We start from the raw sequence: 57,038 nt of genomic DNA, 5'->3' as shown, positions 1-57,038 counted from the left end.
TTGGGTAACTTCGATCAGATCCGTACGATCATCGACGAAGAGCTGGAAGCTGTCTGGGCGGGCGACAAAGACGCCCAAACTGCCCTCGACAGCGCTGCGTCTCGCGGCAACGATCTGCTGCGCCGCTTTGAGCAAGCCAACCGCTAAGGATATGCCGCGTCCCGCTAACCCGGGGCGCGGCGGACCACATGGAAAAACGCGTTACCTTTAAAGGCCTGTGGTTGCCACTTCTGTTGATTTTTCCGCAGATGTTGGTCACGGCTGTCTTCTTTTTCTACCCTGCGGGTCAGGCGATCTATCAGTCGCTGTTCATCCCTGATCCCTTTGGTCTGTCGATGCGCTATGTCGGACTGGGCAATTTTGAATATCTTCTGAGCAATCCCTACTACCGAACATCCTTTGTCACGACAGCGGTTTTCTCGATCCTTGTGACTGTTGTGTCGATGGGGATCGCTCTTTACCTCGCCGTGCTTGCTGATCGCCTGATCAAAGGCTCCGGTGTTTACCGGACCTTGTTGATTTGGCCCTACGCCGTGGCGCCAGCCGTTGCTGGTGTGCTGTGGCTGTTCATGTTCAACACGCGGGTAGGGGTCGTGACCTGGTATCTGGGCACGCTCGGCTATGATTGGAACCACGTTCTTAACGGTGAAGAGGCCATGGGCCTTGTCGTTGTCGCCTCGTCCTGGGGGCGGATCAGTTATAACTTCCTGTTCTTCCTTGCGGGGCTTCAGGCAATCCCAAAATCGGTGATAGAGGCCGCGGCCATTGACGGCGCGCGCTTTTGGACCCGGTTCCGCACCATTGTGTTCCCGCTGCTATCGCCGACAACGTTCTTTTTGCTGGTGGTCAACATCGTCTACGCCTTCTTTGAGACCTTCGGGGTCATTCACACGATCACCGCTGGAGGGCCGCAGCAATCAACCACCATTCTGGTCTATAAGGTCTACTCCGACGGCTTTGTCGGCCAAGACCTTGGGTCTTCTGCAGCGCAATCGGTGATCTTGCTGTTTATCGTCGGCCTGCTGACCATTGTGCAATTCAAATTCATTGAACGACGGGTGCACTACTGATGGCTGAAAGAACAGGCATGGTGCAAACGCGCGGGTGGGGCCATTGGTTCACCCATCTTGGGCTGATCATTGGCCTGCTGTTTATCTTCTTTCCGATCTGGCTTGCCTTCGTGGCCTCGACCGTGTCGCAGCCCGAAATCGTAAGCCCGCCTATGCCCTTGCTGCCGGGGGATCAGTTTTTTGCCAACTATAGCAAGGCATTACTGGCTGGCGTTAATGCGCCTGTTGCGATGATGATGCTGAACTCGATGATCATGGCATTGGGGATCGCGTTTGGCAAAATCGTCATTTCGCTGCTTTCCGCCTTTGCCATCGTCTATTTCAAGTTTCCGGGACGCAGGCTGTTCTTTTGGTTGATCTTCCTGACGCTGATGCTGCCTGTCGAAGTGCGTATCGTGCCAACCTACGAAGTCGTCGCAGGTTTTGGCATGCTCAACAGCTACTCTGGCTTGATCTTTCCGTTGATCGCATCGGCCACAGCGACCTTCCTTTTCCGCCAGTTCTTTATGACCGTGCCGGACGAGTTGGCCGAAGCCGCGCGCGTCGATGGGGCGCGTCCCATGCGGTTTTTCTGGGACATCCTTTTACCGATGAGCCGGACCAATGTCGCGGCGCTCTTTGTGATTTTGTTCATCTACGGTTGGAACCAATATCTTTGGCCCCTGCTGATCACGACGGACCCGTCGATGAATACTATCGTCATGGGGATAAAGCAGATGTTCCCGTCAGGCGATGATGTTGCAGACTGGCCTGTGATTATGGCGACCTCGATCCTTGCAATGGTACCGCCCGTGATTGTGGTGATCAGTATGCAAAGGCTTTTCATCCGCGGCTTAGTTGATAGTGAGAAATAGGTATGGCAACGGTCTCCCTTCAGGGCATCAAGAAATCCTTTGGCAAAACGGATGTGATCCACGGTGTCGATATCGACATTGCCGATGGCGAACTGATTGTGATTGTCGGGCCTTCGGGCTGTGGTAAATCCACATTGTTGCGCATGGTCGGAGGGCTAGAGACAGTCAGCAGTGGCGAGGTCCATATTGGGGACCGCATGGTCAATGAGCTTGAACCGATGGACCGTGACATCGCGATGGTGTTTCAGAATTACGCGCTCTATCCGCATATGACGGTCGAAGAAAACATGGGCTACGGCCTGAAAATTGCTGGCCGGCCAAAGCCCGAAATCGCCGAACGGGTGATGGAAGCCGCAGTTCTGTTGCAGCTTGAAGAGTACCTTAAGCGCCGACCTCGCGAGCTTTCTGGTGGTCAACGCCAACGCGTCGCCATGGGCCGCGCCATCGTGCGCAAACCAGCCGTGTTCCTATTCGACGAACCGCTGTCGAACCTAGATGCGAAACTGCGCGTGCAGATGCGTCTGGAGATCAAGCAACTCCAACGTCGGTTGGGCGTCACTTCGCTTTATGTGACCCACGATCAGGTCGAAGCGATGACACTGGCTGACCGAATGATTGTTATGAACGGCGGCATTGCAGATCAGATCGGGGCACCGCTCGAGGTCTATGCCAATCCGGCAACTGAATTTGTCGCGGGCTTTATCGGGTCACCGCCAACCAACTTTATGAAAGCGGAACTGGCACAAGAGCCGTCAGGGGGCGCAGTCACACTTGGTGTGCGCCCCGAGCATGTGCTGATCGCGGAGGGTGCGCAGAAAATTGACGGCGTTATTCTCTATACCGAGGCGCTGGGTGCCGAGACGCTCATTCATGTAAAGCTTGCCGATGGGACGCTTGTGACTGTGCGCCAAAACGCATCTGATGACATTGCGGCTGAGGGGGAGACCGTCAACCTCACATGGAACAAGACAGACGAGATGCTGTTTGACGCCGCCGGGAAACGCGTCTGACGCGCCCTGCGCGGATCCCGAAAATCATAGGTATTCCAATTCGCTGCGTTGCACCGCGGGCTTGATCATTGCATCCTCGGGGTTGCGCTTGGGTTAGATGGGCTCCAAAAATGCCTTGCAATACCGCTTGCGACGCTGTTGATTGACTCATCAATCAATAAAAAGCCAACCGGGAGACACCATTATGAAACGACTTTTGACAACATCCGCACTGGCCCTGACACTGAGTGCAGGCTTTGCCGCGGCTGAGGGTTGCGATGCCGTGACCTTCTCTGACGTGGGCTGGACCGACATCACCGCAACAACCGCTGCAACCACCGTTGTGCTCGAAGCTCTGGGCTATGAGACGGACATCAAAATCCTGTCCGTTCCTGTCACGTATACGTCCATGGCGGCGGGCGACATCGATGTATTTCTGGGCAACTGGATGCCCACCATGGAAGCCGACATCGCTCCGTACCGCGAAGCCGGCACCGTAGAAAGCCTGCGCGCCAACTTGACCGGTGCGAAATACACGCTGGCTGTCAACAAGGTGGCCGCTGATCTGGGCATCACCAGCTTTGCGGCCATTGCTGCCAACGCTGACGCGCTGGACGGCAAGATTTATGGCATTGAAGCGGGCAATGACGGCAACCGCCTGATCCAATCAATGATCGACGACAACGCCTTTGACCTCAGAGAGTTCGAGGTTGTTGAATCCTCCGAGCAGGGCATGCTGGCACAGGTTGCTCGCAATGATCGCAAGGGCGATCCGATTGTCTTCCTCGGTTGGGAGCCACATCCCATGAACGCCAATTTCGAACTGACGTATCTTGAAGGCGGCGATGATTTCTTTGGTCCCGATCTGGGCGGTGCGACCGTTCATACCAACACCCGTAAAGGCTATGCCGCGGAATGCCCGAACGTGGGCGCACTGTTGAACAACCTTGAGTTCACGTTGGCCATGGAAAACGAAATCATGGGCGCGATCTTGGATGACGGCAAAGAGCCACAAGAGGCTGCTGCCGAGTGGATTAAATCAAACCCTGCCGTGCTCGACACTTGGCTTGCGGGCGTGACCACCAAAGACGGTGGTGATGCAATGGCAGCTGCTGCCGCGCTGAAGTAAGCGATATTGGAGCAGGGCCTGCCAAGAAGTTGGCAGGCCCTGCATCTTTGATTTCAGCGTTTATTTATCTGTCATCGCATAGGCGATGATCATGTCTTCTGTCTGAACGCTGGGTGGTTCTTCGATCTTTTCCATCATGTTGATCGAAATATGTGGCCATCTGATCAATCCTTCCTGCCCACCGGGGCGGGGGAAGAAATCCAAGAAAATGAATTGCGAATACGCCAGCAACAGCTTGGGATTGCCATTGAGACCCTCTTCATCCAATTCCATGATCCAGAAGGTCGATTGCATCTCGGCGGCGTCCGCTTGCCGTTCAACAAAGGGGATGTTGACGATCCCCCCCTCCAGAAGCGTCGTGTCGGTATGAAGCAGTGTTGTGCGCAAAACGTTATTGGGCATCCCCAACGCCAACAATTCATTGGCCTGCGCCACATTGAAACCCGGAAAAGGCACCGCACCCAGCACCCCCTTGAAAGGGTTGTTGGCGAATTCATGGTAGGGAAACAGATAAGTGTCGGGGTCACTTGCCCCGGCGACGGCGGCGGCAATATCAGGGGTGATACCAACAGGAAACCCATCAATCGGTGGAATGGTTGGCGGGCCGTCAAAGACCTCCGAAATGCCCAAAGATGTCGCAGAATTTCCATGCGGAATTGTAGAAAGACGCGCGATGTCCACACCGTCGACGCGCTGCTCTTTCATATGCAAAAAGAACCCCGGCTCGTGGTGAATGGGCAATTCGGCTCCACCGGCAAATTCGCTGGCACCAATGTCTTCGGCTGCGATCTGGGCGATGGTCTGTTCGTAATCAAGCGCCGCAACTTTTTGATCGGCAGCTTGGGTTGTCCCGTTCTTGATAATGCCGCGATTGGGCACAGCCTCGTCAACTTTGGTAAAGCTCAGGACCTCGTTATATTGGTTCATCAACAGGCGGTAATCGCGGTCCGGTCCCGCAAAGGGCAGGGCGATCAGGTTCCAGCCACGCCCATCAAATGGACTTTGGCCTTGGCCTTCCAAAGTGCCTTCGCCTTTGAAGTTACTGCCATCACGAAACTCTGGGCGGATATTTGCCCATTTACCCGGCAGCAGCTTCAACGGGCCAAGTGCTTCGTCACCCATCGTCGCTATCCGGATCTTCCGGTTCTCAATAACCTTGTTTGCCTCCATCATGGGAAAAGTCCTTTCTTTGAAATGGTTTCGGCGAAAACGCCCTCAGGCACCCCTATAATACACGCAGGGCGAGAAAAGCATTATATCACAGCGGGAATATTTGACCTATGAGACACTCAAAACGGGCGCATTTCGCACAAGATTGGAGGCCCCATGAACTGGATAACTGAAAATAAAATCCCTGTTGATGACGTCGCAGAGGCGATGTTTGACTGGCTGCAAATCAACGGAGCGTGGTTCTTTGATGGGCTGGCCCTGGCGATGGAAGCGCTGATCGACGCGATCCTTTGGGTTCTGCAAACCCCGCATCCGCTTTTCATCATCGCGGCGTTCGTGGCACTGACCTATTTAATCCAGCGCAACTGGAAGACACCGCTCTTTATCGCCATCGGGTTTCTGTTCATCCTCAACCAAGACTATTGGGAGGAAACCACTGAAAGCCTGACGCTTGTGTTATCAGCTTGTGTGGTCTGCATGGGCGTCGGCGTGCCTATCGGCATCGCGGCGGCCCACCGTCCGAAACTCTATCGCTTTATGCGCCCGGTACTGGACCTGATGCAGACCTTGCCGACCTTCGTCTACTTGATCCCTGCGATCGTGTTCTTTGGGATTGGCATGGTCCCCGGCCTTATTGCCACGGTTATCTTTGTGCTTCCCGCACCGATCCGCCTGACGCAATTGGGTATTTCCTCGACACCCACGGCGCTTCTTGAGGCGGCACAGGCGTTTGGGGCAAAGCCGCGCCAGACATTATGGAAAATTGAGCTGCCCTATGCACTGCCGCAGATCATGACGGGCCTCAACCAGACGATCATGTTGTCACTTTCAATGGTGGTCATCGCGGCTCTAGTTGGGGCTGACGGGCTCGGTGTGCCGGTCGTACGCGCGCTTAATCAGGTGAACACTGGGTTGGGTTTTGAATCCGGTCTGATCATCGTTGTCGTGGCGATTATGCTCGACCGGATGTTGCGGGTAGGGGGCAAATGACAATGGAGAATGCTGTAGAATTCGACAACGTTTCTATTGTTTTTGGTGACAAGCCGAACGTTGCTTTGCCTTTGATGGACGCAGGACAAGACCGTCCTGAAATTCAAAAGGCCACCGGGCAGGTGCTGGGGGTGCATGATTGTACGCTCAGCGTTGGCGAAGGGGAGATCCTTGTGCTGATGGGCCTGTCGGGGTCCGGCAAATCAACGCTGCTGCGCGCGGTAAACGGCCTGAACCCGGTCGCGCGAGGCTGTGTGAGGGTGAATGACGGCGATCAGATGATCGACGTTACAAACGCCCGCCCCAAGATGCTGCGCCACATCCGCCAGACGCGCGTATCGATGGTGTTCCAGCAATTCGGCCTGCTGCCGTGGCGCACAGTGCGCGAAAACGTGGCCCTCGGGCTTGAGTTGGCAGAAGTGCCCAAAGCCGAACGGTTGGAGCGCGCCGATGCACAACTGTCTCTGGTGGGGCTTGATGGATGGGCTGACCGCAAGGTGGGCGATTTGTCCGGTGGCATGCAGCAGCGCGTCGGGCTTGCCCGCGCCTTTGCCACCGAAGCGCCAATCCTGTTAATGGACGAGCCGTTTTCGGCGCTCGATCCGTTGATTCGCACACGCCTGCAGGACGAGTTGCTTGAACTGCAAAGCGCGCTAAAGCGGACCATCATTTTTGTCAGTCACGACCTTGATGAAGCGTTCAAGCTTGGTGGGCGTATCGCCATTATGGAAGGCGGGCGAATTGTCCAAGCCGGCACCCCGCGCGAGATTTTCTCGAACCCGGCCAGTAATTATGTCGCTGATTTTGTGGCTAACATGAACCCGCTTGGTGTGTTGACCGCCCGCGATGTGATGCTTGAACCTCGCCAGGATGCTCACGAAGCTGCGTCAGTCAGCCCCGAAACGCCTGTGCGGTCATTGATAGAGTGTTTGAATGGCGAAGATGCGGTGTTGCAGGTCACAGAAGGTGGAACCCAGATTGGAACTGTAACGGCCGCCAGTATCATTGAGCGCCTCAAGGATTAGCGAACCGTTCGACCAATTGGCCAAAGGCATCGGTATGTCGGGCGTTTTCTGCCTACCGATGCCTCTCAAATAGCCCTAACGTCGGTCAACGCTGTTTCAAAATCATTCCCATTTGCAACATCATGCACCGCGCGCTTTCCGCGAATATAGGGAGCGATATCGCTCAATCGGAAGGGCAACGTTCTTCGACGGAAAGCTTACCCTTGGGAGTTGTATTTGCGGTTAGAGATAGCCCAACGATCGAAATGAGACCTCAGTTTCTTTGCCGATAATGACGTGGTCATGGATGGTAATGCTGACGGACGAACACGCGGTTTGAATGAGGTCGGTCATGGTGATGTCTTCTTGACTGGGGGTGGGGTCACCTGATGGGTGGTTGTGGACCAGAATGATGGCACTGGCGTTCAATTCCAGGCTTCGCTTTACAACCTCTCGCGGATAAACGGGGACATGATCCACCGTCCCAACTGCCTGTTCTTCATCCGCGATCACGTTATTTTTTCGATCAAGGAAAATGATACGAAACTGCTCGGTATCGCGGTGCGCCATTGAGACACGACAGTAGCTGATCAGATCATCCCAAGAGGACAAAATATCTTTTTTGAGGATTTTCGACTGTCCCATACGTTGGGCAAACGCCTCTGATATCCGGAGCTGTAGATATACTTTGGGAGTTGTTCCTTCGATCTTTAGGACGCTGCTTTCGGAGGCGGCGATAACGCCGTTGAGGTCGCCAAATGCGGCCAATAGCCTTTTGGCCAAGGGTTTCACATCGATGCGAGGAATGGCGTTGAACAACAACAGCTCCAACAACTCATATTCTGGCATGGGTTTGTGGCCGCCTGATAGAAACCGCGAGCGTAGTCTTTCGCGGTGACCCCAGTAATGCGGGACCTTGATGCCATGGGCATCGCGGATCATACCGCCGCCCGCGGACGCCTCGTAGGACAGTCGTTGGTTCCGTTTGTGGGAGGGCGCAAACGCCGGCGACAGCACCGCGCCAGGAGGCGGCAGCCTGGCCTCAAGATCATCTAAGCCACGCATTGCCGCATCAGAAAATCCACCTTGACGCGCGGGCCTTAAGGGCCGCATGCGGTTTCTATTGGTTGTAGCCAGTCCATCAGGCCTCTTCGGGTCGTTCATTCCAGTAGCCCCCGCGTATCAAAGTCGTTGTTGGGGTCGATGGTGCAGAAGAATGGTTAATGGGCGCTTAAGAGAAGAGACAGGATTGGCCGAAGGTAAGGCTAACTGCTCAAGTCACGTCCTAAACTAGCTCAATGAAACCTTCGGCGAGGTGTGATGTTCAGCAAGTGGGCCCAACCCCAATTACCCTCGGCATGGGCGCGACAGTCAACGTGAACTGAGCCAGATGGAACATTGAAAAGTATCACAATTTCCAGATCGTTGACGTTGAGGGAGAATCGAAATGGCAAAATGCGGCTACCGAACAGGGGTGATCCACGACGCGGCGCGCTCAAACTGGCAAAATACCGGAACGCGACCCATTGCCTGGTCGGCGTGGTATCCCACACAGAACGAGGGATGTGGGGTTCCAGTTTCAGAGCCGTTTTTTGCACTCGGTGATGTGATCCGTGATGCCAACCTGAGCACGCGTGAAGAGCTGCCGGTTGTTTTGCTCTCGCATGGCACAGGTGGCACAGCAGAGAGCCTTGGTTGGCTTGCCCGCGCCCTTGCGAGCGATGGCTTTGTTGTCATTGGCGCAAATCATCACGGAAACACGGGCTTGGAGTCTTATTTTGCAGAAGGGTTTCTGTGTTGGTGGGAGCGGGCCGCAGACCTGTCTGTGCTTCTGACATCGCTGGGAACATCGGGGTTCTTTGCCAACAGTCTGGATTTCGACCGAGTATCAGCGGCCGGGTTTTCTCTTGGGGGTCACACCATTCTGGCCCTCTCGGGGGCGCAAACCTCATTGGACGAATTCGACCAGTGGCGCAGCGCCAACATGATCACCCAAGGCGGTCCCAAAGAATTTCCAGATGCTGCGGATCACATTCCAACCCTTATCGAGACGTCTCAGGCATTTCGGCACTCATGGGCGCGGCATGGAGATGATTTCACAGACACTAGGATCAATCCATGCGCCGTGATTGCGCCAGCGCCGCCGATCCGGTCTTTTACCCCACAATCCATCGCGCAGGTTGGTGTGCCGATGACGATCCTGACAGGCGGCGCTGACCCCGAATCACCATCAGTGCATTGCGCCGATTGGCTTGTGAAACAAAACAAGGGCTTTCAGCATCATGATCTGGGTCGAAACGTGGGGCACTATACGTTTCTGGAGTACCCATCGGACGCGCCGCTCATCGGGCAACTTGATGTCTTTTCGGATCATGTAAGCGTCGACCGAATGAAGGTTCATGAACAAGCCACGAAGATCATACGCGAAACCTTGATGCGCGAAGTGCGTTAAATACCGCAAACCGACACCCGTCGGCGGTCGTACCATTTGCCGCTTTGCAGCCTGCATTGCCATCTTGTTTGCATCTTACGTGCGGGGAAATCTCCCTTATAGTGTCAGCAGACTGTGCAAATGATTTTGTGACAAAGGCACCTGCTTTCTGGTCAGACGTGATTAGACACTTCAGCCGGTTGAAGGTAGAAAAACCTATATATTGAACCGCATTTTGAGAGGCTGAGTTATGGCGAGCGAAGAAGGAACCGGGCACGCAGCCCCACATTGGTTTGTGGCTCCAGGTGACGGAGATTCCTACGCAGTGATCTCTTTGGTGGTTTTATTGCTGGCGCTCTACGGGGTCGTCACACTCTATGCGGCCTTTGACCGCTGGGCTGACAAGCAAGCCCATGGAACGCCGCTGGCTAGGACCATCCCGACGTTGTTGGCAATTGCTTTGCTTTACGAGATTTTCCCTTTGGGGCATTTCCACATTTTCCTTCCGATAACCGCGATCCTCATTGCATTGATGTCCGACTGGTCGCGATTCCATGCCGGGACGGAACATGGATCAGAGCATGAACCGGCAGTGGTATTGCCAACTGCCTCAGCCAAAACGGCCAGCAGCAGTGAACCTGACGCGGTCGACGGATCCAAGGAGATCAAAGCTGTTTGAACTTCTCTTCACCTCTTTTCCCGTCCTTATCCGTTACTTTCAGCTGAAGCGCCGAGGCGAAGCGATGACTGTCTGGAACATGCGCACCGCAGTGTTCCTTTGGGCAACCCTTGCTTTCTTCCTGTTTCTGCTGATTTTCTATTTCCACCCGAAATCCTATTCGGGTGTGTTGCCGTACCGCACTGTTTCGGTTGTGGCGCAAACTGCAGGTCCCGTGACCGAGCTGGACGTTATCAATGGACAAAGAGTAGAAGCCGGGGACCTGCTGTTTCGCATTGAAAACAGCTCCCAAAAGGCGACGCTGAGGCAAGCTGAGGCTGAATTGGGAACGCTTGCTGCAGCCGCGATCAAGGCTGAAGATACCCTAAGAGTTGCGCAAGCCAGTGTGGCTCAAGCAACAGCAACGCTTGATGAGCGGAGCGAAGAACTGCAGGACGCGGTGACGCTGTTCGAAAGAAACGTCGGTTCGCAAGACGCTGTGCAAAAGCTTGAAGCTACCGTCAAAGTTGACGAAGCCAAGTTGGAAGCTGCCGAGGCGCAGGTGCATTTGGCTCAGGCCGATATTTCACAGACGATCCCCGCACAGACCAAAGCTGCCGAAGCTGCAATAGAAAGCGCGCAAGCCGCGTTGATCAAGACTGAAGTGCACTCCTTTACTGGCGGTGTCGTGACGCAGTTGTCCCTAAGCGTTGGCAGCCCAGCATCGACCTTCGTTCTAAGCCCCGCGATGGTGATCATCCCAGACCGCCCAGAAGGTTTACCACTCAGGGTAATCGCCGGTTTCTCTCAGGTGGCGCGCGCGGTCTTATTCGAAGGGATGCCCGCGGAAATTGCCTGTGACAGCAACGCCAACTTGTCGTTTAGCAATTCGGTCATACCGGCGAGGGTGGCTTTCCTTCAACCTGCTATATCCTCCGGACAGGTCGTGCCGGGCAGTAAGCTGCTGGAACTCGGTAGCGTTGCGGAGCGTGGATCACTCTTGGTCTATTTCGAGCTTGAGCATCCTGAGCATGAAAAGATCATGCTGGATGGCACCGGATGCGTCGTCCAGACCTATACCACCAACCTTCCTGGTGTTTCAGGACATGTGATTGCCGCAACTGGCATCATTAAGGCAGTTGGTTTGCGCCTAAAGGTGTGGGGCGCGCTCATCTCGGGTGTTGGCCTTGCCGGTGGCGGCGAACACTGAGGGCTTGAAGGCATTCAAATCGACGTTGCCATAGCTACTAATGGCGACAGGCATCCCAATAAAGGGGTGTCTGAAAACTCATGAAACATCGGCCATCCAAGGACGTGCTCGATACAAAATTGAGGCCGAGCTGCTTGAGATGTCCGCGATGGGCGTGGACCCACCCGATCCCAGTAAAGTCAAACAACTGTCCAAAGGCTGCGCGGCTTTTCTGGACACTGTTTAGATTTACAGCGTTATGCACCAAAAGACGTCAATGCGGCTATGCCACGACTAAGCTCCCCAAGCGACCGGTGCGTACAGCGGGCCACGAAAGGCCCACCCGCCGAATGTGGTTTCGCCGTCTAGTCGAAGGTCTTTCAGGGTTTCAAAAATCGCAGGAACGGTCACTTCCGCAATCAAACAGCGCGATGCCCATGCACCAGCGCAAAAGTGCGGACCAGCTCCAAATGCGATCGATGCCGCGCAGTCTTGTGTGATGTCGAACGTGTCCGGGCGTGCAAAGACTTCTGCATCGCGATTGCCCGAACCGAACATCAAAAACACCCGCTCGCCTGGTTCAAGCGTCACGCCGTGTATCTCGTAGGGTTTCACAATCTCTCGTGGGCTCATGCCAATCGGTGACATCCAGCGCACGTATTCCTCAAAGGCCTGCAACCATGTCATGGTGCCGTTCTGAACCAACTTCAACTGCTCTGGATGTTCTAACAGCGCCCAAACCAGGCCAGCAATCACGTCATGTGGTTCATTTTGCCCCCCTGAAATCGCCAATTTGATGTTGGCTCTGATTTGCTCTATTGACAGACCTGCTTGCATTTGAACGGACAACATCGATGTGTCCGGATGGGCATACAATTCATCGAACATTTGATCGATATGGCGGTCGATTGATGCCGTGCAGTCGTTGCAGCGGGCCTCGACCTGTGGATCGCCTGCATAGTTGGAGCAGCCATCAATCATACCTTGGCTCACGCGATCCATCTCTTGCCACGTCATGTTGCGCAGCCCGGTGATCACAACAAGAGCCTCGCCAGACAGCCGCATGGCGATGTCTGCAACCACGTCGGCGTATCCCTTTGGTTCAATCTCCGCCAGAGTTTCTTTCGTAAAACTCTCAAACTTGGCCTTCCAAATGTCTTGCACTGTTTTAGGCGATACAGTTGGGAAAATCGCCTTGCGCTCGGCCATATGAGGCGCGCCGTCTTTCCGCATCATGTTTTGCCCCATGAGTTGGGTCATCAACCCATTGGGCTGGTTCGACGAGAAAACATCGATCTTCTTTTCAACAGTAAAAATATCATTTCGGCGGGTAATTAACGTGGCTCCCAATTGTGGAACATAGGTAACTGGCGCGTTTTCTCGCATCTTCTTTAGGTCCGGATAGGGATCGTGCCAAAATAACTTTGGATCAATGTCATAGACCGGCGCGTTGGGCATTTTGGTCCTCAAATCTTATATCGTGAAAATCGAAAAGATTGCCGTAACTATCTATCGCGAAATAGCTGTGACGCCAGATGTCATTCGGGCGCAAATTGAGGGGGCCTCATTTACGGCGTCGGCCAAGTGATGCATCGAATTGACCCCTAAGGATGATGTTGTCGAGCTGTCGTGGTTCCATGTCTAGGAGACATCTCGCCCGTACCTTGCCGCGCGGGTAGGGGGTAACTTGATCTGGTTGGTGATCCGGTGCAGCGAAGTGAGGAATGGTGTCCAAACGACATTGGGCTCCAAAGCAAGGCTGCCTTGCTGATACGCCGTTTGAGACCTAACAATGAGAATGGGGTTTTCCAAATCCCGCAACTCAGGGATGCGAGCAAGCATGGACAAGAGCCTTTTTCAGTTCATCTGGAAATTTTCAAAGCGCGAGCAACTGGTGTTGTTGGTCGTCACTTTGTTGACGTTTCCAATTCTTTATGTGTCGTTGGAAATACCAAAGCGGATCATCAATGACGCGATCGGGGGCTCCGGCGCTGATGTGAACGTGCTGGGTCAGACGCTTACTCAGATACAGTTCTTGTTCGTTTTATGTATGGGTTTCTTGGTGGCCGTGCTGGTGAACGGGCTTCTGAAAATGAAGCTCAACACGATGAAGGGTGTATTGGCGGAGCGGCTCCTGCGCCGGTTTCGCTTTCAACTCCTGACACGTCTTGTCAGGTTCCCGCGGCCGTTTTTTCGGGCGACCAGTCAAGGTGAGTTGGTGTCGATGGTAACATCGGAAGCTGAACCCATGGGCGGGCTCATGGGCGATATGCTTTCTCAACCCGTCTTTCAGGCGGGGCAGATGATGACGATCCTGATCTTCTTGTTTGCACAAAGCTTTTGGTTCGGTCTTGCTTCGGTGGCGCTGATACCCCTGCAGGCGTGGATTATCCCTAAGCTGCAGCGCCAGATTAACTTGCTGAACAAGGCCAGAATTCAGGAAGTGCGCAAGCTAGCCGCTGATATCGGCGAAACAGCCGCCGGGGTAAGCGATATTCGTACAAATGGTGGCGTTCGTCACAGGATGTCTTTGTTTTCTAATCGTTTAGGAAGCCTGTTTGGCATTCGGTTGGCCATCTACCAAAAGAAATTCTTCATGAAGTTCCTCAACAACTTCATCAACCAACTGACCCCGTTTTTTTTCTACATGGTTGGCGGGTATCTGGCCATCAGCGGACAGATTACTGTGGGTGCGCTTGTTGCTGCATTGGCGGCTTACAAAGACCTATCGTCACCGTGGAAAGAACTGCTGTCTTACTACAACCAAACCCAAGACATGGCATTGCGCTGGGAAGTTGTCGTTGAAAAATTCGCGCCAAAAACATTGGTCGATGATGCGTTGTTTGAAGGCGCGCCCAGCGGTTACCCCAGCTTAAGCGGTGACATCGTCATAGATGATTTGACCGTGCTTGACGAAGACGGGCACCCAATTTTGGAAGACATTAATCTGGTCATTCCGAAAGGCGCACGCGTCGCGATCAAAACCAACAATGAAACCACGGCGTTGGCCTTTGCAGACATTCTAACGCGGGAGGTTATCCCGTACCGCGGGTCGGTTCATATCGCGGGGCACGATTTGAATGAACTGCATCAGGCCGTGCTCTCCAACAGCATTGGATATGCACATTCCAAACCCCATATCTTCAGGGGAACGCTTGGTGAAAACTTGTTGATGCCTTTCAAAGGTGAGCCGATCCCGGCAGAGGAAACGTCCTACAATTTGGAACTTTGGCAGGACGATGCCGCGCGTTCAGGCAATAGTATCGATCCATTTGAAACTGATTGGGTTGATCCAAAGCTCGCAGGTCTTGAGACCTCGGACGATATTCGCGAATGGTGGTTCCAGCTTGTTGAAGCCATGGGTACGGACGATTTCATGGTGCGCCGCGCGTTGCGCTCCCGTCTTGAGCCGGGCTCTCAGAGGGAGCTTGCAGACGCGATTGTGCAAATGCGCCCTGAGATCGCAAAGCGGCTGGCTGAGGCCGGATTAGACGACATTGTGCATTCCTTTAATCCAGAAAAATTCAACCCGGTTTCACCTTTGGCCGTGAACCTTCTTTATGCGTTGCCGACGCATGCGCTGACCCAAGAAGCGCTGTCTAAAGAAGCCAAATTTGTCGATATGTTGGGCGCGCAAGGGATCGTAGATGAGCTGGCTCAGATGTCGGCCGGTGTTATCGACGGGTTGACTGCGACGTTCGGCAAGGATGGCACTGATCACCCTCTGTTTCGCCGCTTTAACATGACGGATGAGTTGTACCACCGTTTGGGCAGCATCATGACAAAACGCCGCGAGGTCGGCGATGCGGGGCTGCCGCCCGAAGATTTTGCGCTAATGTTAACCGTCCCCTTTGCATTCTCAGCTGAACAGATCGGTCCTGCCTTTAGCGAAGAGTTCAAAGAGCGAGTGTTGGACATTCGCCGAAATAACTCGGACCAGATGGTGGCTGAACTCGACGGAATGTTTGAGAAAATCGACCCATCGAAATACTTCCCCGTGATGTCCGTGCTCGGGAACGCGATTTTTGGGCGCGTCTCAAACATGGCCGGTGCCCGTGAAAAGCAGATCGAAGAAGTTGTTGTCGATATGTTGACCGAGAAGGGCGTTAGGCGTCTGGCTGCGCAGTCCATTTTTGATGTTGAAACCTCTCAGGGTGGGCTGAATTTACCTGCCGTGTTCCGCGAGCGGGTCGCCTTTAGCCGGGCTGGTATCAAAAAGCCTGATGTCTTGATCTTGGGGAATGCTTTGGCCAGCCACGATGAAAAAGCCCGTTCAGACATGCGTGATCGGATCAGCGATCTGATGCCGGATACAACAAAGATATTCATCGAACGAAAATTCAATAACCCCGAAAACTATGATCTGTTTGTCGAGATTAAAGATGGTCGGATCGATGATGGCAAACAAATTGTCGAACCGCGTGATGAAGACGCGCGCCAAGACCTGAACCGCAAATTGCAGATCGTGGCTGAGACCGAATTGTTTGGCGAGCTTGACCAAAAGCACCAACGGTTGCTGGCCTATAGCAGCCAGTGGTTTGAGGTGAAGGCGGGGCAGGTGATCTTTGAAGCCGAGCAAGATGCCGACGCGGCCTATTTATGCGTAAAAGGGTCGGCGGGTTTGTATTGGCCCGAAGCGGAAAGCCAAGGTATCCTCATTACAGAGATCACCCCTGGGCGGTTGATCGGCGATTTGGCTGTCATTTTGGGTGAAAAACGCCCGCTCAACTTGATCGCAATCCAAGACAGCCTGTTCTTGCGGCTTGGTGCAAATGAGCTCATTTCTGTGATTGAAAACGACGCGGCCGTTGCAAGCAGTCTGTTGCGTTCGGTTGCAACTCACTTGACGGGGGCCGCAGATACGTTGCGTGCGACGCGGGCATTTGCAGCCGAGCGCGGGCTGGATTTAACTGATCTGGACGCAAGGTCTAACTCTGACGCGTAAACCCGACGGCTTGGCGCGGAGGCGCGCGTTATCCGGTCATGAAGACATCGTAGCGCGTTGATTTCCCCAGTATCTGGTGGGAGCATGCCTGTATGCCTTCGATTGGATCAGCCTTCGCAGGCCACTTTAGAACCACGCGGTTGCGGGCATTCTTGAGCGCCACACGGACCAGATCAGCAGCGTCCTCATCCGTCCCAACAATCTCGCGGACTTGACGCAATTCGCGCTTTACCAGTGCCGAGTTTTTGCGTGGAGGATGCATGGGATCGATCAAGATCGCTTCGGCGGACAGTTCAGGCAGAAGGTTCTTGGCGTCGCCCTTCAAGAGGGTCATGCGGCCAATAATCTCGCCAAATTCGCCTCCCTCTTGGGCGGCGCGTTGCATGCCTTGATCCAGCAACGCATGCATTTCTTCCGACCGCTCGATCATTATGACCTGAGCGCCCAGCGATGCCAAAAGAAACGAGTCGCGACCCAAACCAGCTGTTGCGTCAACAACCGTTGGTGTTTTCCCTGCACGCAGCCCCATTGCCTTTGCAAGAGCTTGGCCTCGCCCCCCTCCAAACCGAAGGCGGTGCCCGACCGCTCCGTTGACAAAATCAACCCGCAATTCACCTGCCGCTTGCGTCATATCTTACTCATCGCCATTTCCTGCAAATTGATACCCAGACCAAGGCTCAAACGGCCTTGCCTCACAACGTTTTGGCAATCGCAAAGGTATCCCGACAACGCAGAACCTGCAACATCTCCACAGGGCGTTTCGAACAACCATTGTGGGTGCTCGGGTCGCAATATCAATGGCCTCGCCTAATGCAATGTCAGCCCAACAAAACGTGTTCTGGGTCCTGGAACCGAAGGTCGTTAGATGTGCTGCTGATTTCTTGTTGCTCAAACCGTCTGTCCGTTCGAGGTTGCAAGTCTGCGTCAGAATGAGCAGTGTTTCCCATCAACAGGAGCCTGAAATGCCGGGCAGCGCCACAAGGCAAAGAAATTGTATGTGTACTGTCGGCATCAGAGCAAAGGGAATTGGGCATGGCCAACCAAACTAAGAAAATGACCTCGGCCATTGTCGTACGAGCCTTGCGCGTCTGGTCAGGCCTTTTTCTGCTCGCCTTCGTGACCAGCCATTTGACCAACCTGAGCCTCGGCCTGATCTCGATCAATGCTATGGACGTGGCGCGGCCCTATCTCTCTGGGGTTTGGACCGGGGATATCACTGGCAAAATCTTGATGTCTGCCTTGGTTACCCATTTCTTTTTGGGTCTCTGGGCGGTGTACAATCGACCTACTTTGCGAACGAACGCACAAGACATCGTTCAATTGGTGTCGGGGATGATCGTGGTGCCGCTTTTGGCCACGCATGCGGTTGGTATTGGAATGCTATCGAGTGCCGGTGTGGACTTCGGATATGCCGACACAATCCGTTTATTCTGGCTGCAACTGCCGACCATTGGCCTCATGCAAGTAATATTGCTGGCAGTGGTCTGGGTACATGGCTGCGCGGGGCTTTTCACCTGGCTTCGCTCAAAGGAAGGCGCGGGCCGTATCTTGAATTGGCTCTATCTCATGGCTGTGGCTGTTCCGGTCTTAGCACTCTTGGGGTATGCCGAAGCCGGGCGAGAAATGCTGGTCGCAGGGCGGGATGGGGCTCAGCTGGCATTTTCCAATGAACTCCCGCCGAATGTCGAAGTACCTTTTGCCTTGATCAAGGAGGTCACCAACGGGATTATCCTTGGCTCACTTCTGTTGTCTGGATTAACACTGGCAGCGCGATTTATCCGGTTTGCATCACAGAAAACCCAAGAGGTCACTCTGGTGCGCGATGACGGGCGCGATTTGCCATCTACCTCTGCGCTCAGCCTTTTGGATGGTTTTCGTCGCAACGGACAACCTCATGCAAACTTATGCGCAGGCCGGGGCAGGTGCGGTACCTGTGCTGTGCGGATTATCGATTCCGATTTCCCGTTGCCGTCCCCCACTGAGCTTGAGTTGCGCACGCTGCACAGGATCGGCGCTTTGGAGGGCGTGCGCCTTGGGTGTCAGCTCAAGCCGAGCGGAGGGCGCGTCACTGTGCGCGCGCTCTATCCAGCTGATTATACATTCGAGGATGCCAGACCCGTCGAAGAGCCAGCGGAAGAGGAGGCAATGGGATGATAGCGTTGCGCTCCGCCATATCTGCATTTGTTCTTGCTTTTGTCCTTTTCCTGTCAAATCCAGCAGTGGCGCAAACCGAAGCACCCATTGGTGAGCCTTCTGCGAACGATCTTTCTGAATTCACCCGCCTGTTGTCTGATGACAGAATTCAGGAATGGCTCCGCCAGCAAGCATCTGAAGCCGAAGTCGTAACGCAAGCCGAAGAAAGCAGTGTGCGCGATCTGTTCGGCGCAGTGGTTCAGCGCACCAAACTTCGGATCAACGCGCTGGTCCGGACGTGGGAAGGGATCGGGAAAGCGCCGGATCTTGTGCATGGGAGATGGCAAGAGCAACTTACCGAAGATCGCCGGGTCCAAAGCCTGACGTTTGTTGTGATCTTTCTGTTTCTGGGCGGGGGGCTGGAATGGCTTCTGCGTCAATATACCAACCCGGTGCGCCGCCGCCTTGAGGTCGGTGTTTTTAAGACCCCCAAACAACGGATCACGGCGGCTGTTACGCGCGCGGCACTTGTTCTCGCTGGGTTGGTGGCATTTGCCGCTGGCAGCATCGGTGCTTTCTCGGCGTTTGACTGGCCACCGATCCTCTTTGCGCTGATCTTGAACCTTTTGGTCTCCATTGTAGCCGTGCGTGTGGTCAGCACCACGCTCTTGCTGTTCCTCGCGCCCTACGTACCTCGATTGCGGATTGTACCCGTATCAAGCGGCATGGCGCGGGTGATTGCCCGCAGCACGATTGTCTTCTTTGGTATCTTGATCCTTGCCTTGGCATTAAACGATGTCTTCCATCAAATCGTCAGCGTGTTTAAGCCAAAGGGCGGTGACATCGCTGTACTTGCTGTGTCGGTCGTACTGGCGGTGGTTGTCGCCCTGAGTGCGCTGATCTGCGTGCACACGGCCTTCTTTTTGGGAGGACGACTGAGCGAAGGCAAGCTTCCGAAAGTCGCGCGGCAATGGCGCGGGTTCATGAGCCTGACCATTCTTCTTGCCTTTGCCCTGTGGGTGCTGGACCTGCGTCTGATGATGTGGAGCGTTTTGCTGATTGGTTTGCTCATCGCCGCGCTCAAACTACTCCGCGCTTGGGTCGACAGTTCGTTTGATGGCGCGATTGCTGAATATACGGCTAGCCTGCCACCGCCTCCATCTCCGGAAGAGCAATTTGAAGATGATGCAGAACCTGATGAGGCCCTCGAGGTCGTGGAGGTCACCGACCCCTATGAAACTTACCGCCCCATTGCTTTGCGGCTTGTCCGCTTTGCTGCGATCATTTCGGTTGGGTTTGTCCTTGCGTTGATCTGGAACTTGGGTGTTTTCGAGAACACTGAAACCCCCACAGTCATGCAGCGCCTCTTTTCGGTATTGCTGGATAGTGCAGCGGCCATACTTATCGCTGATCTGGTTTGGACATGGGCAAAAACAGCTATTGATCGCAGGCTGAATGGCTACACGCCGCCGGTGGATGGATCCGCACCTGGGCCAGAGGCCCGCATGGCGACGCTGTTACCGCTGCTGCGCGTCGTATTGATGGTCACACTGCTGAGCATGGTCGCGATGTCCATCCTGTCCTCACTGGGCGTCAATATTGCACCCATTCTGGCAGGTGCCAGTGTCCTGGGCATCGCAATCGGCTTTGGTGCACAATCCTTGGTCAAAGATGTGGTGTCGGGTATCTTCTTCTTGATCGATGATGCTTTTCGGGTGGGGGAGTATGTCGAGGTCGACCAGCTTCGTGGCACGGTCGAGAAAATCTCCATCAGGTCTCTGCAAATTCGCCACCACCGCGGCGCTATTCACACCCTGCCTTTTGGCGAACTGAAATCCATGACCAACTATTCGCGTGACTGGGTGATCATGAAGCTCGAGTTCCGTGTGCCTTTCGATACCGATCTGAAGCTTGTCAAAAAGCTGATCAAGCAGGTTGGTGCAGAACTGAAGGCCAACCCAGATTATGGCCACAGCATCATTGAAACGCTCAAATCTCAGGGCGTGCGCCGGATGGAAGAATTCAACATGGTAGTCGGGGTCAAATTCATGACACGCCCCGGCGAGCAATGGCTGGTACGCCGCGATGCCTACCAGAGTGTGCGCGACATTTTCGATGCCAATGGCATTCGAATGGCCGAGAGGAATGTTAAGGTAGAAATCGCAGGTGACGGCCCGTTAACCGACGCTGAGCGTAAAGCCGTTAGCGCTGCAGCACATGATGCAGTCTCCGACAAACTGCCGCCAGGTGTTATTCCGGATGAACCGTAAAATGTGCCCACAGAACCCACTGTACAATTTGGACTAAGGTTGCTATGTGCTCAATTCCTGCAAATCCTTGCAACTTCAAACTAGAAAGGTGGTGTAAACCACATGCAGGTTAGTGTTCGTGACAACAATGTCGATCAGGCCCTCCGGGCTCTAAAGAAAAAGCTCCAACGCGAAGGCGTTTTCCGTGAAATGAAGCTCAAGCAACATTTCGAGAAACCGTCCGAGAAAAAAGCGCGTCAGAAAGCTGAAGCGATCCGTCGTGCCCGTAAGTTGGCGCGTAAGAAATTGGAACGCGAAGGGTGATCTAGATCATTCCACGATACTTAAAAAAACAAACCCCCGTTGCCTTATGGCCGCGGGGGTTTTGCGTATCAGCGAGGTGTCCGGGGTAGGGACCGCGACGCGATTGAGGCTGCCAAGCTTCTCTCGGGCGGATCCATAGGGCGTGAACCCATTCTCTTGCATGGCTGCGGCGCGTTGGACGCTAACGTTTATGCGCGTCATGGCTGCTCGACGTCTTTAGCACAGTCTGTATCGGCTCTAATCCAGACCAAGCGGTCAAGAAACCAAAGCTTTCCTCCCATCATTGTAACCAGCCCCGCCAGCGTCAGACCAATGTTGAGGGACCACAACCCAACTATCAAGATCAGTGCGCCAAGACCCGCGGCGATGTTAAGCACCCGTGCCACCTGTGCATGATGAGGGGGGATCGGAACCGAATGTCGCGCTAACCAAATCCGCTCCCCTAGAACGCCTTTCGTCATCCACGCGGAAGCTGTTTTAGGGGGGACAAACATGCGAGGATTGGCCCAAGTCCAGATCACGACCAGCAATACGAACCAAACCGCGTGCCATCCCACCCAAACGCGGCTCCAAACCGCCAGAACCATCAGCGGCAAAATGGATATCCGGCTCCATCCACTTAGCGGGTTGGAATGACGTGCCCATGTTGCATCGTCCATTCCCATAATGCGTTCTGATAGCCGTCCGATATCCATGAATGTTCCTCCGGATTTCGCGCGCAATTAAAGCAACTATCGGTTTCGAGGATGGTCCTTGGCTGTGCGCTCATTCCCACGGCGATAGTTGCCCGTAATCCTTGCCATTTCCTGCTGTTGAGACGCTGCATCCCTGCCTTCCATATCTTCCAAGAACCATCGGCACTTTTCTTTTCGAAGGACAGCCGCACGTTTGCCGTTGTGCGTAAACACAACCTCTTCATTCTTTAAGAGCTTAAAGACGAAGCTTAAATCATCATCATCGATAGTTTCAGTCGCCGCCGCCAATATTGCGGATAGCGTATCGCCATTGCCAAGAAACGGCAAATACGACTCGGAACTGCGTTTGGTCGCAGATCGCATAGGCGGGTGAGCGGCCTAACGATGACCTCGCCGATCTTGTTTTGAAGACGCTGTGATACGCGTGACTATGTTGGGCCAATCAGGTTTGCTTAAACGTTGGTCGATTTCCTGCTGTTGATCGCAAGATGTATTGGCGGAAACACGTCGCAACGCATATGCCTATTAGAGGAGCAGGTTAACGTCCTAAATTGCGATGACTATATTGACTGTAGGGAAAATATAATTACCATTAGGAAATTGTTTAACGCCTTATGATGCGCAGTAAGTCAGAGAAACGTTGTGAAATATTTGCCTGCCAGCACTCAGACATGCAATCTTGACGCAAACTTGATCGTTGGTCTTGCGACTATTAGTTATTCTAGCCGCGTGTTTCTGTCACCTTCAACAACAAGGATCGCGTAGATATGGAGCTTAAACAATCAGGTTTCCAAGCGTTTACAGCTATTGAGGGAAGTTCAGGTGTCGATACCTCGCCAAAGCTTTTTGAGCTTTATGTGGCACCGGGTTTCAATGACTATGAGCTAACCGCGATCACGCAAACACTGTCTGTGGCCAACGATATCATCGGGCAACAGACCTTTGACTGGCGGTTTGTTTCCCAAACAGCAGGTTTGGTCACCAGCGCGAATGGCGTGCTGGTTCGGACAGAGCCAATGTTTGAAACACAAAACCTGTGCGATCTCTTGGTTGTCGTTGGAGGCAAGGCGGCCGCTGATCCAGGATGGCTGCGCCGCGCACGTGCCATGCAACGCGCCAAGCGACCCGTTGTTTTACTTTCGGACGCCGCGACAGGGCATATTCGACGCACAAAAACGCCAATGGGCCGGGTGACAACGCATTGGCGTGATGCCGCTACCTTGGCCGAAACGGGTTCTTACCCCAAATTGACGACACGGTTATCGGAAAAATCTGATGGGATCATTACGGCAGCAGGGGCGGGGGCCACGTCTGAACTGATCATTGGATTGCTGGCACAATTTCTTGAAGCTCCGCAGGTGGCTGAATTGGGAAACCAACTATTGCTGCACACCATTCGTAAATCTGATGCGGAACAACCAAAGGACATTGCTGACAATGAAGGTCTTTTTGATGCCCACGTGACCCAAGCGATCAGATTGATGGAAGCATCCCTGGATGATCCTATTTCGATGGGAGAACTCACACAGCACATTGGGGTTTCAACCCGCCATTTGGAACGCGCATTTCGCAAGATCTTTGATGATACACCAGCCAAGTTCTATAAACGCCTGCGGACCAAACGTGCACGTGTGATGATTGAAGAGACGCTGTTACCTTTGGTCGAGGTTGCCGTGGTGACGGGCTTCGGCTCAAGTTACGCCATGGCGCGCGCGGTCAAAGAAACCTACGGATTGACGCCGACCAAGATGCGGTTGCGTGAGAACATTAAGCTGCTGAGTTTCGAGGAAGCCTGAGTCCGCTTGCCCTAAAGCGCCAGATATCCGATGGCCGCGAAGGTCAGCAAACATCCCCCCCATTGCGTAGGCGTCATCCGTTCTTTGAGGAACGCCCAAGCCATCACGATGGTCAAAAGCCCGAACACTGATGATGCTACGGCGGCGTATTGAGCGTCTGGTAGCCCCCCTGCGGACAACACACAGATGAGCGCTATGCCATCTAGGCACCCCATAAGCACCAGCACGGGCATTGCCCGTCGACCTGGATTGAAGGGCAAGGTGCGCGCGATCATCAAGCCAACCAGCAAGGCAATCGCAACAAGCCGAGTGATCAACACAATCGGCAGGTCATGATCCATACTTGTGGCCATCTGCCCCAATGCAAAGGTCCCCGCGAACCCGCATGCTGCGATGACTGCGTATATAACGGTGCGACCCTTCGCAGGAACCTCGGTTTCACCGTCATCCGCCAAAGCAGCTACAACTGAAACGCCCGCGATTATTGCGAGAACTGCCAACCATTCGAGTGTTGAGATCGAAACACCTGATGCTGCGGCCCAAGCGACTGACAAAATAGGATAACTCGCAATAATGGGAGCGACCAGCCGGACTGGTCCGCGCTGAAACGCGCCATAAAGCCCAAGGCTGGCGATCAAAAAGAAAATACCGGACGCGGTAGCGAGCCCGGCAGATTTCAACGAAACCGAGGCAAAGCCACCTGTACTGACCATGAGACCCATCTGAAACAGGGTACCGGCCACAAGCACCACCAAAAGCGACGCCATCAGGGGTGTGTTCTGACTGACCCGGCGCACCAGAACGTCGTGAAGGCCCCAGCAAAAGGCAGCAATCAGGCCAAGTGTGAGCGCGCTCATTGGCAGCCCGCCGCTTCTGTAAGCAGAAATATCATGTTGATTGGCCTGTATACTTGCGGGACTCAGAACTGCTCGTTATTCTCAATATTAAATAATTATTCCGCTCATGCAAAAATGAGAAGGGGCTTAGACAACAATGTTTGACGAACTCTACGCAAAGGTCCAGCCCGGTCCACCAAGACCCAGTCAGATAATTATGCCGAGCGTTTTTTCGATGCCGCCGGGAACGGAACGCTATGTTGTTGAGGGTGCCGGTGCAGTCTTGATCCCGGTCGAGGCCGGGGATGCGCTGACGATCATCAACGACGAAGGCGGGCAGGTGGCAGAAGTCGTCGCTGCCGATGCCAAGGGCCGTATCGATGCAGGTATTCTGGGGGCGACCGCCAATACGCCCGCGGATGGTTTGCGTGCTCTTCTTGTGACCGCCAATCAGTCGTTGCGCGGCTTTCGGATGGGGCTTGAGGCCCGCAAGATTGATCTGTCTGATGCCCATGCGACCCGATTTTTTGATCACGCAACAACCGCCAAGTCGGAAGAAAACCTGCGCGTGCAACGCGACGGTGTGGTGATCATTGCGGCACCCGGAAATCCCATGGACATTGAGGCGCAGGACACAACGACGCCGCTGACCGTGATGGTCAGACGCGCGGTCATCAAATCGCACACCAAATTCGAAACGCCCGACCCGTTGGCCGATCCGATTGATGACATTCGCATCCACACGTCCACTGCCGAAGCGTTTTTCGTCAAAGCGGGCGACTACATTCAAATCATCGACGTCGACGGCCGCCAATGTTCGGATTTTGAGTGTTTCTCGGCGCGCAAATTGGACAAAGGCATCGAACACGCGCTGGACGTTACAACCACCCGGACGTTGATGGGGCATGCCTATCCCATGCCGGGCCTACACGCGAAATACTACGATCAGGACATGCTCCCTTTGGTCGAGGTGGTTCAAGACACCTGCGGGCGCCACGACGCCTTTGCCATGGCCTGCACCGAGAAATACTACAATGACATCGGGTATCCGGGCCATGTGAATTGTTCGGCAAACTTCAACGGTGCGTTGGAGCAATACGGCGTCGCGCCGCGGCGTGGCTGGATGGCGATCAACTTTTTCTTCAACACGGCCATTGATGACCACGGTGTTCTGTACACGGACGAGCCTTGGTCGCGCCCCGGTGATTTTGTGCTGTTGCGCGCCCTGACAGACCTTGTCTGCGTCAGTTCGGCTTGTCCTGATGACACAACCGCAGCCAATGGCTGGAACCCGACAGATATCCATGTCCGCACCTACAGCGGCAAAGAAACCTTTCAACGCTCGGTTGCGTACCGACCCACTCCAGATTCGGATCCAAAGATGACCAAGCAAACCGGCTTTCACGACAGCTTTGCCAAACACACCCGCAATTTCATCGAATACAATGGCTTTTGGCTGGCCAATTGTTTTGCCGAAGCAGGGCCGATCGAAGAATACCATGCCTGTCGACAAAAAGCGGTGGTCACTGATCTGAGCCCGCTGCGCAAGTTTGAGATTACAGGGCCCGATGCAGAGGCGCTTTGCCAATATGTTTTCACCCGCAATATGAAGACGCTCGCGATTGGCGCGGTGGTCTATACCGCCATGTGTTTTGAACATGGTGGCATGATAGATGACGGCACGGTTTTCCGGTTGGGTCGCGATAATTTCCGGTGGATCGGTGGATCGGACTACGGTGGGGAATGGATCCGGGAACAGGCAGAAAAGCTTGGGTTGAAGGTGCTGGTGCGCTCTTCAACGGACCAACTGCATAACGTTGCCGTGCAAGGGCCCGAAAGCCGTGATTTGCTGCGCAAGATTGTCTGGACGGCACCACATAACCCTGAGTTTGACCAGCTGGGGTGGTTCCGTTTCACGCCCGCCCGACTTGGCAATGAAAGTGGCACGCCCTTTGTGCTGTCGCGCACCGGCTATACTGGCGAACTTGGCTATGAAGTGATGTGCCATCCTAAGGATTGTGCCGAGATTTTCGACGCTATTTGGGAGGCCGGCAAAGATCATGGCCTTAAGCCCATGGGGCTGGAAGCGCTGGATATGGTGCGGATAGAAGCAGGGCTGATTTTTGCTGGATACGATTTTTCGGATCAGACAGACCCATTTGAAGCCGGCATTGGATTTACTGTGCCGCTGAAATCCAAGCCTGATGATTTCATTGGTCGCGATGCGTTGATCCGCCGCAAAGAACATCCCGCTCGCAAACTTGTGGGGCTTGATATCGACAGCAATGTCGATGTGGAACACGGCGATTGCATCCACATTGGTCGCGCGCAAATTGGGGATGTGACCTCTTCTGTTCGGTCGCCTCTGCTGGGCCGAAACATTGCGCTAGCACGTGTTGATGTGGCCCATGCTGAGGTCGGCACACAGCTGGAAATTGGCAAACTGGACGGCCACCAAAAGCGCCTTCCAGCGCAAATTAGACAAGACCTTGCCGCGTTCGACCCAAAGAAAGAGCGGCCTCGGTCATGATGTGGCGCAGTTTCCTGATTGGATTGCTGTTTTTGGCCACGCCGCTGCAGGCCCAATCAGTGAAACTGCAAGCTCATGAGATTGAGGTGCTGCTAACAGGCAATACCGCTGTGGGCGCTTGGGACGGTGCCGCGTACCGACAGTACTTTGAGGCTGATGGGACCACGATCTATGCCCAAGAGGGGGCGCGCTCCGCGTTGGGGCAGTGGCGTGTGGACGCCGGTAAGGACGAATACCAATCACTCTGGACAGGCGATGCTGTGTGGGAAGGTTGGTATGTGATGGAATGGGATGGTGATTTTTTCTGGGTCAGCAAAACAACCCCGCCAACGCCCTTTGAAATTGTAGAAGGGCAATCGCTGGTGGCAGAATGAGACCATTTGCGCCCCCAGCGCGTAATTTTGCTATGATTGTTGCGGCCTCTTTGGTGTTCAGCGGTCAAGCACGCGCAGATGGTTTCTGTAACGATCTGCATATTTTTGCAAAGCAGGCGGTATCAATAGATCACGACGTCTTGGTGCCGCCATCGCTGATGCCAAATAGTGCCCCACCGACCTGCGGCACATCACGCGGCCTGTCTGGCAATAGTTCCGTTCATTGCTATTGGGCGTTTGACTACCGGTCAAAAGCTGCGCGTATGTCCTTTGAACGACTCCATGCTGATGTGTCTAACTGTGCCGGGCCAAGTGCAGCGCCAGATCATGAAGCATCGGTCAACCATCCGGATTCTTACCAGCTGCACCAGTTTGAATTGGACCAGGACAAGATCAGCATCTCCCTCAAAGACAAAGGTGCCCTTCAAAAGACGCTGGTCTTTTTGAGGATTGAGCGCGCGCCTAAGTCCTGAAAAAGCAGCTGATACGTCAGTTTTGCAGATAGGCCTTCAGACTGTCATCCAGCGCGTCTTTCCAAACTGTGTGGTGCTTGGGGGCCATGGTCCCGGTAATCACCGATGCATAACCATTGTCGCGGAAGGTCATGATGCCAGCCTTTTTGTGGCCCTTCCACTGTTTGAATGCTTGGCAAGCCCCTTCGACGTCAAAGCTGGGATAATCGGTCAATTCCATTAGTTCCTTGACGTAATCGCCCTGATACCAGATCGCATCATAGTCATCCTCGCCGGTGTCTTCACGTGCGACACGGTCAGCGACGTCCGCCTGCATCTCATCATGCGAGGGCAGGGCGATCTTGCCCATGATCACATCACGTGCCCACCACGCCTGAACGTCGAACATGTTGAACGTAAACCACTGATCCTGCATCCCAAGATAAAACACGTTTGGATTAATGATCCACGCAACGCCCTTATAAAGGTCACTCGTCGCCAGCCGGTTGGCCGTTTGCAGGCGCAAACTATCAGCCATGAACGGGAAATGGTGCCGGTAGCCGGTGCACAGGATTATCGCGTCGACGTCGCGCGATGTGCCGTCTTTGAAATGAGCGGTGTTGCCTACCACTTTTGTCAGCAGCGGGACCTCTGCCCAGTTGTCAGGCCAATCATATCCCATCGCTGCAGTGCGGTGGCTGACGGTGATGGATTTGGCCCCGTATTTCCAACATTGCGATCCGATGTCTTCGGCGGAATAAGACGTGCCGATGATCAACAGGTCCATGCCCTTGAATTCCATCGCATCGCGGAAGTCATGGGCATGCAACACACGGCCCTTAAAGCTGTCAAAGCCCTCAAACTCGGGGACATTCGGTGTTGAGAAGTGACCGCTGGCGCAGATGACGTGGTCAAAAGTTTCTTCGTACTCGCGGTCTTCGGGAAGGTTGCGCAGCTTGACGGTGAATTTATCGCCATCAGGCTCAACATTGCGCACGACAGTCTCAAACCGGATCATGTCGCGCACGCCGGCTTTGTTCACCCGGCCTTCGATATAGTCGAACAGGACAGCACGGGGCGGGTAGCTGGCGATCTGTTTGCCGAAATGCTCTTCAAATGAATAGTCCGCAAATTCCAGACCTTCCTTGGGGCCGTTTGACCAAAGATAGCGATACATCGATCCATGCACGGGTTCGCCGTATTGATCGACGCCCGTCCGCCATGTGTAATTCCAAAGGCCGCCCCAGTTTGATTGTTTTTCAAAACAAACAACCTCGGGGACGTCTTCACCATTTGCCTTTGCGGATTGGAAGGCACGCAATTGGGCTAGGCCGGAGGGGCCAGCGCCAATAATAGCAACACGTTTGGTCATATTCACATCTCCGTCGGGCTAGGGGGCTTTGGATGGCGCAGTCTCACATCGCTAGATGTCGAGCGTATTGTCCTTTTCCCATTGGCTGAAATGCGAGGTGAAATCGTTCCATTCCTGCATTTTCATCTTCAGGTAAGCCGCAGAGAATTCCTCGCCCATGGACGCCTTCAAGCCTTCGTCCTTGTCATACTCACGCAACGCATCAAGCATGTTTAGGGGCAGTTTGGGCGCACCGCGCACTGTGTGACCTTCAGCGTACATGTCGATGTCGTGACGCTTGCCGGGATCTGCCTTTGAGCGGATGCCCGAGAGCCCCGCAGCAATGATGACGGCCTGCAACAGATAGGGATTTACGGCCCCGTCGGGCAGACGCAATTCAAACCGGCCGGGGGCAGGGACGCGCACCATATGCGTGCGGTTGTTGCCAGTCCATGTGACCGTGTTGGGGGCCCAGGTGGCTCCGGACATCGTGCGCGGTGCGTTGATGCGTTTGTAGCTGTTCACCGTTGGATTGGTGATCGCAGCAAGCGCTGACGCGTGTTTCATGATGCCGCCAAGGAAATGCTTGCCGCGCTCAGACAGACCCACTTCGCCGGTTTGCCCATCGCCTTCGCCCGCAAAGACGTTGACCTGCGATGCCTTGCCCGGTGCATCCCACACTGAGACATGCGCATGACAGCCATTGCCGGTCAGTCCTTCGATGGGTTTAGGCATAAAGGTCGCCCGCATCCCGTGCTTTTCGGCGACGCATTTGGTCATGAACTTAAAGAACGAATGCTTGTCTGCCGTTTTGAGCGCATCGTCGAAATCCCAGTTCATCTCCCACTGGCCATTCGCGTCCTCGTGGTCATTCTGGTAGGGGTTCCAACCCATCTCGAGCATATGATCCGAGATTTCACGGATCACATCGAGGCGTCGCATGAACGCCTGTTGATCGTAGCAAGGCTTGGCGGCGGTATCGAAAGGATCAGAGATCTGATCCCCGCCGGGTGTCAGCAAAAAGAACTCTGCTTCAATGCCTGTCTTGACGTGCATGCCCTCGCTCGCTGCCTCGTCGATCAGCTTGCACAAGACGTTGCGCGGTGCTTGATCAACAGGCTGACTTTCCATAACGCAGTTGGCCGGCACCCACGCAATGGTGCGGTCCCACGGCAGGATAATTACGGCGTCGGGGTCGGGGACGGCCAACATATCAGGATGGGCTGGTGTCAGATCAAGCCAAGTGGCAAACCCTGCAAACCCAGCACCGTCTTCTTGCATATCGGCAATGGCGCGTGCTGGAACCAGCTTGGCGCGTTGTCCGCCAAATAGGTCGGTGAAAGAGATCATGAAGTATTCTACGCCGTTGTCTTTGGCGAATTTGGCCAGATCTTTGGTCATGCTTTTTTCCCTGTCGTCTTTTATGCAAAGGGCGCGTGCTGTTTCCAGCCGCGCCCATTTTTGTATCTAGTAAGAAGTGCCCGGCTTGCCGGGGTACCAATCAGTGCCCGCCAGCGGGATTTTCGCCATTGCAGCGGCTTCCATGGTCAGCGCACACAGGTCTTCCGGCTCGAGGTTATGCAGATGGTTTTTGCCGCACGCCCTTGCAATCGTTTGGGCCTCTAGCGTCATGACCTTAAGGTAATTGTTCAACCGCCTGCCACCCTCGACGGGATCGAAACGCTTCATCAGCTCCGCGTCCTGCGTGGTAATGCCTGCGGGGTCTTTGCCCTCGTGCCAGTCATCATACGCGCCTGCTGTAGTGCCAAGTGCGTTGTATTCGGCTTCCCACTTGGGGTCATTGTCGCCCAATGCGATCAGCGCGGCGGTGCCGATGGCAACTGCGTCTGCGCCCATTGCCATCGCCTTGGCGACGTCTGCACCTGTGCGAATGCCGCCAGAGACGATCAGCTGAACTTCACGGTGCATACCGAGGTCCTGCAGCGCGCGAACGGCTTCGCGGATACACGCCAAGATCGGCTGACCAACGTTTTCGATGAACACATCCTGCGTCGCCGCCGTGCCGCCTTGCATGCCGTCCAGCACGACCACATCAGCGCCAGCTTTGATGGCGAGCGTGGTATCGAAATAAGGGCGTGCGCCGCCAATCTTGATGTAGATCGGCTTTTCCCAATTGGTGATTTCACGCAGCTCCATGATCTTGATCTCAAGATCGTCTGGGCCGGTCCAGTCAGGGTGACGGCACGCGGAGCGTTGGTCGATGCCTTTGGGCAGGTTGCGCATCTCTGCGACCCGGTCGCTGATTTTTTGTCCCAACAGCATGCCGCCACCGCCGGGCTTGGCACCTTGGCCGACAACGATCTCAATCGCATCGCAACGGCGCAAATCATCGGGGTTCATGCCATAGCGCGAGGGCAGGTACTGATAGATCAGCTTGTTGGAATGGCCGCGTTCTTCTTCGGTCATGCCGCCATCACCGGTCGTTGTTGATGTACCAGCAAGCGTCGCACCACGACCCAGAGCTTCTTTTGCGCCCCCAGATAGGGCCCCAAAGGACATGCCAGCAATTGTCACTGGAATATCAAGCTGAATAGGGTTCTTGGCAAAACGGGTGCCAAGGGTCACGGAGGTTTCGCACTTCTCCCGGTAGCCTTCGAGGGGATACCGAGAAATCGATGCGCCAAGAAACAGCAAATCATCGAAATGAGGGAGCTTACGTTTGGCTCCGCCACCGCGGATATCATAAATTCCAGTGGCCGCCGCACGGCGGATTTCAGCATTGACCGGATTGCTGAAGGTTGCCGATTGGATCGGCGTCGTGCGCGGTGCGCCCGGGGCGTCGTCTTTCATAGCAGCCTCCTAGTATGCATTATCAATGTTAAAAGTGTAGAGTTCGCGGGCAGAACCATAGCGTTTGAATTCGGACGCCTTGGCGTCACAGCCGCCGCGCTCCAGCAACTCGGTCAGCAGTTCGATATGTTCGGGTCGCATCTCTTTCTCGATACAATCAGCGCCGAGTGATTTAACCGAACCGCGCACAAAAAGCTTGGCTTCATAAAGGCTGTCACCCAAGGCGTCTCCCGCATCTCCGCAGACCACCATATTGCCTGATTGCGCCATGAAGGCGGACATATGCCCGATGTTGCCATGCACAATAATGTCGATACCCTTCATCGAAATACCACAGCGCGACGAAGCATTGCCTTTGATGATCAAGGTGCCGCCATTGCCAGTCGCGCCGGCATATTGCGATGCATCGCCTTCGATTAAGACGGTGCCAGACATCATGTTTTCCGCAACGCCGGGACCCGCAGAGCCATGAACATGCACAGTCGCCTGTTTGTTCATGCCACCGCAGTAGTACCCAGTCGAACCTTTGACATTCACTTCAATCGGCGCGTCGAGCCCCACAGCAATCGCGTGGCTGCCCTTGGGATTCACGATTTCCCAGGCCGTCTGATTGGTATCTTTGGCTTGCGCGTGGAGTGTTGTGTTAAGCGCGCGCAAGCCCTGCGCTTCGAGGTCGAATGATTGCATGCTCAGGCTGCCTTTTCGGACGCTGTGGGGGCCGCATTCTGGCTCCAGAAATAGACAGTGGCGGGTTCCGGCTCCCAGACGCGGGCTTCGTCAATACCCGGCAGATTGACCAGCGCGCGGTATTCTGACCCAAAGGCAACGTATTGATCGGTTTCGGCCATGACGGCAGGCTTGCATGCGATAGGGTCGCGGACAACTCCAAAGCCGTCTTTCGTGCCGACAACAAATGTGAAAAAGCCATCGAGATCATCCAGGCTGGATTGCAGCGCCTCGCCAAGGGTCGATCCGGTTTGCATCTTCCATGTCAGGTAGGCGGCACCGACCTCTGTATCGTTTTCAGTCTCAATATGAACACCAAGTCGGCGCAGCTTGCGACGCAGCGAATTGTGATTGGAAAGCGAACCATTGTGCACAAGGCATTGATCCACGCCGGTGTTAAATGGATGCGCGCCCATTGTTGTCACAGCTGATTCGGTTGCCATGCGGGTATGGCCAATGCCATGGGTGCCGCTCATTGAGCTCAGATCAAATCTTTCTGCCACATTTTTAGGCAAACCGACTTCTTTATAGATTTCCAGTGTCTCGCCATGGCTCATCACCCGAACATTTGGGCGCAAATCGGTGAGTGCAACACGGGCGACAGGGATCTGCGCGTTCGACATTTCAAGGACCGCGTGGGTGTCCTTTGCCCGGATCGATACGTTGGTGCCAATCTTGGCCGCTAGGTCCTTTTCCAGCGAAGCAAAGTCCTGCTGGGGGGTGTCCGACTGCACAGTCAACTTGCCGGTTCCTGATGTTTCAGAACCATAAATTGCAATGCCCGCACTGTCCGGGCCGCGGTCCGTCATGGTGATCAGCATCTCAGTGAGCATGCTTCCCAGATGTGGTTCCAAGGAGGGGTCCTTGAGAAAAAGTCCAACAATTCCGCACATAAAATGTGCCTCCTCCACGTCATGTTTCACCGACTCAAACGCTACCACTGAATTTTTCAGCACTCAACCCGCATGAAACTATTTTTCATGTCATTCAAAAAAATGGTAGCCAGAACGCCGTTCCCATGTTTCATTTCGACCAACGCTGCGGGTGTCGTTCGATGCGATGCGGGGTTCAAAGCATAAAAACGGAGGTTATGACGTGGAAGAACAAATTGCAGAACTGGTCGCTAAGGTGGCTGAGCTTGAGGGGGTAGGCGCTGCCGCGGCGGTAACAAATAAAATGTTCGCCGAGACATTTTACTACCTGACTATTCCACTGATGATTATCATCCACGCCGGTTTTCTTGCTTATGAAATGGGTGCATCGCGGCTCAAGAACGTGTTGTCCTCTGGCGTAAAGAATATCCTCGCCTTTGCATTCATGATCCCGACTTTCTACTTCTTTGGTTGGTGGGTCTATTGGGGTTTCCCAACAGGTATTCCCGGCGCGCCCGGACCTGCAGGTATTTCTGGCATTGAATACGCGAACTCCATCGCATTGGGCTGGGGCGAAAGCGCGCAATACATGGGACCAAACATCGCAGATCAGGCATCTGGCGTGTTCTTTGGTGCCTTTGCGCTCTTTGCCGCAACAACAGCGTCCATCATGTCCGGTGCTGTCATCGAGCGGATCCAGACTGTGGGCTTTGTAATCCTTGCAATCGTGCTGGGTTCCTTTGCTTGGGTTGTCGCTGCTGCTTGGGGCTGGCACGCAGATGGCTGGCTGGTCACGAAATTTGGTGTGCATGACTTTGGCGCAGCCGGGTTGGTCCATGCGGTCGCGGGTTTCTTTGCACTTGGTGTATTGATCAACCTTGGACCACGGATCGGCAAGTTCAACTCTGACGGATCTGCCAACCATATCGCTGGTCACAACATGCCGTTGACCGTTACTGGGTTGATGCTGATCATTGTCGGTTTCTGGGGTTTCTTGATGGCCTGTGTGATTGTACCGGGCGAAGGTTGGAGCTGGTTTGCTGATAAGCCTGCAACCATCTATGGCACGCCGATTACGCTTTCTGCGCTGTCCTTCAACATCCTAATGGCGATCGCTGGTGGCATCATTGGCGCATGGTTGCTGACACGTGATCCGTTCTGGATGATGTCTGGCGCACTTGCCGGGATCATCTCAACGGCGTCGGGTCTGGATATCTACTTTCCCGCAATGGCGTTCATCATCGCCTTCTCTGCAGGTATCATCCTGAAGCCTTGTGCGGATTGGCTCGAAAGACGGGGTATCGACGACGCGGTAGGCGCGGTGACCGTTCACGGTACCATCGGTCTTTATGGTGTGGTGATGTTGGGTGTCTGGGGGGCGGGTTTCCCCGCACTCCAAGGTGCCGCGGGCGAAGCGCCGACTATCAATCTGATGGGTCAGATCATCGGTGCGGTTGTGTTCTTCTTGGTTGGATTTGTACCTGGATATGCGGTCTCTTATGTCCTCAAGATGTTGGGCATGTTGCGCATCCCGCGTGGTGCTGAACTTGCAGGTATGGACATGGTTAAGGTGCCAGCTGAGGGATATCCCGAAGGCATTCCCGCACCAGCGATGAACCTCTCACCGGGTGAATAATTTAGCTTAGAAGGAGAATGATATGTTTCCATACGATGAAGCCAGCTGGTCCGCAGTGGACGGTGCGATGTTCATGGGGTGGGGCGGTTCACTGCCCGGGATCGCCACGTTTGTTGCCGCAGCGATCTGTGTTGCGGTGCTGATCTACGGTCAGCGCACGGAAAAAGCGAAAACTGCGCAATACGACAAGTAATTGGCGCGAAATGAGAGGGGCCGCATCGTTGCGGCCCCTTTGTCATGTCCATTAAATTGCCTGACAGGAAAAAAAGTTGCACAGAATTCTTGCTTTTTGACCTTCACTCAGGCTGAATATGGACAACAAGAAATATAAAGACGGGGAAGATAACATGGCCATCTTATGGAGACATTCTGTACTTGGAGCGCGTCACGCTGCAATCGGCGGAGAGCTTGAAGATTGGAACGGCATGGGAACTGCGTGGTTCTATGATCATACGCCTGAACGCGCAAAAGCCGACTATGAAGCAATACGGACCAAGGCCGGTCTCATGGATGTGTCTGGCCTGAAAAAGGTGCACTTGGTTGGCCCCGATGCTGCTTATGTGATTGACCGTGTTACAACGCGTAATGTCGAAAAGATCGCTCCGGGTCGTTCAACATACGCCTCGATCCTCAACAGCGAGGGTAAGTTCATTGATGATTGCATCATCTACCACCTGAATGTGAACCAATGGATGGTCGTTCATGGAACCGGAACAGGGATGGAGCAGCTGACATCAGTCGCCGCCGGCAAAAACTGTGCGGTTCTGTTTGATGATGACCTGCACGATATGTCCCTTCAGGGTCCCGTCGCAGTAGATTTTCTGGCCAAACATGTCGATGGAATTCGCGATCTGGCCTATTTCGGCCTGATGCATACGCGGCTCTTTGGGCGTGATGTGATGCTGTCACGCACCGGGTACACGGGCGAACGGGGCTACGAGATATTTGTGCGGGCAAAAGATGCCTGTCACGTGTGGGACAATATCCTATCTGAGGGCGCGGATATGGGTATCCGTCCGGTGCAATTCTCGACGCTCGATCTGTTGCGCACAGAAAGCTATTTGCTGTTCTATCCAGGTGACAATTCAGAAACCCATCCCTTTGAAGACGGAATGCCTTGCGGCGACACGATCTGGGAACTGGGTCTGGAGTTCACAGTATCCCCGGGCAAAACGGGTTTCATCGGCGCGGAAAATCACTATGCACTGGAAGGCAAGGAACGTTTCAAGATCTACGGCGTGCGTCTGGATGGGACAGTCCCCGCGGACGAAGGTGCGGATCTGATGCAAGACGGTAAGAAAGTCGGCGTTGTGACCTTTGGCATGTATTCAGAGCTTAACAAACACAACGTTGGCATCGCCCGTATGCCCAAAGCTTGTGCCACACCCGGCGTCAAGCTGACGGTCCAAAATGGCGACGGCACACAGATTGCCTGCGTCACCGAAGAGATGCCATTCTATGACAAGGAAAAGAAAATCCGCGCAGCCAAAGGTTGAAGCGGGCGGCGCGCACATCTGCGGTGCGCGCCTTCTTTGGACAAAAGGACTGCTATGTCGACATTTGAATTCCCGCCCTCAATTATCAGCCGTCCGGTCTACGGCAAACTTGCTGCGCGCGCTGGTAAACACCATCTGATGATTGCAGATGCCGAAGGGGCCGAAGCGATTTTGGACATCGCGACGCCAGACCTGATGGCAAAAACCCACGTCATTTATATCCCTGGCAGCGCTGATTTTACTGACGAGCTGCGTAGCCTAAAACCCGCGCAATTCTATCAGGGCCCCAGCTATGCGGCTGCAGCCAGCCGTATTCGACATGTTCTGCAAAACGCCCACATGGGGGTGCAAATCTATCTTGCGGGCACCGAGGGGTTGATGGGGCAGGCGCAACACGAAGCGATGCATGCAGGATTTCCGCATACCGCGATCCAGACAGAGCACCGCGGATCAACGGCGCGGCGTATGCAATGCGTGCATTGCAAAGGCATCACCGAAGACGTGGAAACTGATCCCTTCCAATGCGCCCACTGCGGTCTGAACCTGTTTGTGCGCGATCACTACTCGCGGCGCTTGGCCGCCTATCAGGGGGTCTGCATTGATGCAGAAGACCCCGGAAATGTCCCCGCACAAAAAGGGATTTACGCCCAAGGAGCTGACGAATGAGCGCCGCCCCACAAAAAGCCAAACCCGGTGCCGAAAAGATCGACGTCCATGTCAGCGCAGTTGTTCCTGTGAATGATCTGGTCACCCGATTTGAATTCAAGCGCCGCGACGGGGGCCTCTTTCCACCGTTTTCCGGCGGTGCCCACACGGTTGTTGAAATGCGCGACGGCGAGCGCACACGGCTCAATCCTTATTCGCTCATGTCCGATCCGTCTGACCGCAACTCCTACGCGATTTCCGTAAGACGTGATGATCAGGGACGAGGTGGATCGCTGTTTATGCATCGCAACGTAAAGGCTGGCGACGAGATGGTAATCACCTATCCGGTGAACCTGTTTTCGCTGGATTTACGGGCCAAGAAACACATCTTTTTTGCAGGTGGCATCGGGATTACGCCCTTTATGTCGATGATTGCGCAGATGGAGCGGACAGGCGGTAATTGGGAACTGCACTACGCGTGTCGTTCCCCGGAGCTTGGCAGCTATGTTGATGTTCTAAGATACAAATATCCCAACAAGGTTCACGTCTATTACGACAACGAGAACCAGGCCATCGACCTAGAAGGGCTGTTGGACGGTCAGCCTTTGGGTACGCATGCGTATGTTTGTGGCCCCAAAGGGATGATCAACTGGATCCACGCGACAGCGACTGACGCAGGATGGCCAAACAATCATGTGCACTCCGAAGAGTTTCTGGCCCCTGAGCCCGGCGCACCCTTTCAGGTCCGCCTGTGCAAATCGGACAAGACAATCACCGTGGGCGAAAACGAAAGCTTGTTGGAAGCGATCGAGCGGGCAGGGGTCGAGGCCCCGTTTCTGTGCCGCGGTGGGTCTTGCGGGCAATGCGAAACAGATGTGATTGCAGCGGACGGCACGTTTGTTCACCGCGACCACTGGCTTGATGACGAAGAACATGCATCGGGCAAAAAAATCATGCCCTGCGTTAGCCGCTTTGTCGGTGCATCCTTGGAGTTGGACAGATGACCCTTCAATTTAACGACGAGACCTTCCGGGACGATTATTCGTTTCACAACTCTGACTGGGCGATCAAACGCTTTCCGTTTCCGTTCCACGAAGACAGCTACATGTACTCCGTCAACATGGAGCAGCACAGAGGTGGCCCAGAAGGGTCGATCTATGAAAAGCGTTTTGATGTAGATGAGCATTACGTGGCCGAAATGCGGGATCGCGCCATGGTTCTGGCCGATGATCCGCTTCGGTGTCAATCGCTGCCGCATATGACACTTGCGGGCTGGGATCTGCTTGAGTTGATCATGGTGTCCAAATCTGAGGATTACCCGGACCATTTCGAACTGCACCGTGATGGGGACAACTGGCGCTGGGTTAACAAGCCGTTGGGCATCGATGACACGTTTACGTTTCTCGACGAGGCAACATTGCCTTGTGGCCCGATGGAATACATCACGCGGCAGGCACAGGGTGATTTCTGTGTTCTGGATCAACGTGAAGATAACCTGTGGATGGATGCAGGCATGGTCACGACCCAAGCCGATTGGAGCCTTGATTTCGACCTTGGTATGAACTTCTTTGAATGGCACGCGCCGGTGCCGCTTGCCCATGAAAAGGGCATTTTTATTCGAGCGCTCAAGTTCCTTTTGAACGTCCAGCAGGGCGCGCCAGCTCGGCGGCTGAACTGGACGATGACGGTCAATCCTTTGCTGGATACCAGCCCGGAAAACTATCACAAATGGGGCATTCAGAAAACATCTGTCACGCCTGAAAACATCGGCACAAAACAGCACCTGAGGGTCGAGTTACAGACGTTCTTCCGGCTACCGCGGTCAAATGCGTTGGTGTTTCCGATCCGGTGTTACCTGTGCAGCTTTGATGATCTGATGAGCATGCCCAAATGGGGTCGCCGTCTGCACCGTGTGATACGCGATCTGCCCGAAGAGCTTGCCACCTACAAAGGGTTCATCGACAACCGCCCAATGATGTTGGACTACCTGTCAAAATTCGATGACGGGCAGCCGACTTCACCGGGTGTTTTTTCCAACTCTGACACAGAGCCGCCTTTGCAAAAGTAAGCTCAGGCGTTCTGTGGGTAACTGATGATCGAGATGTATTTTGCGGGCAATGTCTTCAGTTTTTCCGGTCCGTGCGGCGCGTCAGCATCAAAGAATAACGTATCGCCGGGTTCAAGTGCGTGGACATGGTCACCGTGACGATAATCAACTTCGCCTTCGAGCATGTAGATCGTCTCAATGCCACCATGCTGAAACGTCGGGAAAATATCGGATTCAGCATCCAGCGTGATCAGGTACGGCTCGACAATAACGCCAGATGCGTTTGATCCAATATGTCCCAAGAGCCGATATTGGTGGTTCGCGCGCGTGCCTTCGCGGGCCGTCTCTACGCCCTCGCCGGATTTGGTGTGAACCGCTTGCCGCTTTTCTTCAAACCGGCGGAAAAAACTAGTCAAAGGGACGGAGAGCGCATTGGCCAAAGTCTGCAGCGTCGTAAGAGAGGGCGACGTATTGCCGTTCTCGATCTTGGACAGCATGCCGATTGAGAGGCCCGTCAGCCCAGCAAGCTCAGCCACGGTGATCTCTTGTTGGCGTCGAAACGCACGGACTTCGCGGCCAATCGCGACTTCGAGAACTTTCTCACGGTCGCCTTCGCGTGTGCGGTGCGGATCTTGTGTGAGCTTTGGTACGACTGTGGGCAATTCTTCTTTGATATTCATAGCTGCGCCTTCTAAGTACCCAAGCTTGGGCAAACAATTCTGTTCGTGCTAACTTTGCCCCCATTGTATGTCAAATTTTCCTAATGGGGCAAATAAGTTGCATAAGAGTAAAATCATCCAGATTGGGTTTTTGATCTCGCCGGATTTTCCGATGGCGTGTTTGACGTCCATGATTGAACCTTTGCGCGCTGCAAACGAAATTGCGGGCACCACCAGCTTTGGGTGGAGCCTGATTTCGGAGCAGGGGACCAAGGTCGTCTCAAGTGCTGGGGTTAGCTTTGAGCCGGATATTTCGTTGAAGGACGTCAGTGGTGTCGATCTTTTGATCCTTCTCAGCAGTCCGGTCAGCAAATTTGCAAACCCAAAGAGTGCGCACGGCGTGCTGCGTTCATTGGACCGGCAGGGCGTTATCCTTGGGGGCGTCAGTGGAGGAGTCTTTCCGCTGGTGCGGGCTGGCGTGATGGAAGGCCACCGGTGCTCGGTTCATTGGTGCTATGAGGCGGCCTTTCGAAGTGAGTTCCCAACAATAGAAGCAGTGGATGAGGTCATCGTGCAAGATGGGCGGCGCTATACCGTTTCTGGCGCTGCGGCGGCATTTGATCTGGCATTGCAGCTTATTGATGATGAGTTGGGCGTGGACATCGCAAACGAGGTGGCGTGTTGGTTCCAGCATCCCATGACGGCTGCAAAGGGTGTCAAGCAAAGGGTCCCTATCCAGACGAACGACAATGGCGCACTGCCAGATTTGGTCGGCCGGGCCGTCAGCCTGTTTTCCGAAGACCTGTCCAATCCGATCTCAGTAGCTGAAGTTGCGTTGCGCCTAGGTGTCACACCCCGGCAAGTTGAACGCGCATTCAAAAAGGCGACGGGGCAAAATCCAACGCATTATTACCGGGCGATGCGCATGAAGATTGCCCGCCAGCTGGTGCAGCACTCAAGTGAAAGCATTGCACAGATTGCATTTGCGGTGGGATACGCCACATCGACCCCGCTGATCGCGCATTACAAACATGCCTTTGGTGTCACGCCGCATCAGGACCGGACGCAAATCAACGCCTTTAGGGTTTTGGGGAGCGCGCCCGTTCCGTCGACCTAAAGAGCCGATTTCATGGCTGTCACGATCGCATGGTGCAGTGAACCTGCGGATGCGCGTGGGCCCAAAATACGCACGAAACCACCCGGATCGCCGCACACGACAAAGCAGCCTAGATGATGAATAGACGTCCGCTGGGCATCGCCGCTTTGCATTGCACGTATGTTGATATTACACAGCAATTCCATCACCGGAACGATCCCTTGGCCACTAAGATCAAAGCAGCACCAGGCGTCGGATTGCTCTGTAACCGAAGCTGTGGTGCCAAGCTTTGATTTGACGATATCAGCCAAAAGTTCTCCGGCCGCGTCGTCACCTCCGATCATCCACTGCTCCGGCCCCATCCAAACAGCTGAGTAAAGTTGGGATAAGACGGCTTTTGCTGGACCGGGCGCATCTGTTCCCAGAAACGCGCGTAGCTTTTTTCCGCACGCCGCTTCTTGCCCCAACCGAGCAGCCACTGAGGCTAATGCAAGGGTGGTCACTTCGTGGCAGCTAAGGGTGCCAACGGTATCGACGCGTGGTTCTGCAGCGCCTAGGGCCGTTATAGGCTGTAAATCATGCACGTTGGCGTTCTCCATCTGGATCAACAAAATGCGGGGAAACAACTTCTACGGCGATGGTCGAATTCGTGACGGGTGATGTAATTCGCATCTGTTCACCCAGCCGGTTTGCGCCATCCTTGATAAATGCCAAGCCGATCATTGAGCCCGAACTCGGCGAATAGCAGGCGGATGTGACGTAGCCCTGATCGGTGGCTGCGGTCATTTCGCCGTCTTTGGCCATCAAATGCCCACCTGCGGTTACCTTATCGGACGGATCCAGCGGCCTGACCCCAACAAGGTTGAGCGCGCCTTCCTCGTTCAATCCGGAGCGCTCAGACAGTTTCGATCCGATGCTGTCTTTTGCCTTGGACACCATGCGCCCCAAGCCTAGGTTCAGCGCGGTTGTGGTACCGTTTAGCTCATTGCCCGCCGCGTGGCCTTTTTCGATCCGCATGACGCCCAAGGCTTCGGTGCCATATGGCACGACGCCAAATTCCTCGCCCTCTGACATCAACTTGCGCATCAATGCGTCGCCGTAGCGAGAAGGGACCGCAATTTCAAAGGCAAGCTCGCCAGAGAAGGATATCCGAAAGAGCCGCGCGCGCAGCCCGCCACAGGCAGTAATGTTGGCGCATGCCATGAAGGGAAAGCCCTCATTGCTGAGGTCGAATTCCGCATCCACGATTTTTTGCAAAAGTGCGCGCGAATTTGGTCCGGCAACGGCGTATTGCGCCCAAGCTTCGGTCGTCGAAATCAACTGCACATCCAAATCCGGAAACAGACATTGGCGCACAAATTCCATGTGTTGGTAGACGCGCCCGGCGTTGGCCGTTGTGGTTGTGATTACAAAATGATCCTCTGCCATCCGGGCCGCGGTGCCGTCGTCCATGGCAATCCCGTCTTCGCGCAACATCAGACCATACCGAACTTTACCAACAGTAAGCTTGGCAAATCCGTTGCAATAGACCTTGTTGAGAAACGCAGCTGCATCCGTGCCTTGGACGTCGATCTTGCCCAAGGTCGTACAATCACAAACGCCAACAGATGCACGGGTTTGCTGGACTTCGCGGTCCACGCTTTCTCGCCAATGGGTCTCATGGGGCAGGGGGAACCACTGCGCCCGTAGCCAATTGCCAACTTCAACAAACACAGCACCGCGTTCTTTCGCCCAAAAATGCGAAGGCGTCAGTCGCGTCGGATGGAATTCTTGACCGCGCATCCTGCCTGCCAAGGCACCAATGGCTGTCGGCGTATAGGGCGGGCGGAATATGGTGGTGCCAACTTCAGGGATCGATTTTCCGGCCAACTCGGCCATCACGGCCAGACCGCCCATATTGGATGTCTTGCCCTGATCTGTCGCCATGCCCAATGTGGTATAGCGTTTAAGGTGCTCGACGGAGCGAAACCCTTCTTGATGGGACAGTTTCACGTCTTTGACAGTGACGTCGTTTTGCTGGTCGAGCCAAGCGCGTGAGGCCCCTTGAACATACCAAAACGGGGTTTGCACGATGGGCGTATCCTCAGCTTTTGGAACAGCGGGCGCTCTGCCCTTGATCCCAAGTGCCTTGCGGGCCGCGGAAATGCCGGATTTGAGTGCCGCGTGGGTTGAAAACTGACCGTTCGCAGATCCAGCGACGGACATGCCGGGGGGCAGGGTGCCGCCCGGGACAAACGCCGCCACATCTTCATTCCAAGCAGGTCGACCCCGTTGATGGCACGTTAGCTGCACATTTGGGTTCCACCCGCCTGAGACGCCTAAAGCGCCACATTCAATGGTGCGCAAGCTACCATCGGCCTGGAGTACTTCAACAAAGCTTAAGCCCAACCGCCCTTTGGTATCGATAACCTGCGCGCCTTTTAAAACCTGACAATGATCTGACCTTGGCGCATCTGGCCGAGTGTCGATTACGGCAGCGATTTCAACGCCTTTGGCCATCAGGTCATCGGCAGTGCGGTGGCCGTCGTTATTGTTGGTAAAGATCGCAATGCGCCCCGCAGGCGTCGCCGCCCACCTGTTTGCATAACTGCGCAGCGCGCCTGCCAGCAGAATGCCGGGACGATCGTTGTTTTCAAATGCGATGGGCCGCTCTGTCGCGCCCGCAGCAAGGATCGTCTTGCACGCATAGATACGCCAAAGGATTTGACGAGGTTTGCCCGCTTCAGGTGTGTGGAGGTGGTCTGAAACCCGTTCCACCGCACCGTATGTGCCATGATCAAATGCCCCGATTACTGTTGTTCGGGTCATCAGCCGCACGGTTGGCAGGCTGCTCAGTTCAGCCAAAATCCCGGCCGCCCAATCGGCACCCGGCATACCCGCGACACTAAAAGTTTCGCTATTGAGGCGTCCGCCCATGCGGAAATCTTCGTCCGCCAGAATAACGTCATGCCCTGCGCGACCCGCAGTCAATGCCGCCATAAGGCCAGCGGGCCCCGCACCAATCACCAAGAGGTCGCAATGGCGGAACCCTTTGTCATACGTGTCGGGGTCTTCTTTCATCGAAAGTGAGCCCAACCCCGCAGCCTTGCGAATGATCGGCTCATAGATTTTTTCCCAGAAGGCGGCAGGCCACATGAAGGTCTTGTAGTAAAACCCAGCCGTCAGGAAATTCGAAAACCGGTCATTGATCGACAGCGCATCAAACGAAAGGCTTGGCCAACGGTTTTGGGATTTTGCTTCTAGACCATCATATAATTCGGCGGTGGTCGCGCGTGTGTTGGGTTCTTGTCGTGCCCCGCCGCGCAGCTCCACCAGAGCATTCGGCTCCTCAGAACCAGCAGAAAGTGGCCCGCGTGGCCGGTGATATTTGAAGGACCGGCCCATTAGGCGCACATTATTGGCCAAGAGCGCTGAGGCCAGCGTATCCCCAGCGAAGCCCTGATAGGATTTGCCATCAAATGTGAAGTTCAGCGGTGTGTCGCGATCAATCTGACCGCCACTTAGTCGGTTCTTGTTGCTCATGAGCTGCGCCCCATTTTGCGCGCGACATCGCGGGCGATCTCGACGGATGTAATTTCATGGGTCATGGTGTTGCGCGTCACAACCAGCCAAGACCGGTCACCGCCCTCATGCCACCATAGCTCGCGGTGCAGCCCTGCAGGGTTGTCGCGCAAATACCCGTACTCGTACCAGTCCTCGGGCGACGCGGTTTCGGGATCAGGGCGATCGATCAGTTCAGCATCGCCAAGATACACAAATTCGGCACTATCACGCGGGCCAAGCAGGGGGTGATTGATAATCATCAGTGCAAATTGGGCTGATTGCCCATCCCTTTTTCATCGATCATGTGACCGGTCTTAAACCGGTCAAAACGGTAGGCTGTCGCCGTTTCATGGGGCGTGTCGCGCGCCAGAAGATGTGCAAACACATGACCCGAGGCAGGCGTTGCCTTGAACCCGCCATAGCACCAACCCCCATTGAAATAGAGGCCTTCGATGTCAGTGCGGTCAATGATCGGGGATCCATCCATCGACATGTCCATGATGCCGCCCCACATCCGCAACAGGCGTGCACGGCCAATCATTGGCATGATTGCCATCCCACCTTCGCAGACGTCCTCGACCACGGGTAGGTTGCCGCGTTGCGCGTAGGAATTATACCCGTCGATATCGCCGCCAAACACCAAGCCGCCCTTGTCAGATTGGCTGACATAGAAGTGACCCGCGCCAAAGGTTATCACGCCGGGTAACACGGGCTTTAGACCTTCAGACACGAACGCTTGCAGGACGTGGCTTTCAATAGGGAGCCGCATGCCTGCCATCGACATTAACCGGCCAGAATTCCCGGCGACCGCGCAGCCCACCTTGTTGGCTCCAATGAAACCTTTGGATGTTTCGACCCCGTGGCATTTGCCGTTCTCAATACGAAAGCCGGTCACTTCGCAGTTCTGGATAATGTCCACGCCCTTGCTGTCTGCCGCACGGGCATAGCCCCAGGCGACAGCATCGTGACGCACGGTGCCACCACGCCGCTGCGCGAGGCCGCCCTTAATCGGAAACCGTGCATCATCAAAATTGAGGAAAGGGTATTCGCGCTTGATGGCCGCCACATCCAAATACTCAGCGTCAGCGCCATTGAGCATCATTGCATTGCCGCGCCGGATGAATGCGTCCCGCTGGGCGTCTGAATGGATGAGGTTCATGATGCCACGTTGGCTGACCATGGCGTTGTAATTGATGTTTTGCTCCAGCCCTTCCCAGAGCTTGAGCGAGAATTCATAAAACGGCTCATTGCCATCCAGCATGTAATTGGACCGAATGATCGTGGTGTTGCGCCCGACGTTGCCGCCGCCAATCCAACCTTTTTCGATGACCGCTACTTTGTGTTGGCCGTAAACGGATGCAAGGTAATGCGCAGTCGCCAGTCCATGCCCGCCACCACCGATGATGATGATGTCATAGTGGGGTTGCGGCTCAGGATCGCGCCACGCAGGCGTCCAGCCTTTGTGGCCGGTCAAAGCCTCTTTTATAACCTTTAAGCCGGAATAGCGCATGAAATCGGACCCTCCGTTGGGCAAATCATATTAAATACAGGGATAATGTCCCTCTCAAACCCGACCTATCACCCTTTGAATCGGACCTACTATCAAGTTTTTGGCAAGATGTGGCTGGCTTTGATGTATCTTGTTAAGAAAAAAACTTGATTGAAGGGAAAATCCTGCAAGACTGTACACCATGGAGCACGATTGGGATTTTGAGGAATCAGTTGATCTTTCGGCGCGGTCTTGTTGACCCACTGTCCACGTATAAAGCGGCGCACTGACCGCTGTTCACAGGGAGAAAACAATGAAGAGATTTACAACAGCGCTGAGCGCAGGGGTGCTGGCAACGATGCCATTCGCCGCGTTCGCGGAAGACAGCAGCGACCCTATCGTCATTCCAATCCACAACTGGTCTTCGCAGATCGTGATGTCGCATGTCGTGGGCCAAATTTTCGAATCTATGGGTAACAACGTTGAATTTGTGACTACGGACAGCCAGGCGGTCTACGAATCCGTGCGTCTGGGCGATGTCGCTCTGGAACTGGAAGTCTGGGAAGGTGCCTTTGGCGCGTCCTTCCGTACCGCGTTGGAAAAGGGCGGCCTGCATGATGCTGGCGACCACAATGCCGTTACACGTGAAGACTGGTGGTACCCAATGTGGACCAAAGATGCATGCCCCGGCCTGCCTGCATGGGAAGCTTTGAACGAGTGTGCGGCAGTATTCGCAACAGCAGAAACTGGCGAAAAAGGCCGTTATCTGGATGGTCCGGTTGACTGGCTGAAGCATGGCCAGGAACGTGTTGCTGCCTTGGACATGGACTTTGTCGTGGTCAACGCTGGTTCAGCAGCAGCTCTTTGGGCTGAAATTGGCGCAGCAGAAGCGGATAAAAAGCCGGTTGTTGTGTTTAACTGGACGCCCAACTTCGCGGAAGCGGTTTGGCCCGGTGAATTCGTAGAATTCCCAGCTTGGGTTGAGGGCTGCGATAAAGATCCAGCTGTTGGTCCGAACCCTGATGCGCTTTATGACTGTGGCAACCCTGCAGAGGGCTACCTCAAGAAAGCTGCATGGGACGGTATGAAGGACAAATGGCCTGGTGCGTATGATGTGCTGACCAAGATTTCCTTCACCAACCCGCAGATCGCTGAGATGGCAAAATTCGTCGACGTTGACGAAATGGAGCCGGAAGATGCAGCAGCTGCGTGGCTCGAAGAGAACCCTGACGTATGGCAGGGCTGGACTGGCTCCTAAGTCGTTCCAAATTTTATAAATGCTATTCGCTCGCCCGGGGTTATACTTCGGGCGGGCGTTTTAAACACCGGTCATTGAAACCGGTGAGGGGAGAGCAATACGATGACCGCCGATACGGTAATTTCCTGCAAAAATGTGTGGAAGATCTTCGGAGCAAGGCCCGAAGCTTATCTAAAGAAAATGCCGGCGGGGCATAGCTTTGATGACATTCAAGCAGATGGATATATCGCAGGCGTCAAGGACGTCTCGATTGAGGTCACCCGCGGCGAGATGCTGGTAATTATGGGCCTCTCGGGCTCAGGAAAATCCACTCTCGTGCGCTGCTTTTCGCGGCTCCATGAAATTACAGGCGGCTCGATTGAGGTTGAAGGGCAAGACATCATGTCCCTTACCGAAAAAGAGCTGATCGAGTTGAGACGCAACAAGATGGGCATGGTGTTCCAGAGCTTTGGCTTGTTGCCGCACCGCACTGTGTTGGACAATGTGGCCTTTCCGCTTGAGATGCGCGGACAGGATAAACATGCACGGCGCGCGCGTGCGCTGGAAGTGATCAAGCTGGTCGGCCTTGAGGGGCGCGAGGAGTATTTCCCGCGTGAACTTTCTGGCGGCCAACAGCAACGGGTCGGCATCGCCCGCAGCCTCGCGATTGAACCAGACATCTGGTTTCTTGATGAGCCGTTCTCGGCGCTGGATCCACTGATCCGCCGCGAAATGCAGGATGAGTTCTTACGACTCCAAGGCCTTTTGAACAAAACCATCGTGTTTATCACCCATGATTTCGACGAGGCGCTGCGCCTTGCTGACCGCATTGCGATTATGAAAAACGGCGCGGTTGAACAGTGCGACACGCCAGATCAAATCGTGTTGCACCCTGCGACGGAATACGTCCGTAAATTCACCGAAGACATCGATAAGGCCCGCGTCGTACATGCAGGTGTTCTGGCGACGTCCAAGGAAACCGGCAGCGGCGAGCCTGTGGATGCTAAAGCGTCCGTGAAAGACCTTGCGCGGCTTCTGGTGCAAGACGATCGCGATATCATTCCGGTGGCGTCAGACGGCAAGATAATCGGCGGTATGAACCGTGCAGCCGCCCTTGAAATCTTGTTGGAAGCAGGCTGATGGCAGACGTTGTAGGTAACCTCGAAGCCACGCCAGCAGGCGCGCAGGGGATCACCCGGAACCAAGTTGCATTGAGCTTTGTGGTTCTGGCAGTGGTTCTGACGGCAGTACAATATATGGGTCTGCTGCCCGAGGCGCTCTTTCGTTTACCTGAGACCATGATCCCACCCTTTGCGGTTTGGCTGGATCTCATATTTAACTTCGTCAAAGACGACATGGGTCTGCTTAAGTTGACCCGCTGGCTGACCGAAGGGCTGCAATGGCTTTTGGATACCACCGGGAACCTGATGTATGGCAAAAAGCGCTGGCCCAATCTTGGCCCTATCCCATGGACCGCGGTCGCAGCTGTTACAGGTGTACTCGGTTACTATCTGGGCGGGTGGCGCATGGCGCTTTTGGGCTCTGGAACATTCATATGGACCGCCCTGATTGGCCAGTGGAAAATCGCGATGGAGACCATGTCAGTGCTGGTCGTTGCGGCACCTCTGGCTTTCATCATCGGACTGACCCTCGGTATCCTTGCGTGGAAGAAACCTTGGCTCGATCGCACGCTGAAGCCTGTTTTGTCTGTGCTCCAAACGTTGCCGTTCTTTACCTATCTTTTGCCGGCTGTGATCTTTTTCAAGGTCGGCCCGACAGCAGGGGCAGTGGCCACGACAATCTATGCCATTCCGCCGATGATCCTGATGACGACGCTGGGGCTCCAAAAAGTTTCACCTGAAGTGGTCGAGGCCGGGAACATGAGCGGCTGTACAAAATGGCAGCTTTTGCGCCACGTGTACCTACCTTCAGCGCGGACAGAGATCCTAGTCGGCGTGAACCAAGTCATCATGCTGTGTTTGGCGATGGTGGTTCTAACGGCCTTTATCGGTATGCCTGGCCTGGGTGCCAAACTGCTTGCGATGATGGGTAGCTTTAAGCTGGGACGCTCCTTTGAGATCGGCATCACCATTGTTTTGCTCGCGGTTATGCTGGACCGCATGTCCAAGGCATGGGTCGTTAAACAGCCGCAGCATTTCGAAAAGGGCACGCCTTGGTGGAAAAAGCACCTCGCTCTGCTGTTAGCGATCGCGTTGTTTGTGTTCTTTGTCTTGGTGTCGCAGGTCATTCCAGAGGCGCAATCTCTGGGCCGCAAGCAGAACTTCTCGCAGGGCAAAGAGCTCGATAACCTGATCAAAGGCTTCCTGAATATCGAAGCAGTAAAATCGACAACCTACTTCTTGCGCGCCTTTTTGAACGTGCAGGTGTTGATCCCCTTCCGCAATTTCCTTTTGTCGATCCCGACACCGGCGCTCATCCTGCTGATCACGGCCTTCGCGCTTTGGTTGGGGGGCAGGCGTCAGGGCATTCTGGCGGCGGTTTTCTTTAGTTTTGTTGCTCTGTCAGGATGGTGGGACCGCTCAGTGATTACGCTCTATTCCGTGATCTCTGCGGTGTCGCTCGCAGCCCTAATCGGACTGCCCCTCGCCATTGTCGCGGCACGCTCTGAGAAGTGGTCAAAACGCGCCTTGCTCGTCTGCGATACGGCGCAAACCTTCCCAAGCTTTGTCTATTTGATTCCAGCTATCATGCTGTTTGGCATCACAGATATCGCGGTGATTTTCTCAATTCTTATCTTTGCCATGGTACCTTTGGTTCGCTATACGATCGAAGGCCTGCGCACGGTTCCACTTGAGATGACAGAGGCTGCGGATATGGCCGGTGCGACGCGCATGCAAAAGCTGTTTAGCGTGCAACTGCCGTTGGCTTTGCCCGTGATGGCTGTCGGGTTCAACCAAGCCATCATGTTCGCGTTTTTCATGGTCATCATCGCCGCATTTATTGGCACGCAAGATTTGGGTCAAGAACTGCAACGAACACTGGCCGGGACCGATCTTGGCAAGAACTTCGTGCTTGGTATCTGCGTGTCCCTCATGGCGCTGACCTTTGACATGACGCTGCTGAAGTGGGCCGAAGACCGTAAGAAAACACTAGGTTTGAGCTGAAATTCGGCCGCCGAGATCGATCGCAATTAGAAAGTTCCGCTGCTTGGAACTACGTCGGTCTGTGATTTTTGGGGCTTTTTGCTTCGCTGGCCGATCAGGTGGGTTATGAAGCCCCAAGGCACATGTTTTGGCTTATCGCACCCTTGCTTGGTGAATGAGCCCGAGGCCACAGCGATACCACAGACAACTCGTTTCGTTGCAGTTGCCAGCAAGCGATGAAATTATGCTGAATCAATGCAAACTCCCCAGAAGTCGTAGAATTGCCTGTGAAAGGCGCTTTTCGGCTTCTGGGGTCTATATGTGCCTTTTCAAATCAGGAGCAGGCCTCACCCTTGATGCAGCACATATCTTTTTGACCTCAAGGGGTGCCAGGAGCACCCAAGGACCAAAATCGAAATGAAATAGGCTTGCGCTTGGGGCGAAAATTCTTGGCAAGAAACTGTGCTTGCTCAGCGCGCTTTTGCCGCCCAATCATCATATAATGCGCGATGTCGATTGACCCATCTGGGCGTAGTTTGATGTCTGGATTTTCATTATGTCCCATGGCGGTTCTCCTGAAATTGCGTGAATTTATCTACGCTTGAAACATGCGCTCAAGCTTGAAGAGGACCTTTAGAATTCTTTGCCATTTCCAAAATTTTCGCGATTTCCTAGGAAAGCTCTTGAGTGTAGCGGCCTGAAACCTGTTCAATGGCCCATGACCTATCAGTTTGCGAATTGTTCAATCGATCCGGCGAAACACACGTTTCTTCGCGACGAGAAACTTGTTCACGTCGAACCTCAGGTTTTTGAACTCTTGCTTTTGTTGACCCAAAGTGAAGGTCGTTTGGTAACCAAAGATGAGTTGGTTCAAACCGTTTGGCGTGGATTGTCCGTTTCAGATGCAACGATCAGTGCCCGTATTAATGCGGCCCGTAAGGCCGTTGGTGATACGGGGCGGGAACAGGCAATCATCAAGACCATACATGGTCGGGGCTTTCAGTTGGTTTCTGAAGTTCATAAGGGCTTGCCGTCCGGCACTAAGCCATCTTCAGATGATCACGCAATTTCTCAATCGATTCAATTCACTCCGTCCTCTCACGATGCAAAGATTGCCTATGCAAAGAGTGGCCAAGGCCCGCCACTTCTTAGAGTGGGGCATTGGCTATCTCATCTAGAGCTTGACTGGTACAGCCCCGTTTGGAGGCCCTTGATCGAGACGCTTGGAAAGCAGCACACGCTTTATCGTTACGATCAGCGAGGGACCGGTTTGTCATCTCGCGACCTGACTGCGGCCGATTTAGACGCGTTTACCGACGATCTAAAAGCCGTCGCAGATGCAAACAACCTGCAGAAATTTCCTATTTTTGCTGCCTCGCAAGCAGTCCCTGTGGCCATACAATTTGCCCAAAGGTATCCCGAGCGCGTCAGCCGGATGATCATATATGGCGGATATGCTGAAGGGCGCGCATTAAGAGATGCCTCAAGTGATGACGTCGACGAAGACACAATTCTAAGCCTAGTTAGGGCGGGTTGGGGAAAAGCAAACAGTCCCTTTGTAAATGCCTTTTCGTCATTGTTCATGCCAGACGCAACGACAGAGCAGATGGATAGCTTTGTGAGAATGCAGTACGAGACAATTTCCCCGGAAAACGCCGCTTGCTTGCGACAAATTGTAGATAGGTTCAGCGTCAAAGCCATATTGGGATCTATTTCCGTTCCGACATTGGTCATCCACGCAATTTCGGACGCCATTCAGCCTATTGAACAGGGTCGCCTTCTTGCGAGTGAGATCCCAAATGCCAAGTATGTCGCACTAGAAAGCCGAAATCATGTCCCTCTTCCGCAAGAAAAAAGCTGGGAGAAACTGATGAGCGAAATCCATTCGTTTCTGAATGAAGGGCGGTAGCGTCCGTCTGTTCAGCATTGCAAGGGTGGCCCAAATTGCAGCATGGATCGCTTTGGGCCCAAACTAGATATTTAACAAAAGAGGTCTAGAAACGTTCTCTCAAACCCCAGCATAGCGACTGCAACGTGGGACAAAAAGCCCGATGCAAGTGCGGCTAGTAGACGAGCACAAACGGCGCACTGCAGGGGGGCTTCGGTTTCCGGCCAGGCCGAATGTTCTGCTGTTTGACCGCTGCTGGACAGGTCGTTTCCAATCCGTCCGTTCATTGGTGTCAAAGTCCACAAACGGCCCGCAGGCAAACTCAAATCCCAAGGGGAATTCGATAATGCGTTCCGATTGCGAAAATCCCTCGCTCACAGCGGAACCTGCGGTGTATACGTACGCTTGGGACACACGTTGGAGAATAACATGCTCAAAAGGCTCATCGAATCGTTTTCGGTTTTTGGTCTGTTTGTCGGACTTCTGTTCTTATGTGCGTCACTCACCCCTTCATTGCTGCCGCGCATTCCAGAAGCACAAGGCGTGTTGGGCGGTTTGGCCTTTGCCGTTGGTTACGGAACAGGCAAGGGCCTTCATTTCGCTTGGTTGTGGTTAGGCGGGCCTGATTTTCCACTGTCTCGTCAGTTGATGGTGAACTGGGTGTTGGCCTTGATCAGCATCGCGCTTGCTATTGCGACGTTTAGCCGGATCGCGACGTGGCAAAATTCTATCCGATCCCTGATGGATATGCCGGCCGTGGACACAGGTTATCCTTGGACAGTCGCTGGCATTGCGTTCGCTGTCGCATTGGTTTTGATCTTTACCTTTCGCTGTATCATCTGGCTTGCGCACAAAATAATCGGATGGCTTGGGCGTGTTTTGCCACGAAACTTGGCCATCGGGTCCGGTGTATTGTTGGTGGCGTTTTTGGTCTTTGCTGTGGTCGACAACTTTGTCGTTAAAAAGGTGCTGCGCTTGGCTGATGAAGTCTTTGCAGAGATTGATGAGCGCACTTCGGAAGGGGTAACGCTTCCGACCAACGGACTTGCGTCTGGCGGATCAAACTCAGCAATAGATTGGAACGATGTTGGCAAAAACGGCAAAGATTTTTTGGTAACAGGCCCGTCCCAGGCTGACATCGCTGCGTTTACGGGGCGCGTTGCGCTGGAGCCTATCCGCGTGTTCGCGGGCTTCGGGTCCGGAGATGATTTTGAAGCGCGCGCAAAGGTCGCGCTGGAGGATCTTATCAACTTTGGTGGGTTTGACCGATCTGTGTTGATCGTCGCCACGCCCACAGGCACCGGATGGCTTGACCCGGCGGCGGTCGAGCCTGTGACCTATCTGCACGATGGTGACATCGCGATTGTATCCACTCAATATACCTATGTCCCAAGCTGGCTGTCGATCATGGTGGAACCTGATCGGTCCCGCCTCGCTGCACGTGCATTGTTTGATGAGGTCTACAACTATTGGACCAAATTGCCCAAGGATACGCGCCCCAAGCTCTACCTTTTCGGGTTAAGCCTAGGCGCGCTAGGGTCTGAGGCTTCCGCAGATTTGGTAACCGTTTTCGCAGATCCTATTGACGGCGCCCTTTGGAGTGGCCCACCCTTTGCCAGTACGGTCTGGGCAAGGATCACCGCAAGCCGTAATGAAGGCAGCCCTGCATGGTTACCCGAATACCGTGATGGTGCACTTGTCCGGTTTATGAACCAAGACGGGATCGCTGTGCCGGCTGGGGGTGAATGGGGCAGGATGCGTTTGCTTTATCTGCAACATGCGAGCGATCCAATGGTATTTTTCTCACCCAGGCTAGCTTTTCGCCGTCCCGATTGGCTGGGCAAAATCCGTGGCAGAGATGTGGCACCATATTTTGACTGGTATCCAATAGTGACGTTCCTTCAGGTTGGCTTTGATGTGCCGATGGCCACATCCCCACCGTCAGGATATGGGCATACCTATGATGCGCTCGAATACATCGACGGTTGGCTGACGGTCACCGATCCACCAAACTGGACAGCAGACGATACTGAGCGGTTGAAAGTGCTTTATACGGATTTTGTCGCATCCCCCATCTGAATTCAGGACACCACTATGGATAAGATTGCTCTCGCTTTGGGCGCAGGCGGCGCGCGCGGATTAGCTCATATCCACGTTGTCAGAGCTTTTGATGAATTGGGACTTAAGCCTAACCTTATCGCAGGTACGTCAATCGGTTCCATCATTGGGGCTGCCGCCTGCGCAGGTATGTCCGCCGACGCGATCACTGATCACATCTACAGCAAGATCAGCAGCCCAATGACCTTGATGGGCAATATTTTCAAGGTTCGCCCGTCTAGCCTCGGGGATTTCTTTCGTGATGGCGGGCCCCGCATCGGCGAGTTGAATTTAGAGCGCATCTTGAAGACGTTCTTACCTGAAGCGATCCCAGATACATTCGCCGAGCTTGCCATCCCCCTCAAGATTGCCGCGACAGATTACTACCGTCAAAGCACAACTGTTTTTGAAGGCGGGTCCCTTTTGTCAGCAATGGCAGCCTCTGCTGCAATGCCGGCAGTGTTTTTGCCTGTTGAACGTGAGGGACGTTTCTACATCGACGGAAGCGCCACCAATCCTTGCCCGTTGGATATCCTACAAGACCAAGCACAACATGTGATCGCCGTCGATGTCTCAGGTGGCTCGCACGGCTCTGACGCTGCGCGGCCCAATAAAATCGATGCGATGTATGCCTCAAGCCAAATCATGCAGATGACAATTGTTCAGTACGCGGCGACGAAACATCCTAAGACAGCTTTGCTGCGGCCCCCTGTGGACAGCTACCGCTCGTTGGATTTTTTGAAAACCAAAGAAATTCTCGCTCAAACAGTAGGGCTAAAAGATCAAGTGAAAGCGCAGATTGATCAATTCTTGACGTGACCTGCAGCCAAAGTATCCGAACAACTGTTGTAAGTGAAACCACCGTAGTGCCCGTCCAAACTGTAGCCCGCGCTAGTTCATCAATCGGAGACATTCGCCGCGTGTTGGCGCGTGTTGGGGAATTGAAAGCTTTGGGTCAATAGCCCACCGGCGGCAACGCAGGACATGGGATTACCGTAGCCATCAGTCTCGGCCATTACCCAGTTCGTCCAGCGCAGCGGTGCAGTTTCACTAGACTGGATGTAGGTGCATGCCGCAAGACCACGCGGGCACAACTGTCGCCCACAAACCAAGCCGCCGGCCATCGCACTGTTGGTCTTTACTCTAACGTAGAAACCTCCGGCAGAGTGTATTCTCCGGATAAAATTTCAGACCCTGGTCTGTAAATACGAAGCAAGAAATTCCAACCATCGCTGATATCAACGCGATTTTCTTTTGTACCACACGCTGCTTCGGATCCGAAAAATGCGGTAAAGGTACCATCGTCATTGGATGATACATTGCGGTCATTAATGACGTTGTTGTCGCTTTTCATGAACCCGTCATCGCCGTAGACGGTGATGGACCAAAAGGCTTCGGTCTGCGGTGTCTCGTAGGTGGCCGAATAACACTTTTCCGGGTCAGTCGGCCCAGCATAGTTGATGTAAACCGCATCTTTTGACGGAAACAGACCCCAGGCACCAGCGGCAGCAAGGTGTCGGGTTTCTTCGTTTACCTCGCCACGTGGGCCCATCCAATCGGGCTCAAACTGCGCGAACTTCTTGAACTCAACTTCATACTCCGCCCGCAGGGCCAGCATACTGTCGACATTCCACTGGGGTGATTGAAATGGCTCCGAACTGCTTGCTTGAACAACAAACTGATCTTGAAGGGCGTTGGCCGCAGCGACATCATCAGGGTTTGAATAATCAAGCAACTGAACCCGGTAGAGTAGCGTCACATAGCGCGTGTCCGTGGGCAGATCATATGTGCCGGGCTCGTAATACACCGCAGGAGCGTAGTGGTCATTGTCCAACACGAGGACAGAAATGTATCTTCCGTCCTCTGCCTTTGGGACAGTGATCTTGGCACCGCCTTGGGTGTCGATGACAACGCTGCCATATAGCGTGTCTCGGTTCATCCGGATAACGGGTTGATCATCCAGCAAAGTTGGTTCGCGCACGAAGGCGTTGGTATTGATCATACCATCTGCACGGCGCTGAAAATCCGCAAATGCGACATCAGTTTCTGCCCGAATGTAGGTTTCCGGCGTTACCGTAATGCCGTCGGCAACCGCGGCAGTGCCTACCGTGGCCAAGATGAAAAATGGTAATTTCATTTGCGAGAATCTCATGTTCGTCTCCTTACAATACGGGTCATGGATACGGCGTTAACTTCTCCCAAGAGGGAGATGGAAAACAACCCAACCGAACTAGTACTCGCATTCTTGAATATTAGTTTTTGGCAATATTAAGCAGTATTTCGGCGACTATTTCCTTGGATGGGCTTACTTCCATCAGTTGATGAGGCCCTTCCACAGTCACCAAATCCCACCCTCGTTTTTCGGCGCGCGCCGGAGCTTGGACGTTTCGCATATGGGAAAAGACCTCGCCCTCAGTCGCCACGATGATTGTGCCCGCAAAATCTGGTGTGTCCGCGGGTAAGTCGATGCGTTCAATGTAGGATTTCCAAGGGTGGGGGCGCATGGTCGGTTTCGCTTCACGA

The 57,038-nt window shown here is 54.2% G+C and carries 52 protein-coding genes (2 of these 52 only partly in view); 31 read left to right on the top strand and 21 right to left on the bottom strand.

Annotation, left to right across the window (positions count from 1 at the left end):
- The 5 genes from ugpB to choX form a co-directional block, all read left to right on the top strand.
- Positions 1-147, top strand: partial view of a sn-glycerol-3-phosphate ABC transporter substrate-binding protein UgpB gene (gene ugpB, locus C1J03_RS14815; RefSeq protein WP_114887293.1) — the final stretch only. The gene continues 1,164 nt to the left of window position 1, outside the view; only the last 147 of its 1,311 coding nucleotides appear in the window; its start codon lies off the left edge, out of view; the stop codon is at positions 145-147.
- 41 nt (positions 148-188) lie between these two features.
- Positions 189-1,070: a sn-glycerol-3-phosphate ABC transporter permease UgpA gene (ugpA, locus tag C1J03_RS14810; protein WP_114887292.1), complete on the top strand. Its 882-nt coding sequence runs from the start codon at positions 189-191 to the stop codon at positions 1,068-1,070.
- 17 nt (positions 1,071-1,087) lie between these two features.
- Positions 1,088-1,924: a sn-glycerol-3-phosphate ABC transporter permease UgpE gene (ugpE, locus tag C1J03_RS14805; RefSeq protein ID WP_114889027.1), complete on the top strand. Its 837-nt coding sequence runs from the start codon at positions 1,088-1,090 to the stop codon at positions 1,922-1,924.
- A 2-nt stretch (positions 1,925-1,926) separates the two neighbouring features.
- The gene (gene ugpC, locus C1J03_RS14800) at positions 1,927-2,934 is read left to right on the top strand and encodes a sn-glycerol-3-phosphate ABC transporter ATP-binding protein UgpC (protein ID WP_114887291.1); all 1,008 of its coding nucleotides are present in this window, start codon (positions 1,927-1,929) and stop codon (positions 2,932-2,934) included.
- Between the two features lie 184 nt (positions 2,935-3,118).
- Positions 3,119-4,042 carry a choline ABC transporter substrate-binding protein gene (gene choX / locus C1J03_RS14795; protein WP_114887290.1) on the top strand — a complete coding sequence of 308 codons (924 nt, stop codon included), beginning with the start codon at positions 3,119-3,121 and terminating at the stop codon, positions 4,040-4,042.
- Positions 4,043-4,102: 60 nt separating this feature from the next.
- Here choX and C1J03_RS14790 read toward each other — a convergent pair whose 3' ends face one another.
- Positions 4,103-5,215, bottom strand: coding sequence for a heme-binding protein (locus C1J03_RS14790; protein ID WP_114887289.1), 1,113 nt, complete (start codon positions 5,213-5,215; stop codon positions 4,103-4,105).
- A gap of 153 nt (positions 5,216-5,368) precedes the next feature.
- On the opposite strand from C1J03_RS14790, the gene choW reads away from it, so the two are divergent.
- Positions 5,369-6,202 carry a choline ABC transporter permease subunit gene (gene choW / locus C1J03_RS14785; protein WP_114887288.1) on the top strand — a complete coding sequence of 278 codons (834 nt, stop codon included), beginning with the start codon at positions 5,369-5,371 and terminating at the stop codon, positions 6,200-6,202.
- 2 nt (positions 6,203-6,204) lie between these two features.
- The gene (gene choV, locus C1J03_RS14780) at positions 6,205-7,227 is read left to right on the top strand and encodes a choline ABC transporter ATP-binding protein (protein WP_114887287.1); all 1,023 of its coding nucleotides are present in this window, start codon (positions 6,205-6,207) and stop codon (positions 7,225-7,227) included.
- A gap of 222 nt (positions 7,228-7,449) precedes the next feature.
- Here choV and radC read toward each other — a convergent pair whose 3' ends face one another.
- Positions 7,450-8,271: a RadC family protein gene (gene radC / locus C1J03_RS14775; protein WP_114889026.1), complete on the bottom strand. Its 822-nt coding sequence runs from the start codon at positions 8,269-8,271 to the stop codon at positions 7,450-7,452.
- Positions 8,272-8,653: 382 nt separating this feature from the next.
- Here radC and C1J03_RS14770 point away from each other — a divergent pair, with 382 nt between their 5' ends.
- The 3 genes from C1J03_RS14770 (at position 8,654) to C1J03_RS14760 (ending at position 11,505) form a co-directional block, all read left to right on the top strand.
- Positions 8,654-9,658, top strand: a complete 1,005-nt coding sequence (locus tag C1J03_RS14770) for an alpha/beta hydrolase family protein (protein WP_114887286.1) — start codon at positions 8,654-8,656, stop codon at positions 9,656-9,658.
- Positions 9,659-9,887: 229 nt separating this feature from the next.
- Complete coding sequence (locus C1J03_RS14765; protein ID WP_216825859.1) at positions 9,888-10,316, top strand: hypothetical protein; 429 nt, start codon at positions 9,888-9,890, stop codon at positions 10,314-10,316.
- Between the two features lie 64 nt (positions 10,317-10,380).
- The gene (locus tag C1J03_RS14760) at positions 10,381-11,505 is read left to right on the top strand and encodes an HlyD family secretion protein (RefSeq protein ID WP_254694049.1); all 1,125 of its coding nucleotides are present in this window, start codon (positions 10,381-10,383) and stop codon (positions 11,503-11,505) included.
- A 273-nt stretch (positions 11,506-11,778) separates the two neighbouring features.
- On the opposite strand, the gene C1J03_RS14750 is transcribed toward C1J03_RS14760, so the two are convergent.
- Both C1J03_RS14750 and C1J03_RS14745 read right to left on the bottom strand, forming a co-directional pair.
- On the bottom strand, positions 11,779-12,942 hold the full coding sequence (locus tag C1J03_RS14750) for a cytochrome P450 (RefSeq protein WP_114887284.1): 1,164 nt from the start codon (positions 12,940-12,942) through the stop codon (positions 11,779-11,781).
- A 183-nt stretch (positions 12,943-13,125) separates the two neighbouring features.
- Positions 13,126-13,326, bottom strand: coding sequence for a hypothetical protein (locus tag C1J03_RS14745; RefSeq protein WP_114887283.1), 201 nt, complete (start codon positions 13,324-13,326; stop codon positions 13,126-13,128).
- Here C1J03_RS14745 and C1J03_RS14740 point away from each other — a divergent pair.
- Positions 13,325-16,429, top strand: coding sequence for an ABC transporter transmembrane domain-containing protein (locus C1J03_RS14740; RefSeq protein ID WP_114887282.1), 3,105 nt, complete (start codon positions 13,325-13,327; stop codon positions 16,427-16,429). The genes C1J03_RS14745 and C1J03_RS14740 overlap by 2 nt on opposite strands.
- 28 nt (positions 16,430-16,457) lie before the next feature.
- Here C1J03_RS14740 and C1J03_RS14735 read toward each other — a convergent pair whose 3' ends face one another.
- The gene (locus C1J03_RS14735) at positions 16,458-17,060 is read right to left on the bottom strand and encodes a class I SAM-dependent methyltransferase (RefSeq protein ID WP_114887281.1); all 603 of its coding nucleotides are present in this window, start codon (positions 17,058-17,060) and stop codon (positions 16,458-16,460) included.
- 401 nt (positions 17,061-17,461) lie between these two features.
- Between C1J03_RS14735 and C1J03_RS14730 the strand changes: the two genes are divergently transcribed.
- The 3 genes from C1J03_RS14730 (at position 17,462) to rpsU (ending at position 21,135) form a co-directional block, all read left to right on the top strand.
- The gene (locus C1J03_RS14730; RefSeq protein ID WP_114887280.1) at positions 17,462-18,583 is read left to right on the top strand and encodes a 2Fe-2S iron-sulfur cluster-binding protein; all 1,122 of its coding nucleotides are present in this window, start codon (positions 17,462-17,464) and stop codon (positions 18,581-18,583) included.
- On the top strand, positions 18,580-20,832 hold the full coding sequence (locus tag C1J03_RS14725) for a mechanosensitive ion channel domain-containing protein (RefSeq protein WP_114887279.1): 2,253 nt from the start codon (positions 18,580-18,582) through the stop codon (positions 20,830-20,832). Before C1J03_RS14730 ends, C1J03_RS14725 begins: the two co-directional genes overlap by 4 nt.
- A gap of 102 nt (positions 20,833-20,934) precedes the next feature.
- A complete protein-coding gene (gene rpsU, locus C1J03_RS14720) occupies positions 20,935-21,135 on the top strand; it encodes a 30S ribosomal protein S21 (RefSeq protein WP_114883301.1) in 201 nt (66 codons plus the stop codon).
- A gap of 197 nt (positions 21,136-21,332) precedes the next feature.
- On the opposite strand, the gene C1J03_RS14710 is transcribed toward rpsU, so the two are convergent.
- Positions 21,333-21,830, bottom strand: coding sequence for a DUF6653 family protein (locus tag C1J03_RS14710; RefSeq protein ID WP_174234469.1), 498 nt, complete (start codon positions 21,828-21,830; stop codon positions 21,333-21,335).
- A 36-nt stretch (positions 21,831-21,866) separates the two neighbouring features.
- Positions 21,867-22,193: a hypothetical protein gene (locus tag C1J03_RS14705; RefSeq protein WP_216825858.1), complete on the bottom strand. Its 327-nt coding sequence runs from the start codon at positions 22,191-22,193 to the stop codon at positions 21,867-21,869.
- A 404-nt stretch (positions 22,194-22,597) separates the two neighbouring features.
- On the opposite strand from C1J03_RS14705, the gene C1J03_RS14700 reads away from it, so the two are divergent.
- Positions 22,598-23,626 carry a GlxA family transcriptional regulator gene (locus C1J03_RS14700; protein ID WP_114887277.1) on the top strand — a complete coding sequence of 343 codons (1,029 nt, stop codon included), beginning with the start codon at positions 22,598-22,600 and terminating at the stop codon, positions 23,624-23,626.
- A gap of 11 nt (positions 23,627-23,637) precedes the next feature.
- On the opposite strand, the gene C1J03_RS14695 is transcribed toward C1J03_RS14700, so the two are convergent.
- Positions 23,638-24,483: a DMT family transporter gene (locus C1J03_RS14695; protein ID WP_114887276.1), complete on the bottom strand. Its 846-nt coding sequence runs from the start codon at positions 24,481-24,483 to the stop codon at positions 23,638-23,640.
- A 136-nt stretch (positions 24,484-24,619) separates the two neighbouring features.
- Here C1J03_RS14695 and C1J03_RS14690 point away from each other — a divergent pair, with 136 nt between their 5' ends.
- From C1J03_RS14690 to C1J03_RS14680, 3 genes are read left to right on the top strand one after another with little or no spacing between them, the layout of a single operon-like run.
- On the top strand, positions 24,620-26,992 hold the full coding sequence (locus C1J03_RS14690; protein ID WP_114887275.1) for a DUF1989 domain-containing protein: 2,373 nt from the start codon (positions 24,620-24,622) through the stop codon (positions 26,990-26,992).
- The gene (locus C1J03_RS14685) at positions 26,989-27,366 is read left to right on the top strand and encodes a hypothetical protein (protein WP_114887274.1); all 378 of its coding nucleotides are present in this window, start codon (positions 26,989-26,991) and stop codon (positions 27,364-27,366) included. Before C1J03_RS14690 ends, C1J03_RS14685 begins: the two co-directional genes overlap by 4 nt.
- Positions 27,363-27,839 carry a hypothetical protein gene (locus tag C1J03_RS14680; RefSeq protein ID WP_162798547.1) on the top strand — a complete coding sequence of 159 codons (477 nt, stop codon included), beginning with the start codon at positions 27,363-27,365 and terminating at the stop codon, positions 27,837-27,839. The genes C1J03_RS14685 and C1J03_RS14680 overlap by 4 nt, the downstream gene beginning before the upstream one ends.
- A 16-nt stretch (positions 27,840-27,855) precedes the next feature.
- On the opposite strand, the gene C1J03_RS14675 is transcribed toward C1J03_RS14680, so the two are convergent.
- The 5 genes from C1J03_RS14675 to C1J03_RS14655 form a co-directional block, all read right to left on the bottom strand.
- Entirely contained in the window at positions 27,856-29,190 is a 1,335-nt protein-coding gene (locus tag C1J03_RS14675; RefSeq protein WP_114887272.1) for an NAD(P)-binding domain-containing protein, read from the bottom strand.
- 51 nt (positions 29,191-29,241) lie between these two features.
- Complete coding sequence (gene glnT / locus C1J03_RS14670) at positions 29,242-30,570, bottom strand: type III glutamate--ammonia ligase (protein ID WP_114887271.1); 1,329 nt, start codon at positions 30,568-30,570, stop codon at positions 29,242-29,244.
- 66 nt (positions 30,571-30,636) lie between these two features.
- Positions 30,637-31,980, bottom strand: coding sequence for an FMN-binding glutamate synthase family protein (locus C1J03_RS14665; protein WP_114887270.1), 1,344 nt, complete (start codon positions 31,978-31,980; stop codon positions 30,637-30,639).
- Positions 31,981-31,989: 9 nt separating this feature from the next.
- On the bottom strand, positions 31,990-32,667 hold the full coding sequence (locus tag C1J03_RS14660; RefSeq protein WP_114887269.1) for a GXGXG domain-containing protein: 678 nt from the start codon (positions 32,665-32,667) through the stop codon (positions 31,990-31,992).
- A 2-nt stretch (positions 32,668-32,669) separates the two neighbouring features.
- On the bottom strand, positions 32,670-33,599 hold the full coding sequence (locus C1J03_RS14655) for a class II glutamine amidotransferase (RefSeq protein ID WP_114889022.1): 930 nt from the start codon (positions 33,597-33,599) through the stop codon (positions 32,670-32,672).
- A 202-nt stretch (positions 33,600-33,801) separates the two neighbouring features.
- Between C1J03_RS14655 and C1J03_RS14650 the strand changes: the two genes are divergently transcribed.
- The 6 genes from C1J03_RS14650 to C1J03_RS14630 all read left to right on the top strand — a co-directional run bounded on the left by C1J03_RS14650 (position 33,802) and on the right by C1J03_RS14630 (position 39,423).
- Positions 33,802-35,214: an ammonium transporter gene (locus tag C1J03_RS14650; RefSeq protein ID WP_114887268.1), complete on the top strand. Its 1,413-nt coding sequence runs from the start codon at positions 33,802-33,804 to the stop codon at positions 35,212-35,214.
- Positions 35,215-35,236: 22 nt separating this feature from the next.
- Entirely contained in the window at positions 35,237-35,407 is a 171-nt protein-coding gene (locus tag C1J03_RS25560) for a hypothetical protein (protein WP_174234468.1), read from the top strand.
- A gap of 154 nt (positions 35,408-35,561) precedes the next feature.
- Complete coding sequence (locus C1J03_RS14645; protein ID WP_114889021.1) at positions 35,562-36,710, top strand: aminomethyltransferase family protein; 1,149 nt, start codon at positions 35,562-35,564, stop codon at positions 36,708-36,710.
- Between the two features lie 54 nt (positions 36,711-36,764).
- Positions 36,765-37,376 (top strand): dimethylamine monooxygenase subunit DmmA family protein, encoded by a 612-nt coding sequence (locus C1J03_RS14640; protein WP_114887267.1) that lies wholly within the window; start codon positions 36,765-36,767, stop codon positions 37,374-37,376.
- Entirely contained in the window at positions 37,373-38,359 is a 987-nt protein-coding gene (locus tag C1J03_RS14635) for a PDR/VanB family oxidoreductase (RefSeq protein WP_114887266.1), read from the top strand. Before C1J03_RS14640 ends, C1J03_RS14635 begins: the two co-directional genes overlap by 4 nt.
- Positions 38,356-39,423 carry a heme-dependent oxidative N-demethylase family protein gene (locus C1J03_RS14630; protein ID WP_114887265.1) on the top strand — a complete coding sequence of 356 codons (1,068 nt, stop codon included), beginning with the start codon at positions 38,356-38,358 and terminating at the stop codon, positions 39,421-39,423. The genes C1J03_RS14635 and C1J03_RS14630 overlap by 4 nt, the downstream gene beginning before the upstream one ends.
- A gap of 2 nt (positions 39,424-39,425) precedes the next feature.
- On the opposite strand, the gene C1J03_RS14625 is transcribed toward C1J03_RS14630, so the two are convergent.
- Entirely contained in the window at positions 39,426-40,082 is a 657-nt protein-coding gene (locus C1J03_RS14625) for a helix-turn-helix domain-containing protein (protein WP_114887264.1), read from the bottom strand.
- Between the two features lie 97 nt (positions 40,083-40,179).
- Between C1J03_RS14625 and C1J03_RS14620 the strand changes: the two genes are divergently transcribed.
- Positions 40,180-41,178: a GlxA family transcriptional regulator gene (locus C1J03_RS14620; RefSeq protein ID WP_254694048.1), complete on the top strand. Its 999-nt coding sequence runs from the start codon at positions 40,180-40,182 to the stop codon at positions 41,176-41,178.
- Here the strand turns inward: C1J03_RS14620 and C1J03_RS14615 are convergent.
- From C1J03_RS14615 to C1J03_RS14600, 4 genes are read right to left on the bottom strand one after another with little or no spacing between them, the layout of a single operon-like run.
- On the bottom strand, positions 41,175-41,741 hold the full coding sequence (locus tag C1J03_RS14615; RefSeq protein WP_114887262.1) for a sarcosine oxidase subunit gamma: 567 nt from the start codon (positions 41,739-41,741) through the stop codon (positions 41,175-41,177). The genes C1J03_RS14620 and C1J03_RS14615 overlap by 4 nt on opposite strands.
- On the bottom strand, positions 41,734-44,679 hold the full coding sequence (locus tag C1J03_RS14610) for a sarcosine oxidase subunit alpha family protein (protein WP_114887261.1): 2,946 nt from the start codon (positions 44,677-44,679) through the stop codon (positions 41,734-41,736). Before C1J03_RS14610 ends, C1J03_RS14615 begins: the two co-directional genes overlap by 8 nt.
- Positions 44,676-44,960 carry a sarcosine oxidase subunit delta gene (locus C1J03_RS14605; protein ID WP_114887260.1) on the bottom strand — a complete coding sequence of 95 codons (285 nt, stop codon included), beginning with the start codon at positions 44,958-44,960 and terminating at the stop codon, positions 44,676-44,678. Before C1J03_RS14605 ends, C1J03_RS14610 begins: the two co-directional genes overlap by 4 nt.
- Positions 44,960-46,210 carry a sarcosine oxidase subunit beta family protein gene (locus C1J03_RS14600; protein WP_114887259.1) on the bottom strand — a complete coding sequence of 417 codons (1,251 nt, stop codon included), beginning with the start codon at positions 46,208-46,210 and terminating at the stop codon, positions 44,960-44,962. Before C1J03_RS14600 ends, C1J03_RS14605 begins: the two co-directional genes overlap by 1 nt.
- Positions 46,211-46,502: 292 nt before the next feature.
- Here C1J03_RS14600 and C1J03_RS14595 point away from each other — a divergent pair, with 292 nt between their 5' ends.
- The 3 genes from C1J03_RS14595 (at position 46,503) to C1J03_RS14585 (ending at position 50,551) form a co-directional block, all read left to right on the top strand.
- Positions 46,503-47,447: an ABC transporter substrate-binding protein gene (locus C1J03_RS14595; protein ID WP_114887258.1), complete on the top strand. Its 945-nt coding sequence runs from the start codon at positions 46,503-46,505 to the stop codon at positions 47,445-47,447.
- A 102-nt stretch (positions 47,448-47,549) separates the two neighbouring features.
- The gene (locus C1J03_RS14590) at positions 47,550-48,566 is read left to right on the top strand and encodes a quaternary amine ABC transporter ATP-binding protein (protein WP_114887257.1); all 1,017 of its coding nucleotides are present in this window, start codon (positions 47,550-47,552) and stop codon (positions 48,564-48,566) included.
- Entirely contained in the window at positions 48,566-50,551 is a 1,986-nt protein-coding gene (locus C1J03_RS14585; protein ID WP_114887256.1) for an ABC transporter permease, read from the top strand. The genes C1J03_RS14590 and C1J03_RS14585 overlap by 1 nt, the downstream gene beginning before the upstream one ends.
- A gap of 358 nt (positions 50,552-50,909) precedes the next feature.
- On the opposite strand, the gene C1J03_RS14580 is transcribed toward C1J03_RS14585, so the two are convergent.
- On the bottom strand, positions 50,910-51,095 hold the full coding sequence (locus C1J03_RS14580) for a hypothetical protein (RefSeq protein WP_114887255.1): 186 nt from the start codon (positions 51,093-51,095) through the stop codon (positions 50,910-50,912).
- 153 nt (positions 51,096-51,248) lie between these two features.
- Here C1J03_RS14580 and C1J03_RS14575 point away from each other — a divergent pair, with 153 nt between their 5' ends.
- The 3 genes from C1J03_RS14575 to C1J03_RS14565 all read left to right on the top strand — a co-directional run bounded on the left by C1J03_RS14575 (position 51,249) and on the right by C1J03_RS14565 (position 55,334).
- On the top strand, positions 51,249-52,439 hold the full coding sequence (locus C1J03_RS14575) for an alpha/beta fold hydrolase (protein ID WP_114887254.1): 1,191 nt from the start codon (positions 51,249-51,251) through the stop codon (positions 52,437-52,439).
- A 408-nt stretch (positions 52,440-52,847) separates the two neighbouring features.
- A complete protein-coding gene (locus C1J03_RS14570) occupies positions 52,848-54,497 on the top strand; it encodes an alpha/beta hydrolase (protein ID WP_114887253.1) in 1,650 nt (549 codons plus the stop codon).
- A gap of 15 nt (positions 54,498-54,512) precedes the next feature.
- Positions 54,513-55,334, top strand: coding sequence for a patatin-like phospholipase family protein (locus C1J03_RS14565; protein ID WP_114887252.1), 822 nt, complete (start codon positions 54,513-54,515; stop codon positions 55,332-55,334).
- A 319-nt stretch (positions 55,335-55,653) separates the two neighbouring features.
- Here the strand turns inward: C1J03_RS14565 and C1J03_RS14555 are convergent, their stop codons facing one another.
- Positions 55,654-56,667: a DUF1254 domain-containing protein gene (locus C1J03_RS14555; RefSeq protein ID WP_216825857.1), complete on the bottom strand. Its 1,014-nt coding sequence runs from the start codon at positions 56,665-56,667 to the stop codon at positions 55,654-55,656.
- Positions 56,668-56,767: 100 nt separating this feature from the next.
- On the bottom strand, positions 56,768-57,038 hold the 3' end of the coding sequence (locus C1J03_RS14550) for an alpha/beta fold hydrolase (protein WP_114887250.1). It continues 533 nt past the right edge of the window; the window shows 271 of its 804 coding nt (coding positions 534-804); its start codon lies off the right edge, out of view — the gene reads right to left on this strand; the stop codon is at positions 56,768-56,770.

Origin of the sequence: Sulfitobacter sp. SK012, assembly GCF_003352085.1 — a bacterium.
In the GTDB taxonomy this organism is placed as follows: domain Bacteria; phylum Pseudomonadota; class Alphaproteobacteria; order Rhodobacterales; family Rhodobacteraceae; genus Sulfitobacter.
Note: the sequence above shows the minus strand (reverse complement) of the source record. Positions and strands in the feature narration are given on the sequence as shown.

Excerpts from the sequence above, each read along its gene's own strand:
- ugpA (WP_114887292.1), top strand. The coding sequence starts at position 189 with ATGGAAAAACGCGTTACCTTTAAAGGCCTGTGGTTGCCACTTCTGTTG.
- ugpE (WP_114889027.1), top strand. The coding sequence starts at position 1,088 with ATGGTGCAAACGCGCGGGTGGGGCCATTGGTTCACCCATCTTGGGCTG.
- ugpC (WP_114887291.1), top strand. The coding sequence starts at position 1,927 with ATGGCAACGGTCTCCCTTCAGGGCATCAAGAAATCCTTTGGCAAAACG.
- choX (WP_114887290.1), top strand. The coding sequence starts at position 3,119 with ATGAAACGACTTTTGACAACATCCGCACTGGCCCTGACACTGAGTGCA.
- C1J03_RS14790 (WP_114887289.1), bottom strand. The coding sequence starts at position 5,215 with ATGATGGAGGCAAACAAGGTTATTGAGAACCGGAAGATCCGGATAGCG.
- choW (WP_114887288.1), top strand. The coding sequence starts at position 5,369 with ATGAACTGGATAACTGAAAATAAAATCCCTGTTGATGACGTCGCAGAG.
- choV (WP_114887287.1), top strand. The coding sequence starts at position 6,205 with ATGGAGAATGCTGTAGAATTCGACAACGTTTCTATTGTTTTTGGTGAC.
- radC (WP_114889026.1), bottom strand. The coding sequence starts at position 8,271 with ATGCGTGGCTTAGATGATCTTGAGGCCAGGCTGCCGCCTCCTGGCGCG.
- C1J03_RS14770 (WP_114887286.1), top strand. The coding sequence starts at position 8,654 with ATGGCAAAATGCGGCTACCGAACAGGGGTGATCCACGACGCGGCGCGC.
- C1J03_RS14765 (WP_216825859.1), top strand. The coding sequence starts at position 9,888 with ATGGCGAGCGAAGAAGGAACCGGGCACGCAGCCCCACATTGGTTTGTG.
- C1J03_RS14760 (WP_254694049.1), top strand. The coding sequence starts at position 10,381 with ATGACTGTCTGGAACATGCGCACCGCAGTGTTCCTTTGGGCAACCCTT.
- C1J03_RS14750 (WP_114887284.1), bottom strand. The coding sequence starts at position 12,942 with ATGCCCAACGCGCCGGTCTATGACATTGATCCAAAGTTATTTTGGCAC.
- C1J03_RS14740 (WP_114887282.1), top strand. The coding sequence starts at position 13,325 with ATGGACAAGAGCCTTTTTCAGTTCATCTGGAAATTTTCAAAGCGCGAG.
- C1J03_RS14745 (WP_114887283.1), bottom strand. The coding sequence starts at position 13,326 with ATGCTTGCTCGCATCCCTGAGTTGCGGGATTTGGAAAACCCCATTCTC.
- C1J03_RS14735 (WP_114887281.1), bottom strand. The coding sequence starts at position 17,060 with ATGACGCAAGCGGCAGGTGAATTGCGGGTTGATTTTGTCAACGGAGCG.
- C1J03_RS14730 (WP_114887280.1), top strand. The coding sequence starts at position 17,462 with ATGGCCAACCAAACTAAGAAAATGACCTCGGCCATTGTCGTACGAGCC.
- C1J03_RS14725 (WP_114887279.1), top strand. The coding sequence starts at position 18,580 with ATGATAGCGTTGCGCTCCGCCATATCTGCATTTGTTCTTGCTTTTGTC.
- rpsU (WP_114883301.1), top strand. The coding sequence starts at position 20,935 with ATGCAGGTTAGTGTTCGTGACAACAATGTCGATCAGGCCCTCCGGGCT.
- C1J03_RS14710 (WP_174234469.1), bottom strand. The coding sequence starts at position 21,830 with ATGGATATCGGACGGCTATCAGAACGCATTATGGGAATGGACGATGCA.
- C1J03_RS14705 (WP_216825858.1), bottom strand. The coding sequence starts at position 22,193 with ATGCGATCTGCGACCAAACGCAGTTCCGAGTCGTATTTGCCGTTTCTT.
- C1J03_RS14700 (WP_114887277.1), top strand. The coding sequence starts at position 22,598 with ATGGAGCTTAAACAATCAGGTTTCCAAGCGTTTACAGCTATTGAGGGA.
- C1J03_RS14695 (WP_114887276.1), bottom strand. The coding sequence starts at position 24,483 with ATGAGCGCGCTCACACTTGGCCTGATTGCTGCCTTTTGCTGGGGCCTT.
- C1J03_RS14690 (WP_114887275.1), top strand. The coding sequence starts at position 24,620 with ATGTTTGACGAACTCTACGCAAAGGTCCAGCCCGGTCCACCAAGACCC.
- C1J03_RS14685 (WP_114887274.1), top strand. The coding sequence starts at position 26,989 with ATGATGTGGCGCAGTTTCCTGATTGGATTGCTGTTTTTGGCCACGCCG.
- C1J03_RS14680 (WP_162798547.1), top strand. The coding sequence starts at position 27,363 with ATGAGACCATTTGCGCCCCCAGCGCGTAATTTTGCTATGATTGTTGCG.
- C1J03_RS14675 (WP_114887272.1), bottom strand. The coding sequence starts at position 29,190 with ATGACCAAACGTGTTGCTATTATTGGCGCTGGCCCCTCCGGCCTAGCC.
- glnT (WP_114887271.1), bottom strand. The coding sequence starts at position 30,570 with ATGACCAAAGATCTGGCCAAATTCGCCAAAGACAACGGCGTAGAATAC.
- C1J03_RS14665 (WP_114887270.1), bottom strand. The coding sequence starts at position 31,980 with ATGAAAGACGACGCCCCGGGCGCACCGCGCACGACGCCGATCCAATCG.
- C1J03_RS14660 (WP_114887269.1), bottom strand. The coding sequence starts at position 32,667 with ATGCAATCATTCGACCTCGAAGCGCAGGGCTTGCGCGCGCTTAACACA.
- C1J03_RS14655 (WP_114889022.1), bottom strand. The coding sequence starts at position 33,599 with ATGTGCGGAATTGTTGGACTTTTTCTCAAGGACCCCTCCTTGGAACCA.
- C1J03_RS25560 (WP_174234468.1), top strand. The coding sequence starts at position 35,237 with ATGTTTCCATACGATGAAGCCAGCTGGTCCGCAGTGGACGGTGCGATG.
- C1J03_RS14645 (WP_114889021.1), top strand. The coding sequence starts at position 35,562 with ATGGCCATCTTATGGAGACATTCTGTACTTGGAGCGCGTCACGCTGCA.
- C1J03_RS14640 (WP_114887267.1), top strand. The coding sequence starts at position 36,765 with ATGTCGACATTTGAATTCCCGCCCTCAATTATCAGCCGTCCGGTCTAC.
- C1J03_RS14635 (WP_114887266.1), top strand. The coding sequence starts at position 37,373 with ATGAGCGCCGCCCCACAAAAAGCCAAACCCGGTGCCGAAAAGATCGAC.
- C1J03_RS14630 (WP_114887265.1), top strand. The coding sequence starts at position 38,356 with ATGACCCTTCAATTTAACGACGAGACCTTCCGGGACGATTATTCGTTT.
- C1J03_RS14625 (WP_114887264.1), bottom strand. The coding sequence starts at position 40,082 with ATGAATATCAAAGAAGAATTGCCCACAGTCGTACCAAAGCTCACACAA.
- C1J03_RS14610 (WP_114887261.1), bottom strand. The coding sequence starts at position 44,679 with ATGAGCAACAAGAACCGACTAAGTGGCGGTCAGATTGATCGCGACACA.
- C1J03_RS14605 (WP_114887260.1), bottom strand. The coding sequence starts at position 44,960 with ATGATTATCAATCACCCCCTGCTTGGCCCGCGTGATAGTGCCGAATTT.
- C1J03_RS14600 (WP_114887259.1), bottom strand. The coding sequence starts at position 46,210 with ATGCGCTATTCCGGCTTAAAGGTTATAAAAGAGGCTTTGACCGGCCAC.
- C1J03_RS14595 (WP_114887258.1), top strand. The coding sequence starts at position 46,503 with ATGAAGAGATTTACAACAGCGCTGAGCGCAGGGGTGCTGGCAACGATG.
- C1J03_RS14590 (WP_114887257.1), top strand. The coding sequence starts at position 47,550 with ATGACCGCCGATACGGTAATTTCCTGCAAAAATGTGTGGAAGATCTTC.
- C1J03_RS14585 (WP_114887256.1), top strand. The coding sequence starts at position 48,566 with ATGGCAGACGTTGTAGGTAACCTCGAAGCCACGCCAGCAGGCGCGCAG.
- C1J03_RS14580 (WP_114887255.1), bottom strand. The coding sequence starts at position 51,095 with ATGGGACATAATGAAAATCCAGACATCAAACTACGCCCAGATGGGTCA.
- C1J03_RS14575 (WP_114887254.1), top strand. The coding sequence starts at position 51,249 with ATGACCTATCAGTTTGCGAATTGTTCAATCGATCCGGCGAAACACACG.
- C1J03_RS14570 (WP_114887253.1), top strand. The coding sequence starts at position 52,848 with ATGCTCAAAAGGCTCATCGAATCGTTTTCGGTTTTTGGTCTGTTTGTC.
- C1J03_RS14565 (WP_114887252.1), top strand. The coding sequence starts at position 54,513 with ATGGATAAGATTGCTCTCGCTTTGGGCGCAGGCGGCGCGCGCGGATTA.
- C1J03_RS14555 (WP_216825857.1), bottom strand. The coding sequence starts at position 56,667 with ATGAGATTCTCGCAAATGAAATTACCATTTTTCATCTTGGCCACGGTA.